The sequence below is a fragment of the Streptomyces sp. NPDC041124 genome (genome assembly GCF_055592385.1).
Map to the genome: position 1 here is coordinate 280,361 of NZ_JBVIYR010000005.1, position 55,340 is coordinate 335,700.

The following is a 55,340-nucleotide window of genomic DNA, read 5'->3' on the forward strand; positions in this document are numbered from 1 at the left end:
ACCGCGTCGGGCACCTGGGGTTCAGCGGCGACGGCGCGGGTGACCATCGTGGCCCCCAGGAGGAGTCCGCCGACGGCCGCCAGCCGTGTCACTCGCCGGACCACCCGTCGTCGTGCGTGCCTCATGCATGGCTCCAGAACCTCTGCGGCACGGTGCGAACACCGCGGGGCCTCCCCGGAGTCGGGTGCCCTCCGTCCATACGGACCCGGCGCGCCGTGCGTTCAGCGCGGAGGTGATTCCCGGCGAGGCGACCGCGGCCGCGGAGCGATGCGGGTGCCCGCTCCCGACACGGCTGCCTATCGTGAGCCCATGACCACGATCCCGCACGAGAAGTCCGGTGAACCCAACCCCCTGCACGCTCTCACCCTCGACCGTCTGCGGCGCCGCACCAGCATGAAGTGGCGCACCTATCCCGAGGACGTGCTGCCGCTGTGGGTGGCCGAGATGGACGTGCCGCTCGCCGAACCGGTCGTGCGCGCGGTCACCGAGGCCATGGAACTCGGCGACACCGGCTATCCCGTCGGCAGCGCCTACGCCGAGGCGCTGGCCGTCTTCGCCGGCAAGCGATGGGGCTGGGACGGCCTGGCCGTGGAGCACACCGCGATCGTGCCCGACGTCATGCTGGGCGTGGTGGAGATGCTCAAACTGGTCACCGGGCACGGCGATGCCGTCGTGGTCAACCCGCCCGTGTACCCGCCCTTCCACGACTTCGTCCGGCACGCGGACCGTGAACCGGTCCAAGCGCCGCTGGGGTCCGACGGGCGCATCGACCTCGACGTCCTGGAGGACTCCTTCCGGCGTGTGACGACCGGCCGGCGTCGGGCCGCCTACCTGCTGTGCAGCCCGCACAACCCGACCGGCACGGTGCACACCGCGGACGAGCTGACCGCCGTCGCCGCCCTCGCCGAGCGGTACGGCGTGCGGGTCGTCGCCGACGAGATCCACGCGCCCCTGGTTCTCGGGAAGACGCGCTTCGTGCCGTACCTGAGCGTGCCGGGCGGTGAGCGCGGCCTGTCCCTCATGTCGGCGTCGAAGGCGTGGAACCTGCCCGGGCTCAAGGCGGCCCTCGCCGTCGCCGGGGCCGACGCGGCGGACGACCTGGCCCGGATGCCCGAGGAGGCCGGCCACGGTGCGAGCCATGTCGGCGTCCTCGCCCACACCGCGGCCCTGCACGACGGCACGCCGTGGCTGGACTCCCTGCTCGCCGGACTGGACACCAACCGACGGCTGCTCGCCGGACTCCTGGCCGAACACCTGCCCGCCGTCCGGTACCGCCCCGGGGACGCCACCTACCTCGCCTGGCTCGACTGCCGGGCCCTCGGCCTCGGCGGCGACCCGGCCGAGGGCTTCCTCCGGCACGGCCGCGTGGCCCTCAACTCCGGCCTCCCCTTCGGCACGGGCGGCGCCGGGCACGCCCGCCTCAACCTGGCGGCCTCGCCCGAGGTGATCGCGGAGGCGGTGCGGCGGATGGCGGGGGCCGTGGACCGGGCGGGTGCCGCCCGTGGCTGACGACAGCTTCACCCACCCACGCCTCGCCGCGCTCTACGACCCGCTCGACCCCGACCGCTCCGACCTCGACGCGTACCTGCGCATGGCGGAGGAGTCCGGAGCCCGGCGGGTGCTGGACATCGGGTGCGGGACGGGGGTGTTCGCCCTGCTCCTGGCCGACCGCGGGATCGAGGTGGTCGGCGTCGATCCGGCCGGGGCCTCCCTCGACGTGGCCCGGAACAAGCCGGGTGCCGCACGGGTCCGCTGGATCGAGGGCGACGCGGGAGTCCTGCCCCCGCTGGAGGCCGACCTGGCGACCATGACGGCGAACGTCGCCCAGGCCGTGGCCGCTCCGGACGCCTGGCACCACACCCTCGCGGCCGCCCGCAGGGCCCTGCGGCCCGGCGGACGGCTGGTGTTCGAGACCCGGGATCCGGCCCGGCGGGCCTGGGAGACGTGGACCAGGGAGCGGTCGTATCGCAGCGCGGACGTACCCGGCGCCGGCCCGGTCGAGACCTGGCACCAGGTGACCGGCGTGGACGGCCCGCTGGTGACCTTCCGTACGACCTACGTGTTCGCCGTGGACGGGACGGTGCTGACGTCGGAGTCGACACTGCGTTTCCGTGAGCGGGAAGAGATCGAGGCGGACCTCGCCGCACACGGTTACGAGCTGGAGCGGGTGGGGGACGCCCCGGACCGCCCGGGGCGGGAGTTCGTCTTCGTCGCCCGCCGCCCGGACGCCTAGACTGCGCCGCATGGACGAAGCGTCGCTCGACCGGCTCGGGGCCGGGAAGTACCTGTTGGTCACCAGCTACCGCAGGAACGGCACGCCCGTGCCCACGCCGGTGTGGGTGGTGCGGGACGGTGACGCGCTCGGGGTGTGGACCGTCGCCGACTCCTGGAAGGTGAAGCGCATCCGCGCCCGCGGTGACGTCCTCGTCGGACCGTGCGACGTACGCGGCAGGCCGACCGGTGACCAGGTCCCCGCCACCGCGGAGATCTGCGACCCGGCCACCACCGCACGCTACCGGCGGCTGCTGGCGCGCAAGTACGGCCTCCTGGGCCGGCTGACGCTCCTCGGCAGTCGCCTGCGCCGGGGCCACGACGGCACGGTGGGCATCCGCATCACGCTCTAGGGCCGGGCGTCCGGGCCCGGCGGCCCGTCAGGTCCAGGCCCGGAACGGCTCGTCGACCAGCTGGAAGACCGGCTCGCCGCGTACCGGGTCCTGGGCCGTCGACAGCCGGACCCGGTCACCGCTGTGAATGCCGATGGGCGGACCCATCACCCGGCCCCGCACCACGAATCCCTCGGCCATCTCGATCAGCGAGATGTTGCGGGCCGCGGGGGTGTTGCGGTGCAGCACCGTGGAGTGGCGGACCGTGCCGACGCCCTCGCTGTGCTCCGTACGCAGCTCGCTGCCCTGACACACCGGGCACAGCAGCCGGTGGTACATGGCGGTGCCGCACCAGGTGCAGCGCTGATAGACCATGGCCTCCGTGCGGTCGGTGCCTCGTGCTTCGAGGACGCCCGTCGCGGAGCCGGCTGCCTGCTGAGCGACGCTTCCTGAGTGGTGATACACGTTGGTCAACTCCCTGCGCTGGGGCCGGAAATGCCGCGTGCGGGTCGCCCGGGCACGCACGTGCCCGGTCTGCGGTGCCGCCGCGCACAGCCACAGGGTATGGCACTGAGTGCCACTCGTAAAGGCACTCCGTACCCTCGAATGACGAGGGGAGGCCGCCCGGCTCAGTCACGGCCGAGTGCGGACTCCAGCTCCTGCACCACCCGCCACAGCGGTGCCCCGCGCCGCGAGACGACCACCACCACGTCCTCGGGTCCCTGCGTCACGGCGGGTGCCGGCTCGGCGTCGAACGACGCCCGCACATGCCCGAGCGCATGGTCGACCGCCGCCTCCGCGTCCCCCCTGCCGTCCGAACGCAGCCAGGAGCGCAGCGCGTTGTTGTGTGCCGCGACCACGGCCGCCGCGATCACGTCGGCCCGCAGGGCGCCGTCCCGCAGGCCGCCGAACCGGGCCCGCAGATATCCCGCCAGGGCCCGCTCGTAGCGCCAGACCACGGACAGCTCGTACTGCCGCAGCCCCGGCACCTGCCGGGTGAGCCGGTAGCGCTGCACGGAGAACGCCGGGTTCTCGGCGTACATCAGCAGCACCAGCCGGGCCGCGTCGCAGACCCGGCGCACCGGATCGGCGTCGGCGGGGCCGGCGGCGAGGAAGGCCGTCATGTCGGCCAGGCACCGCTCGTGGTCGGGGAAGACCACGTCCTCCTTGGAGGGGAAGTAACGGAAGAAGGACCGCCGCCCCACCCCGGCGAGCGCCACGATGTCGTCCACCGTGGTCTGTTCGAAGCCCCGCTCCAGGAACAGCCGGAAGGCCGCCGCCACCAGGGCGTCCCGCATCGTCGGTTTCTCGGCCTTGTCACCGCGGCCGGGAGCCGCACCGCTGGAGCTCATGCACGGAACGTAGCACCGGTGAATCCCCGATGGCACTCGGTGCCCCTCCCGGCACGGAACTCAGTACCGTCGCGGCGCCGCGTCGCAGGCCGTGCCTATGATCGGGCACCCGCCGTCCCCGAGGAGCAGCATGCCGCCCGCCCGTCCCCGCGTCCTCTACGTCACCGACCTGGCCTACCCGGCCCGCGGGCGCCGCTACGGCGACGAGGACATCTTCCTGACCTCCCGGCTGCGCGAGCACGTCGACCTGGCCCTGTGCCACCCGCGCGACGCCGCCGCCCTGATGGACGGCTTCGACGCGGTCGTGGTCCGCAACAGCGGCCCGGTCCTGGGGTACCCGGACGCCTACGACGCCTTCCGCGCGCGGGCCCTCGCCGACGGCACCCCCGTCTACAACCCGCTCACCGGCCGGGGCGACATGGCCGGCAAGCAGTACCTGCTCGACCTGAGCGCGGCCGGCCGGCCGGTGATCCCCACCGTCGGCCGGCCCGAGGACGTGGACCTGCTGCCCGCGGCGGAGCGGTACGTGGTCAAGCCCCGGCTCGGCGCCGACTCGGCAGGTCTGCGCGTCGTCCGCGCCGACGAGGTGCGCGGCCTCACCGACGACGACGTCCTGGTGCAGCCGCACATCGACTTCGCCTACGAGGTCTCCTTCTACTACGTCGACCACTCCTTCCAGTACGCCCTCCACACCCCCGACCCCGGGCGGCGCTGGCAGTTGGAGCCCTATCGGCCCACCGCGGACGACCTGGACTTCGCCCGGGGATTCATCGAGTGGAACACCCTCGCCCACGGCATCCAGCGCGTCGACGCCTGCCGCGCCCGAGGCGGCGAACTGCTGCTGGTCGAGCTGGAGGACCTCAACCCCTACCTCTCCCTCGACGCCCTCGACGACGAGGGCCGGGAGGCGTTCGTGTCGGCGATGGTGACGTCCCTGCGCGGTTTCCTCCGCGACACCGCCGGAACGGGCGGCTGAACCCGCGGGCCCCTCGTCGCGTATCTCCTCCCGTGGGCGCTCAAGTCCCCCGCACGGCACGGAAGGAGAGCGACGTGACGACACCGTCCGAGCCCGGCCGGCCGCACGAGCGGCCGCCCCTGGAACCCATCCGCGTGCTGCGCCCGCGCCGCACCGACGCGCTCGCGGAGCTGTTCCGGGAGTTCGAGGAGGGGGAGCGGGGCGGCTGCGAAGCGGCGCGGCTGCCGCCCGGTGCGCAGGACATGACCCAGGAACTGCCGCCCGTTCCCGTCGGCCCGCCGCCGAAGGCCGCCTCGCGCCCCCCGGGGACGCGCCGCGCAGGGCCGGCACTCGCCGTCGCCGCCGCCGTGCTGATCGGATGCGGCGGTGCGCTCCTCGTCACGGACCGGACCGCGGACGACCCCGCGGCCCCCGCCCCCGCGCCGGCCACCCCGGCGCCACGCCCCCCGGCCGACCGGGGTTTCCTCCAGGAGGGGGACTCGGGACCCGAGGTGAGCGAACTCCAGGAGCGGCTGCTGCGCATCCCGGACGTCTACCGGGCCGGCTCCACCGACGGCCGCTACGACGCCACCCTCTCCGCCGCCGTCGCCCGCTTCCAGCTCTGGTACGGCATCAGGGGTGACGAGACGGGCGTCTACGGCGACGACACCCGGCTGGCACTGGAGTCGCGTACGGGCGAGGTGGTGAACTGAACCACGGTCCGCGGGAGCCGTCCCGGCGGACCGTGCCGGAGACGCGGGGCCCGGCGGCGGTCCCGTCCGGCGCGCACCGCACCACGCCGGGTCGGTGTCCTCCCGGGGCCTGCCGGACGCCGCCCACGGCGCCTACCGGTGCCGCCGGACTCCTTCGGCAGGGCCCGCCGGGCCGGACCCGCGGGACGTCTTCGGCACCCGGATGTCCAGGACGCACACGTCGTCGCGGCGTTCGTCCTCCAGCATCGACTCCAGGAGCGCGGTCAGGGAACCGGGCCCCGGCCTGCCGCCGGGTGCGGCCGCGAGGGTCCGCGCGAGCCGCTCGAGCCCCGCGTCGATGATCTCCGGGGGCCGCTCCACCAAACCGTCCGTGTACAGCAGGACCCGGTCGCCCGGTTCGAGCCGGCACTCGGCCTCTTCGAAGTGCGGAGCGGCGGTGGCGCCGAGCAGCGTGCCGGGGGGCCGGCGCAGATAGGTGACCTCGCCGCCGCGCGTCAGCAGGGGCGGGGTGTGACCCGCCTGGGCCCAGAGCAGCCGCCGGTCCCGGGGCCGGTAGCGGGCCAGCACCATGGTGGCCGTGCCGTGGGTGTCCCGCGAGTGCAGCAGCAGGGTGTTGAGCCGGGCGAGCGCACCGGTCAGCGAGGAGCCGGTGATCACCATGCCCTTCGCGGTGAACCGCAGCAGCGCCATGGTGGCGACGGCGCCCACGCCGTGTCCGGCGACGTCGCCGACGACGAACAGGGCGTCCCCGCCCGGCAGTTCGATGGCGCTGAACCAGTCGCCGCCGACCTGTATGCCGGACTGGGAGGGCAGGTAGGCGACTTCGACGCGCAGCCCGGCGAGGTCCACCGGACGCTCCGGCAGGGGCAGCAGGGCGTTCTGCAGGCGGGCGACCAGGGTGCGCTCGGACTGCAGGACGTCGTGCTGGGTGAGGATCGCCCGCTCGCTCTCGACCAGGGCGAGTTCGGCCCGCCGCCGCGCGGTCAGGTCCTGGACGATGCCGTGCACCTCGGCGGGCGTGCCGTGCGCGTCGGCCACCACCTCGGCGACCAGGCGCAGATGACGGACACCGCGCGCGCCGCGCACCCGGAAGGAGACGTCGAACGGCTGCCCCCCGCGGACCAGCGTCCCCACGGCCCGGCTGAGCTCGGACCGGTCGTCGCGGACCGCGAGCCGGGGCAGGCCCGCGAGCGGGATCGGGCCGTCCGCCGGGTCCCGGTCGAGGATCGCGAAGACCTGTGACGACCAGGACGCCTCGTCCGTGACCAGGTTCCAGTTCGCCCAGCCGAGGTTGCCCAGCCGCTGCAGCACGGCGAGCCGCTGTTCCTGGCGGTCGGAGGAGGCGTGCCGGACCCAGGTCACGACCAGCGCGTCCTCCAGCCGTGTCACTCGTACGGAGTAGGTGGAGAGTTCGGCGGCACCGTCCACCGTCTCCTGGTGGGCGAACGGCTCGCTCTCGTACGTACGCCCGCTCGCCAGGGTGTCCAGGCAGCCCGGCCACACCGGCGTGTCCGTCAGGTCGGGCCACACCTCCAGCAGCCGCCGGCCGGCCGGGTCGCCGGCGGTGCGGCCCAGGAGGTCGGCCGCCTGCGCCGTCGCGGCGTCGACCCGGAAGTCCTCGGCGCAGCCGGAGGGGCCGCGCAGCGGGGTCAGCAGCATCGCCGCGACCGGCAGCGCGGCGAACAGCGCCTGGACGGCGTCCAAGGGCGCGTCGGACGCCGGTTCGGGCAAGGAGGCGAACGTCCGCAGCCGCCCGGCGCAGAGCCGCACGACGCCCCGCAGGTGGACCCGGTCGTGGGCGGTGAAGGGGCCGGGCCGGCCGCGCAGCACCCCGACGCAGGCCTCGGAGCCGTCCCCGGCGGGCAGCGGCAGCCATGCCCGGGACCGCCACCGCTCGGGTGGTTCGCCGATCAGCAGGTACCGCGCGCTGTCCTCGGCGAGGTCCTCCAGCCAGCGGGGTTCACCGGCCTCCAGGGCGTCCAGCACGGCGACACCGCTGAAGGGGGGCACCTGGCGCAGTCGGTCCGCCAGCCGTTCGTCGATCCCGGCGTGCCCGAGCAGTTCGAGACCTCCGCCGGCCCGGCGGACGTAGACCATGACGGAGTCCGCGTCCAGCTCGGGACCGAGGTGCTCCAGCAGGCAGCGGGCCAGATCCTGGTGGGTGTCGACGTGTACGAGGGAGCGGGCGAGGCGGCGCAGGGCGTCGGCGACGTGGTCGGGCACGGACGGTGCCGCGGCGGGGTCGGCCCCGGGGAGGTCCGCGCTTTCGCCGCCCGGTCCCGGGGGGCCGGAGCGGACCGGCGTCAGCTCGCCGAGGGCGATCCAGCACTCCTCGAGCAGGGTGCGGCGGGCGGCCTTGGCGCGCTGGAGCAGGGTCTCGCCGGCGGTGTCCGCGGAGCAGCCGGTCAGGGCCATCACGGCGCCCTTGGCGCGCTCCACGACGGCCGAGACCGCGGCCTGCTCGCGCAGCCGGTCCAGTTCGGCGCGCTGCTGGGCGACGACCCTGGCCAGTTCCACCAGGTCCGGTGCGGAACCGGACCCCATCGGGACGACGGGCTCGCTCTTCACGCGACGAGCATCGCACACCCCTGCCGGTTCGTTGACCGGCTCGTTCCTCGTGGTTCCGGACGGGCCGGAGTGTGGGGCGGCCCGGGGTCCTGGCGCGGTCAGCGGCCGTTGTCGGCCAGGGCCCGGGTCACCGCCCGCACGCTGCGGGCGATGTGCTGGAGCTGCATGATCTCGGCGGCGTAGAGCTTGATGGTGTGCTCGATGACCCCTTCGTGCAGTCCCGCCCGCGGCAGGTCAGCCCGGGCGGTCTGCAGGGCGGTGCGGGCCACCCGGATCTCGTGCTCGACCTGTATCTGGGCGTGCCGGGCCAGCAGAACGGGGTGCCGGACGAACGCCGGGTAGCTCGCGTAGCGCGCGGGCACCAGCTCGCGCAGCCACCTGGCCGCCGAGCGTTCCCAGTCGTAGCTGCCGGGGGTCTTGACCTGGCAGGGCCAGTCGGGACCGGGGCGCGTGGACATCAGGGGCATGATCATTGCTTCCGGGTGTGCGGTGCCGCTGGGGTGGACGACGGGGTGGGGCGGCCCCGGTCTAGGGGATGACCGGGGCCGCCACGAGTGGCCGGGCAGGGGAAGCCCGGCCGAACACCCTGGTCGCCGGAGCGGGTAGGTGCCGGCGGGTCCGGGTGTTCGCTCAGGCGCCCGGTCGGGACCGTTGTCATCCGCGGCGAGTGGTACTGGCAGCGCATGGGCGGACCGTCGGCTTTCCGGGCGGAGCGGGTGAGGACGAGGATGCGGTAAGGCGGTCCGGGGGCTGCCGGTCCGCGTGAGCAGTATTTATATATGCCATCGTCTTTGCAAGACGTATGAAAACATTCATGCCCGCCTGGAACAGGGCGTCCGCGCGCCGCCGCGGGCTGTACTCGCTCGCTTCAGTCCCTGAGGAAGAACTCGCTTCAGTCCCTGAGGAAGAAGTGGTGCTCGTCGGCCACGTGTTCGTACTCGTCGAGCCGCGCCCGCGTCCGCTCCGGGTCCGCGTCGGTCATGGCCTGCAGCAGCGCCGCGCACATCACGCCCGGAGCAGCGTATGAGTCGAAGACCAGCCGCGAACCGGTCCCCGTGGCGAAGGTGACATCGGCCTCGTCCGCGACCGGGCCGAGCGCCAGATCGGTGATCAGCGCGACCTTCAGCCCCGCGCTGCGCGCGACCCGCACCGCCGTCAGGGTCTCCTGCGCGTGCCGTGGCATGGAGAACGCCAGCACCCAGGTGCCGCCCGCTTCCCGCGACTGCAGCAGCGCGTCGTAGGCGACGCTGCCGCCCCGCGTCACCAGCCGCACGTCCGGGTGGATACGGCGGGCGGCGTAGGCGAAGTACTCGGCCAGGGAGACGGAGATGCGCAGACCCAGCACGGTCAGCGGTGTCGAGGCCGACAGCCGGCGGCCCACCTCGATGAACCGGTCGGCGTCGGCGAAGTCCCGCCGCAGGTTCTCCAGGTTCTCGATCTCCGCGTCGACCGCCGCCTGGAGTTCGTTGCCCCGGACCTCCTCGGCGGGGCCGCCGGCCCGGATACCGAGCGTGATCGACTGGAGCTTCTCCCGCAGGGCGGGGTAGCCGCTGAAACCGACCGCCGAGGCGAACCGGGTCACCGAGGGCTGGCTCACCCCGACCCGGTCCGCGAGATCCGTGATCGACAGGAACGCCGCCTCGGCGATGTGCTCGATCAGGTACTGGGCGATACGCCGCTGGCCGGGGGAGAGGCGGGGACGGTCGAACAGGGTGCGGAGCTGGGCCGTGGGGGACAACTCCGAGTCCTGGCCCGCTTTTCCCGAGGTGATCGCGGATGCCTGTGCGCGTGCCCGCTGCGGCGATGGCACCGGTGTGCCTCCTTCGTCTCCCACGAGGGTTCAACATAGCCCACACGCCGTGGCGGCCACGTTTCCCGCCGGAGCACACCGGCTCGACCGGCGGGGGATATCCACGCTTCCTCAGGGAACCCGCCGATACAGCGCAACAGGCGAACCCCAGGACACCCGAGGAGCCAGCGGACATGACCGTCCCCGAGGAGAACCGGCCGAAGACCCGGGACACCGACGAGACCATCGAGCAGCGCGAAGGGCGTGAGACGCGTGCGCAGGGCGGCACCGGCCGCACGATGCGCGAGGCGCTGGAAGAGGCCGAGATCCGGCCGGACGACTTCGACGAACAGTAGACGACCGGTGGGGAGTGTCCGCGCGGACCCCGCCCCGGCGGCCCGCTGCGAGCGCCACTCCCCACGGCACCCACCCGTCCCCGACCCGACCACGTTTCGGCAGGTGAAGGCATGAGCGCCCTGAGCGCGATGGAAAAGACACTGGAGAACCGATGGGAGGCGCTGTGGGCGCGGGTGTCCGGCCGGGACCGGGTCGAACTCGTGGACGCGCTGCGGCGCGAGTGCGACAGCAACGCGGTGGTGTGCCGCGCGGGCAGGGTGATGGTGCCCAACGCCTATGACGTGGAACTCTCCGGCCCGGTCCACGAGGAACTCACGCGCCGGGGCAGCCGCGTGGGCCAGTTGCTCACCGACCGGCTCGCCCGGCACGCCGCTCGCCACGGCTACGAGTGGGCGGGGCCGCTCGCCGTGCACGTGCGCCGGTCCGCGGAACTCCCCAACGGCCGTTACCGCGTGGCCAGCAGCGTGATGCCGCACGTGAGCGCGGACGGCTTCCAGCGCGCCGCGGCGGGGCAGGGCTGACCTGCTTGCGCACCGGGTCTCACGTGACCTGTGGACGCGGCACGTTCCGGGCGCCGGCCACCGGCCGCCGGAGCACCGCCCGCCTTCCAGGGGCGCGGGTCCACCCGACAGCCCGCTGACACAGGCGAGTCGGCGCATCGCGGCGGCGGCCTCCACCGTGCTCGCTCCGATCAGGCGGGAGAACCCGCGTCAGCCCGCCGTACCGAATCCGGCCCGTTCCGCCGGCCGGGACGTGCCCGGCAGGGCGGAGGCGGGCACCACGAGATCGGCCCGGGCCCGCGTCGGGGCGACCAGTTCGGCGTTGCGCCGGTCGGAGCGCTCGACCCAGGCCACCGCCTCCTCGCGGCTCTTGCCGAACTCCACGTGCCGGGCGACCAGACGGCGCAGCCGCTCCTCCTCGTCCAGCGCGCAGAACCACACCTCGTCCAGCCGCGGCCGGACCCGGGCCCAGGGGCCGGTGTCCAGCAGCAGGTAGTTGCCCTCGGTCACCACCAGCCGGGCGGCCGCCGGCACCGGCACGGCTCCGGCCAGGGGCTGCTCCAGCGTCCGCTCGAAGCCGGGGGCGTACACGTCGTCGTCGTACGCCTCCTCGCGCAGCCGCTCCAGCAGCGCCGCGTACCCGGCGGCGTCGAAGGTGTCCGGGGCTCCCTTGCGGTCCCGGCGGCCCAGCCGGTCGAGTTCGGCGTCGGCGAGGTGGAAGCCGTCCATGGGGACGTGCGCCGCCCACGGCTCGCCGGAGCCGTTCAGCTCCCGGACCAGATGCCCGGCGAGCGTGGACTTGCCCGCGCCCGGACTGCCGGCGATGCCGAGGATCGCGCGCCGGCCGCCCTGGGGGAGGGAGCGGGCACGGCTCAGGAGGTCGTCGAAGGTCAGCGCCACACCCACGAGTGTGTCACTCGGGCAGTGGACATCCCCGCCGCCGGGCGCACGGGCCGCCCGCTGTCCGCCGCGGAAGGGGGGACCATGTCCCGTATGACGGATCTGGGCCTTCCCGACGGCGTCCTCGCCTGCCTCTTCGACCTCGACGGCGTCGTCACCAGGACGGCCGACGTCCACGCGGCCGCCTGGAAGGAGCTGTTCGACGCCTTCCTGCGCGAGCGGGACGGCGACGCCTTCCGACCCTTCACCGCAGCCGACTACGACGCGTACGTCGACGGTCTGCCCCGCGCCGACGGCGTACGCGCCTTCCTCGCCTCCCGTGCCATCGTCCTGCCCGAGGGCGGGCCCGACGACCCGCCGGGCTCCCGCACCGTCCACGGCCTCGGCAACCGCAAGAACGAGCTGCTGCTGGAGCGGATCCGCACCGACGGCGTCGCGGCCTACGACGGCACCCTGCGCTACATCGAGGCGGTCCGCGCACGGGGACTGCGCACCGCGATCGTCTCCTCCAGCGCCAACTGCCGTGACGTGCTGCGGTCCATCGGCGCCGAGGACCTCTTCGACGTCCGGATCGACGGAGTGGTCGCAGCCGAGCGCGGCCTGCCCGGGAAGCCCGCCCCGGACACCTTCCTCGCCGCCGCCCGGGAACTGGGTGTGGCGCCCTTCCGCGCCGCCGTCTTCGAGGACGCGCTCGCCGGCATGGACGCGGGCCGCGCCGGGGGCTTCGGATACGTCGTCGGCGTGGACCGGGCCGGCCGGGCCGACGCGCTGTACGCGCACGGTGCCGACCGGGTCGTGACCGACCTCGGCGAACTGGGGCGCGGGAGCTGAGCGCACCGCCGCTCCGGAGGCGCACGGGACGGTTGGCCGTATATCGCGCTGCGTGCCCCTTACGCCCGGGTTAGGTTGGCCGTGATCTTCGACAACCCGGCCGGATCCGCCCGCCCCCGGTCCCGCGGCGCGCGGAACCCGGCACCCATGACACGCGAGAACGAAGGACGGACGATGACCGACGGCGCCGGCGCCCTCCTCGCCGCGGCACGGCGCCGCGAGCAGCGGTCCGAGCCGGACGGCTCCGGCAGGGCCCACGGCAGCAGGCCGCTCGCGGTGCTTGCCGCCGTCTTCGTCCTCGCCCAACTCGTCCTGGTCCGCCCCGTGCTGGGCCTCGGCTGGGACGAGATCGTCTACACCAGCCAGGTCACCTCCCACCATCCGTCCGCCTTCTTCAGCGCCCCCCGGTCCCGGGGCGTGTCCCTGCTCGTGGCTCCCGTCGCGTCGTGGTCCGAGTCCACCGCCCTGCTGCGCGTCTACCTCGCCCTGCTCTCCGGCCTCGCCCTGTACCTGGCCCTGTGCGTCTGGCGGGGCCTGTTCCCGACCCGGATCCTGGTCACCGCGGGAGCCTTCTTCGCCTCCCTGTGGGTGACCCTCTTCTACGGCCCGCAGGCCATGCCCAACTACTGGGTGGCCGTCGGCGCGCTGATCGCCGTCGGCGGCTTCCTGCGCCACCGCGCGGAGCCCTCCTCCGCGGGCCCGCTGTGGGCCGTGGTGGCGGGGACAGCCCTGATGGCCTGGATGCGTCCCACCGACGCCGTCTGGGTGGTGATCCCGCTCCTCGCCCTCGCCCTGGCGGGCCGGCACCGGCGCTCCCTGCTGGCCCTGGCGGGCGGCCTGGCGGCGGGCGGAGCGCAGTGGGTGACCGAGGCGTACACCGCCTTCGGAGGCCTCGCCGAGCGACTGGCCGAGGCGTCCCGCATCCAGGGCGGACTCGGCTGGCACGTCGCCGTCGACGACCAACTGCGCAGCCTGGGCGGGCGGGCCCTGTGCCGTCCGTGCACCGGGTCGATGCCGCACCCGGTGATCACCCTGTGGTGGTTCGTCCTGCCGCTGCTCGCCGTCCTCGGCCTGGTCGTCGCCGTGCGGGCCCGCCGCACCCTGCGCACCCTGGTACCGCTGGCCTGCGCCACGACCGCGGCGCTCCCGTACCTGTTCATGATCGAGTACGCGGCGCCCCGCTTCCTCCAGCCCGCCTACGCCCTGCTCGCGATCCCGGTCGCCCAGGCACTGTGGTACCTGATCACGGCACCGCGCGGGACGTGGCGGACGGCCGCCCGGGTCCTCGTGGCGCTCGCCGTGGCCGGCCATCTCGCCGCCCAGCTGACCGTCCTCGTGCACACCGTCGACCGCAACGTCGACAGCCGCCGCGACTGGGCCCGCACGGCCGGTGAACTCCACCGGCTCGGCATCCGCCCGCCCTGTCTGATCACCGGGCACGAGGCCATCCCGATCGGCTACTACACGGGCTGTTCCTCCGGTGCCACCTCCGGCAACAACGAGAACACCACGCCCGCCGAGATCCTGCGCACCGCCGCCCGCCTTCCCGTCGCCACGCTCACCGGGCCCGGCGGCACCCCGCCCGGCTACGCCCGGCCCTGGCCCGTCCACCGGATCGGTGACCTGGAGGTCCGTGTCGCCCCGGCGCCCGGCTGACGGAGCCGGCCGCGTGTACCGGGCGCGCCCCTGCGGCCGCCCCCGGGACCCGTTCCACCGTCCGGCGCACGGGGTTAGAGATCGCGTGACGGGAAACGCGGACCGGACACCCAGACGAATGGTGCCGACGCAGCGTGACAGGGAGGACGCCATGGGCTCCGAACCGATGGCCGACGACGCCTACCAGCCCACCGGGAGCAACGAGGAGCAGGAGGACGCCGCGCCGCTCGACATGCAGGACGCCCTCGACGAGCGGACCTACGACGACACCCTCGACGAGGGCTACTCGCCGCCGGAGAAGCCGCTCGGCGTCACCAAGTACGGCACCACGGCCGCCGAACAGCACGAGGGGGAGACCCTCGACCAGCGGCTGGCCCAGGAGGTGCCCGACGCGTCCGCGCCCGCCGGGGACGCGGTGGGTGACCTGCCCGGCGGTGACGGCGAGCCGGTGGACCCGGAGGCGGGTACCGCCCGGGCGGGACGGCTGGTCGCCCCCGACGAGGGCGCCCACACCGACACCACCAAGGAGACCGTCGCCGCGGACGTGGGCGTCGACGGCGGGGCCGCGGGCGCGGAGGAGGCCGCGATGCACGTCGTCGAGGACGAGACGGCGCTCCCGGACGACGCGGACGGGACCTGACCGGACCGACCGTACGCGGCACGACGGCGCCGCCGGCCCGCGCCTCAAGGCGTACCGGGCCGGCGGCGCCGTCGTGCCGCGTACGGGGATGAGGAAAAGGTCAGGGGAGGATCTTGTCCAGGGCGGCCGGCCCCTCCTCGGCCAGCTTCCGCCTGGCCCACTCGAGGTTCTGCGGGGTGATGTCCTTGCCGGAGGCGAGAACCAGGTCCTCCGGTGACACCTCGGTGCCGGTGCGGGCGTGGAGCAGGCTGTCCGGGGTGGCGCTGTCCTCGGGCTGCCGGGACGCGTCGGGCTGGGACGTCGACATCTTCTGGCTCCTCGGGTCCGGATCGCTGTTGCGGCCCCGGTGCTGTCATCGGGTCCGATACTCACCATTCAACGCGGGAGCCCGCCGTGCATCCGGAAGCGCTCGCGGCACCGCGGTGAAGGGCCGCCTCCTGGATGCCGGGGTACCTTCCCGGGCCCGCGGGAAACCCGCCCGGCCGCAGTTCCAGAAGGGCGTGAGGGTCAGCCGCAGGCCCGTGGGCGCGGTGTCCTGGATGTACGAGGCGAAGTCGGTCACGTCGTCGAAGGCGAAGCCGTGCGCCCTGCCGTCCCGACGCGGGGAAGTAACGCAGAGAGCGCTCTCACAGCTGACTGACGGGACCGGCGCGCCATCGATGCCAGGGACGCCGACGCACCCCGCCAACGGTCCGACTTGCCCTCCGGACCTCGTTGACCTGCGCATACGTGAAGACGCGGTCGACTCCCCACGATCACTCAATCGGCCTTTGAGGGCCGCTTGGGTCGGTCCGGGAAGCCGCGGCACACAGCGCGTGCGGAGCGTTCCGCTGCGCAGTCGCCTGACGGGTCACGCCGGGCGGCTGCCGTGGTGCAGCAGTGTCTCCGCCGCGGCCAGCACCCGCGTCACCCGGAGGGCGAACTCGGCGTCACAGACGTGCGGAACACCGGTGCCGGCCGCGGTGAGGAGGGCGTCCACGGCCCGGCCGAGGACCGGGACGATTCCCTCCGAGGACGTGGGGAGCACCGTGACGCCCGCATCGCCCCGCAGTTCGACCATGGCGCCCGCGGCGGCCGGAGGCGCCGTCAGGCTCAGGGTGAGACTGCTCGACGCGCCGCCGGCGTGGTCGAGGACGAGATGGACGGTGTCGCCGGGCCCGTACGCGGCCGCCGTCACCCGCCGCGGCTCGCCCAGCACCGGGAGCAGCACGGACAGGGCGTGCGGGCCGACGTCCCACAGTGCGCCCTTCTCACGCCGCCACGGGGAGTCGGCGAAGGGACTGCCCGCCTCCCCGAACACCGCCCCGAGCCATTGCGCCCGCCCGGTGAACCAACCCCCCGCGCGCGCCTGTTCGGTGATCCAGGCCTCCGGCTCCGGCTGGAAACGGGTGGTGAAGAAGACCACCGAGGCGACCCGGGCCTCCTCGGCCGCCCCGACCACCGCCCTGCCCTCCTCGACCGTCGGCGCGAGCGGCTTGTCGAGCAGCAGGTGGCAGCCCGCCCGAGCCGCGCGCACCGCCAGCCCCGCTTGAACCGCCGGCGGCAGCGCGACGGCCACCGCGTCCACGTCGGCGAACAGCGCGTCGACGTCGTCATAGGCCCGGCTGCCGTGCAGAGCGGCCAGTTCCCCGGCGGCCTCGGGGCGACGGCCCCATATCCCGACGAAGTCCACGTCCCGGTGCCCGCTCAGCGCGGGGGCGTGAGCCGCCCGCGCCCAGGGTCCGGTGCCGAGCAGTCCGATCCGCATGCCGCCGCCTCCCGCGGCCCGCCGCCGGACCGGTTTCCCGCGCGCCCTGCCGACGCGTCACTCCGGGTCAGAACGATGATCCCTGCCGAAATGACCTGTCAACCGTCCGGTCACCGGGGAGAGGCGCCGTCCGGTCGCCGCCCTTGACCGGGTGGGCGCCGGTCGAGGCGGGGCCCGGCTCAGCCCTCGGACTTGTTGATGTTGACCATCCAGGGGACGCCGAAGCGATCGGTGCACATGCCGAACACGTCGCCCCACATCTGCATCTCCAGCGGCACGGACACCGAGCCGCCGCCGGAGAGGTGCTCCCAGTAGCCCCGCAGGGAGCTCTCGTCCTCGCCGCTGATGCTCACGGCGAAGTTGTTCCCGGAGGCGTACTCCATGCCCGGCGGTGAGTCCGCGCCCATGAGGGTGAAGCCGTCGGTGGTCGTCAGCATGCCGTGCATGATCTTGTCGGAGCCCTCGGCGCCGGGATGCCCCGCGTCACCGAAGGTGTTGAGGCGCAGCTCACCTCCGAAGACCTCCTTGTAGAACTCCATCGCCTGCCGGGCGTCCCCGTCGAAGCTCAGATACGGGTTGAGGAGTGAACCCATCGATACCTCCTGAAGCGCTGTGAACGGTCGGCTGCGCGCAGGCTAACCCCGGTGGCCGGCCTCCGCGCGGCGGGCCGAACCCGATTCAGTGCCCCGCCTGCTGAATGCGTTCACCTTCTTCTATTGGATTTCCGGCCGCTCCCCGATCAGGCTGGTACGCGCTTTCTACGACCGCCGAGCAGACGTCCCACAGGGGAGGACCACCGCCGATGGCGACCATGCCGGAACGACCGCTCGACCACCGGTACCGGGGCGAGCACCCGATCCGCACCCTCGCCTACCTGTTCCGCGCGGACCGCGGCCGCCTGGCCGGCGCCGTCGTCGTCTTCACCGTCAAGCACAGCCCCGTGTGGCTGCTGCCGCTGATCACCGCGTCCATCATCGACACCGTCGTCCAGCACCAGCCGATCTCCCGGCTGTGGACCAGCACCGGCGTCATCATGTTCATCCTGCTGGTCAACTACCCGCTGCACGTGCTGTACGTCCGTCTGCTGTACGGCAGCGTCCGCCGCATGGGCACCGCCCTGCGCTCCGCCCTGTGCACGCGCATGCAGCAGCTCTCCATCGGCTACCACTCGCGCGTCAGCGCCGGTGTGCTCCAGGCCAAGGTCGTCCGGGACGTGGAGACGGTCGAGCAGATGGTGCAGCAGACGGCGGAGACCGGGCTCGGCGCGCTGACCGTCCTCACCGGCGGTTTCGTCATCATCGCCGTCCGCACCCCGGAGTTCCTCCCCGTCTTCCTGATCGTGGTGCCGGCGGCGGCACTGCTCGTCGCCCGGCTGAGGGCGCGGCTGCGCACCCACAACGAGCACTTCCGCCACGAGGTGGAGACCCTCTCCTCCCGGGTCACCGAGATGACGCGGCTGATCCCGGTCACCCGTGCCCACGGTCTGGAGGGCAAGGCGCTGCGCCGGATGGACGGCACCCTGAACCGGCTGCTCACCTCCGGGATGCGCCTGGACCTGGTCAACGGCCGGTTCGGATCGCTGGCCTGGGTCGTGCTCAACGTGGTCGGCGTGAGCGTGCTGGCCGGTGCCGCGCTCATCTCGTACTACGACGTCTGGGGCGTCACCGCCGGCGACGTCGTGATGCTCAGCGCGTTCCTCACCACGCTCACCAACTCCACGACCACCCTCGCCGGGCTGGCCCCGGTCATCACCAAGGGGCTGGAGTCCGTCCGCTCGGTCGGAGAGGTGCTCCAGGCGCCGGAGCTGGAGGACAACGAGGGCAAGGCGGAACTCACCGCGCTGCGCGGCGCGATCACCTTCGAAGGCGTCGGCCACGCCTACGACACCGGCGGGCGCCCCGCCGTGCGGGACTTCACCCTCGACGTCGCCCCGGGCGAGACCATCGCGCTCGTCGGGGCGTCGGGGGCGGGCAAGTCCACGGTGCTCAACCTCGTCATCGGCTTCATCCGGCCGACCTCCGGCCGGCTGCTGCTCGACGGCACCGACATGACCGGCCTCGACCTGCGCACCTACCGGCGCTTCCTGTCCGTGGTGCCCCAGGAGTCCATCCTGTTCGACGGAACCGTCAGGGAAAACGTCGCCTACGGCATGGACGACGCCGACGAGCAGACGGTACGGACCGCGCTGCGCGACGCCAACGCGCTGGAGTTCGTCGACCGGCTGCCCCAGGGCCTCGACACCCTCGTCGGGGAACGCGGCGCCCGGCTGTCCGGCGGCCAGCGCCAGCGCCTCGCCATCGCCCGCGCCCTCATACGGGACCCCAAGGTGCTGGTGCTGGACGAGGCGACCTCCGCGCTGGACACCCGCTCGGAGGCGCTGGTGCAGGAGGCCCTCGCCCGGCTGCTGCGCGGGCGCACCACGTTCGTCGTGGCGCACCGGCTGTCCACCGTGCGCGGCGCCGACCGGATCGTGGTGATGGGGGAGGGCCGGGTCCTGGAGGTCGGCACCCATGAGGAACTGCTGCGCCGCGGCGGGGCCTACACGGACCTGCACAGCAGCCAGGTGGCCTGACAGCCGCCGCCCCCGAGGGACGCCGCGGGCGCCACGCCCCTCCTTTCCTCGCCAGTGCCATCGGAGGGGACGCGAGTGATTCCGGTCAATTGCGGACCCACGGCCGCTGGAGGTGAGTGCTTGCGCCCGATGGGGGCATACGCAGCGAAAACCAGAAAGGGGCGCTTCGTGCTCGTACCCGACCCGAAGACGGTCAGGCAGTTGCTGACGCGGTATGCGACGCTGCGGATCGCGCAGGCGGAGCGGCACTCGCCGGCCGCGGCGCGTGAACTGGAGGACGTCAGCTACACGCTCTGCGTCATGATGGCGACGTCCGGCATCGACGAGGCCATCGCGCGGGCGGACGCCCTGCTGGTCCGCCCCGTGGCCGCAACCGCGCCCGGCCGGACCCCCGAGGCGGAGGGCGGGCCCGGCCTGTCCCTGGCCGTCTGACGCCCCGGCTACGAGGCGTTCGCGGGGGTGGCGTGCCGCCCGTTGAACGATGAGCGGTAGGCGTACGGCGTGGTGCCCACCACCTTGCGGAACCGCTCACGGAACGCCGTGGGCGAGCCGAAACCGGCCTGCTGGGCGATCCGTTCGACCGTGTGGTCGCTGTTCTCCAGCAGGTACTGGGCCCGCCGCACCCGGGCCCGCAGCAGCCACTGCAGCGGAGTGGTGCCCGTCTGCTCGCGGAACCGGCGGCTGAAGGTGCGCTCGCTCATGCCGGCGCGCGCCGCCAGCGCCCCGAGCGTGATCTCACGTGCCAGATTGTCCCCGATCCACTCCAGCAACGGCTCCAGAGCGGACCCGCGGGGCACGGGCGGATGGTCGTGCACGATGAACTGGGCCTGCCCGCCCTCCCGTTCCAGGGGCATCACCGACATCCGGGCCGCGTTCGCGGCCACGGCAGAGCCCAGATCCCGCCGGATCATGTGCAGGCACATGTCCAGCGCGGCGGCGGCGCCGGCCGAGGTGAGGATCCGGCCGTTGTCGACGTAGAGCACGTCCGGCTCCACGTCGACCAGCGGGAAGGCGCGGGCCAGTTCGGCGGCGGCCGCCCAGTGCGTGGTGGCGCGCAGGCCGTCCAGCAGCCCGGCCTCCGCCAGCACGAAGGCGCCCACGCAGACCGAGGCGATACGGGTACCCGCCTCGGCCGCCTGCCGCAGCGCGGCGAGGACAGCGGGGGAGAGCGGGGCCTGCGCGGTGCGGCCCGGGACGATGACCGTGTCGGCGTCCGCGAGCGCCTCCAGTCCGCGGTCGACGCGCAGGGCGAAACCGCCGTCCGCGGCCACCTCCGGCCGCTCGGCGCACAGCCGGACCCGGTAGGGGCTCCGGCCGTCGGGCAGCCGGGTCCAGTCGAAGACCTGCAGGGGCGCCGCCATGTCGAACGGCACGACACCATCGAGAACCAGGATCGCCACGGAGTGCATGAACCCCACGATAGGCGGATTCCCGCCACGCCCCGGAACCGGCACGTCGAGGCGGTGGCGCGCCAAGGCAGTGGTGGCAGCCGTTGGCGAGAACCCGTGGGAACCTGGCGTTCCAGCCCCTGGGTGATCAGCAGGGCGGACTCCTAACGTGGGCCCGGCATCGCCGATCACACCAAGGAAAGAGCCCCGGTGACGAAGCTCCTGCTGTCCCTCCACGTCCTGGCCGCCATCATCGCCGTCGGTCCCGTGACCGTCGCGGCCAGCATGTTCCCGCCCGCCGTGCGCAGGGCCGCCCCCGGGGAGGGCGACGGGCCCGACCGGAAGGCGGTCACGACCCTCGCGCTGCTCCACCGCATCTGCCGGGTCTACGCCCGTATGGGGATCGCGGTGCCCCTCCTCGGTCTCGCCACCGCCCTCGCGATGGGCGTCCTGGGCGACGGCTGGCTCATCGCCTCGATCACCCTGACCGCGGTGGCCGCCGGAACGCTCCTCGCCTTCGTGCTGCCCCGTCAGGACGAACTCCTCGGGCAGGTGAGCGAACACCGGCCCGTGGACCGGAGCAGCGCCACTCAACTCGCGATGTTCACCGGGGTGTTCAACCTGCTCTGGGCCACCGTCACCGTTCTGATGATCGTCCGCCCCGGCTCCACGACGGGCGCCTGACCGCCCGGAACGCCCACTTCACCCCGAACGGACGCTTACACTCGGCAGTCGCGACCCCGCACCGGGGGCCGCCGAGAAGAAAGGCACGTTGACGGGTGTTCCAGGATTCCCCCATCTACGACCGACTCATCGCGGAGTGCGGCGACGTGCCCGCACAGGTCCGCCGCGAAGCCGAACGCGTGAGCAGGGAACTGGAGCTGGTCATGCGGCCCCTGCAGTCCCCGGGTTACGGCCCCGGCCCCGGCCACGACCGGCCGGGGGCCCCGGGCAACGGCTGGCAGCGCACCGCCCTGCTGCCCGGACCGCGGCCGCACTGACCGTCTCCCGCTGACGTTCCCTCAGCGCACCCTGGTACTCGCCCCGTCGAGCTCCGCGGGCTCGTCGGGAAGGGGACGGGACAGCCACTCGGCGATGCTCCGCGCGATCGGCTGTCCCGTCTCCACCTCCACGAACCCGAACTGCCCCGACTGGTTGCACTCCAGGAACCACCACGTCCCGTCCGCGTCCTCGGCGAAGTCGAAGGCGCCGTAAGCCAGTTCGGCCCGGCGTACATAGGTGTGAACGGCGTCGGCGGTGCGCACCGGGACCTCGACCGGCTCCCAGGGCGGACCGGGCGCGGCGAAACGCACGTCCACCTCCTGCGGATCCGCGTCCGGGGACGTGGTCTTGCGCGCGGCCAGCAACCGCTCACCCACCACGGTCAGCCGGATGTCCGCCCGCTTGGCGATCCGTCGCTGAAGCAGCGTCGGGCCGTACGCGACCGCCGAGAAGTCCGTGTCGGGAGCCACCCTGCTGGTCGGCACCGCACGCGGCGGATCCTGCGGATGCGCCCCCGACACCGGCTTGACCACGAGGTCCGGGAAACGCTCCGCGAACTCCCGCGCGGCACGCGGGAACGTGGTGATCACCGTGGCCGGCACGGGCAGACCGCAGCGCTGCGCCAGCCGCAACTGCCACGGCTTGTGGCGCGCCTGCCGGGCCGCGTCCGGATGGTTCATCCACCGCGCGTCGCAGCCCCGCAGCAGACCGTAGAGCGCCTGTGAGGCCTCCTCGGACAGCCACGCCGACGGCTGCGGCGCACGCCCGGCGGGCGTGCCGGGCCGGCGCACCCACACGGACCGCAGCCCGCCGATGCTCACCAGCCGCCCGCCGGCCGACAGATGGCCGCGGAAGCGGCCGTGGACGAACTCGCCGGACAGCGAGACGCCGCCGGTCAGGTCCGCGGGATCGAGGCGCACCACCGGCACGCCCGAACCGTTCAGATGCACGACCACCATGTCGGCGGTCACATCCTCCTCACAGGTGAGGATCAGCACGGTCATCGTCTACGGTCCGCGTTCAGTCGTCGAAGTGGGTCTTGGAGCCCGCGGTGGACGTCGTCGTCCCCACCTCGCGCAACAGCGCGTGGTCGCAGGCCGCGATCCGCCCGTCACCGAGGACGTTCAACTGCATTCCGGAGTCATACGCGTACGGAGTGGCAACGGCCAACTCAACTGCCGGACGTGCGTAGTTGAGTGCGAACGGTTGCATCGTCTCTCCCTCGTCGGTGCTGCGCCGACCAGCCAACGGCCCCGTGTGCGCCGCCGCTTGGTCCGCCGACTTCTTTCGGCTTCCAGAGACTTATACGAATCGAACGGGTGGTTGGTTTCCTCACGGAGCGTAGTCACCGGCGGGTTGCCGTCCCGGCCGCCGCGAGGGCGCCCGGGACAGGCCCGTGCCGGCGGAGCCACGCATGGTGCGCAGTGCGAGGAAGAGGACGCCCACGTCGTCCAGGTAGACCGGGTCGGGCAGCAGATCGGCCGGCAGCGCCAGGTAGAGGACCGCGCCCCAGAACACCCAGCGCGGCCCCGTGGGCAGACCAGCCCGCCGCAACTCCCGCCGTGTGCGGACCAGACGGACCAGGACGGCGACCGCGACGGCCAGCACCACGGCCGCCAGGACCGCGGCGACCGTCAGCAGTACGGTGGTCGAGTCCAACGCCACTGCCCTCCTCCGGGGGTACCGCGGTGCCGCGGCCCTCGCCGCGGCCCAGCCTTCTTGGATCGGATGCCCGCTGACGGCCCCGGTATGGCGGCGGGGACCAGCCATGCGCGCACGCGTCCGATGCCCCGTCCAAGACCTGTGAAACGCCAGATCCCCGCAGGTCATCCCGGTGGAGCAGCCGAGTGGCAGCCATGTGCGGGGCCGCCTAGTAATGGTCATCAGCCTTCCCCAGGGAGCCGATCATGACCACTTCCTCCACGTCACCTCGCCCGAACGAGCCGGTCATACCCTCCGAGGGGCCCAGGGTCCCGCCCGCCGACCCGGCGGTCGCCGCGACCGGCGCGCGCCATCCGGATCCGCCCCGCACGCCCACGCCGGCGGAGGACCGCGCGGATCCGTCGGATCCGGTCAGCGACCTCGTGCACGCCGCCGTGACGGACCGGCCGCTCGAAGAGGTCGCCGACCTGATCACCGCACTGGAACGGTCGCCCGAGCACACCGGGGCCGTGGTCGACGCGCTGCGTGCCGCCGGGATCGAACGGCCGGTGGAGGACGTCACCCGTCTCGTCGCCCTCCTCACCCGGCCGCCGCGCGACGTGGCCGGCGCCGACGAGGCCATCCGCGCGGCGGCGGCACACCGGTCCGTCGACGACGTCACCCTCCTGGTGGCACTGCTGCACAACGAGCCGCCGGCACCCCGCTGCCGCGAGGAGGCGCTGCGTGCCGCCGCGACCGGACGCTCCGTCGACGAACTGGTCGAGCTGATCGACCGCCTGGCCCTGCACCGGCCCCCCGAACACCTCCGCAGGCCGCAGGCACCGACGCTGGGGCCGGAAGCCGAGGACGGGCCGGCCGCGCGGGACGAGCACCGGCCCGGCTCTCGTGCGGCCGCCCCCCACCAAGGCTTCCTTGCCGGCCGTCTGCGCCCCGCCGCCCGCCGGACGCGACCCCCGCGCCGCCGCCCCGCCCGCAACGGCACGCCCCGGCCGGTCGCCATACCCGTGATCTGGTCGAGCTGGCTGGCCGCGGTGGCCCTCGCCGTGTGCGCCGTGACCCATTTCCCGCTGCGGAGCGACGGTGTCCCCCTGAGCCTGCACGCCTTCACCGTCGGCCTGGCGGTGCTGTGCACGGTACTGGCGCTGATCCTGGTCGTGCGTCCCGGTGCCGTGGCGCTGACCGGAGCGTTCGCGGTCCCCGCCGTCCTGGCCGGCACCCACGCCTACGGCGGTTCCTACCCGTCGTCCACCCTCTCCCGCGCGGTGGACCTCGCCCTCGCGCCCGCCTGGCTCGCCACTTCCGCCGCCGCCGCAGCCGCACTGCTGGCACTGGCGGCCCTGGTCGTCCGCGTGGCCTCCCCCCTCCCCGGCACCCGCTGGACCCCCTGGCCACCCCCGAGCGCCACGGAGTGAGGGACCGGTGCCCCGGCGCTCCGGGGAGCGAGCGGACGCTCACCCGACACCTCCACGGTGTGTCAGACCCGTCGGGGCACCGCGCCCCTCTCGGACCCGTACGGCGGCCCGAGTGGTCACGACGGGTGCGACCCAGGAGGCGATCCCTCAGCGGTCGGATGCCGTCGGTTCCCGGTCCGGCGCCGGTTCCCCGGGACGGCGGGGCCTGACCCCGCCGCCGCCCTTCAGGCGCTCCAGGGTGCGGGTGAGGTGCTGGATCGGGGAGGGGGCCGCCCGGGGCGGGGGCGGCGTGCCGGTGGCCGGGGTCGCGGAAGCCGCGTCCTGGTACGCGGCCAGGGCCTCGTGGGCGCGTTCGGCGGCCTCCCGGTACAGGTCCCGGGACTTCGTCATCGCCTCCAGGGCCTCCGCGTACATGGCCACCAGTGCGCGCTCACGGTCGAGTTCCTCCGCGAGGGTCAGCAGGTGCCAGTCCCCCCGCAGCGCGGTCAGCGCCTCCCGCGCGCCCTCCGGCAGCACGCGCGGCAGCGCGTCGAAGCGGGTCACCGCGTCGACGAGGCCGGCCGGTTCCGTACCGTCCAGGAACACCGCCCGCACGGCGAAGGCGTCGCCGTCCCAGCCCTCGGGGGCCGGGGTACCGGGCAGCACCACGGCACCCCCCCGCGGCACCTGCACTCCGTGCTCGCGCAGCGCCCAGTTCGCCACCCGGAACTGCTGCGGGGTGGCCCGGTGCTCCACGACCCGGTGCCGCAGCCCCGGCGGCAGCCAGTGCGCGAGCGGCACCCGGCCGCGCTCGTCCGTGGTCATCGCCTCGTGGACGACGACATGGACGTGCCACGCGTCGCGCGCGCAGTCGCGCATCAGCCGTCGCACGGCCTTGTCGTCCTCCGGGAGCGGATTGATCTCCCCGGGCCGCAGTCCCGTCGCCGCGTCGCGGTGCCACTCGTCGTCCTGCTCCCGCTCCCAGAACATGCCCGCCGGGGACGGCCAGCCCTGGTCCCAGGGCCGCTCCGCCTCCGCGACCAGGAGCCAGTCCCGCCCAGCGTCCGTGCCGGGGGAGAGACTCAGCCGGGCGCGCACGGTGACGTCCCCGGCCACCCGGGTCCGGGACTCGAACACCAGGCCGGAAGGGGGGTCGGCGGCCGGGACCTCGAGGAAGTCGTCGATGTCCCGGCTTTCCCTGAGGCGGCGCAGAGCGCGCCGGAGCGTTTCCTCCGCCCGGCCACCGGTGTGCCGGCCGCGGGCCAGCCAGACCGTGGGAGGGAGAGGGGCGTGGAGTGGGGGAGAGGTCGCCATGGGTCCAGTGGTGAGCGGGGACACGTGCTCCTGCCAGTATCGCCGCCGCCGGCCGGCGACATGACGCGGGGTTCCGCCGGGCGGCGGTCCGGGCCTGCGCCTACCCGCTCCGGACGGCCCGCATGTGCGGTGGTCCTCCGGCGTGTCGCGCGCGGGGCGTGCGCCCCGCACACGCGGTGACCCCGCTTCACCCGTGGTCCCGGCGGTGCGGGCATCACCACGGTGGCGGGGCGGGCGGGGCCGTCCCACCCTCCGCACCGGGGCGGGCCCCGCCCGCACCACGGCCGTACGGGACGGCTCGTCGGCAGGGCAAATGCGCGGACCCTACCAGCGGCACCTCACCCGTGTCGCATATTCCCCCGGAAAACACCGAAGCCCTCACCTCGGTCGAGCACACACCGTAGCGTCGAGGTCACGTTCGCGGTACAGCCGTGCGAGGAGGGGGATCCGGCGTGCCCGGAATCGACGAGAGCCTGCTGGAAGCCATGCGACTGCCAGGGGCGCGCGGTGCCCTGGTGGTCGACTGGATCAGCGGGCTCGCCCTGGGCGCGGTCGGCGAGGCGCCGGGCGGCGACGCGGAGGCCACCGCCGCGGAGACCGCCGAGCTCGCCCGCCAGGCCATGGAGAGCGGCACGCTCGCACCGGCCGTCGACCGAGCCGGGTCCGCGGGGAAGGAACGCCCCGCCGAGGAGCTGATCCTCACCAGCGCCGACTCCTACCACCTGCTGAGGTTCGTCGTCACGACGTTCGACAGCACGGTGTTCCTCTACCTGTGGCTCGACCGCGCCGACGGCAACCTCGCCCTGGCCCGCATCAGACTCGCCGACATGGCGGACCGGCTGGTGCTCGGATGACCACGGCGCCCTGCACCGACGGATCCGCCCCCGACCTGCTCGGCACCCTCGCGGCCGACCACGCCACCGGCGCCCTGTCCACGCACTCGGGCGTCTTCTACCTCGCGGCGGGACACGTCGTGCACGTCGAGTCCGCCCACAGCCCCGACCTCGGCGACCTGCTCACCCGCAGCGGAGCCGTCGCCCCGGCCGGCTGGTGGGAGGCCGTCCAGCGGGCGGGCGCCCGGCACCGCGTCGGCCGCCAGCTGGTGGACAGCGGGCGGCTCACCACCGGCGCGCTGGAACTGTGCCACCTGGGCGCCCTGTTCGACGCCGCGTACTTCGCGCTCGCCCACGACGGCACCGCGCTCCGCTTCCGCCCCGGTGTCGCACACTGGCTCGGCGCGGTCCGCCCCGTACCGGTGGCGACGGTGCTGCGCGAGTCGCGCCGCCGCCGCGACCTGCTGCACCGCATATGGCCCGACCCGGCCGTCGACACCGCGCCGCTCAGCCGGGCGCCCGGCGCCGACCCCGCCGAACTGCCGCCCCGCCGCGGGCGCACCCTCGCCCTGGTCGACGGCGGCCGCACCGCCGCGCAGATCGCCTCGGCCCTCGCCTGCCGTACCTTCCACACCCTCGTCGAACTACGCCGCCTGGCCGCCGACGGGCTGGTCACGCCCGCGCCACCCCCGCCCGCCACGCCCGTCCACGCCGTCCCCGACACGGGCGGCGCGGCGTGGGACGAGCCCGACACAGCGCTGCTGAGACGGCTCCTGGACGCCTTGGAGGCACTGTGATCCGCGCGCGCCGGCAGCGTGCCGAAAGGAGACTGCTCATGGCCGTCGAGACCGACGTGCTGGACGAACTGCGCCGGCTCCGCACCCGCGTACCCCGGCTGGCAGGCACCCTCGCGGCCACCGTCGACGGACTCGTCCTGGCGCACGACGTCCCCGACACGGAACCGGAAGGGCTGGCCGCGCTCACCGCCGCCGCCCTCGGAGTCGCGCACCGCATGACGGACGCGGCCGCACGGGGCCCGTTCCGGGAACTCCTGGTGCGCGGCAGCCAGGGCTACATCGCGACCTACGCGGCCGGGACCACCGCCGTCCTCACCCTCCTCGCCGACGACCGGGTCAACGTGGGGCGGCTGCATCTGGAGGGACGGCGCAGCGGCGCCCGGATCGCGGAGCTGGTGGACGCCCACATCGGCCCGGGCGGTGGGCGGCACGCCGACCGGCTCGCGCCCCGGGAACTGCCCGCACGGACGCAGCACCCCGACCGCCCCATCGGCACCCTCCCGGTGCGGACCCCGCAACTGCCCGCCCACCGGCCCCGCACCCAGCCCGGCGGCTGACCCGAGGCTTCACTCCCCGGCCGGACGCCCGCGCACCACCCGGCACCGGCCCGAACCGCTCATCCCTGTGAAAGGACACCACCCATGGCCAACACCGAGACCTCGCTCAAGGAATGCCTCGCCTCCATCGACGGCGCGACGGCCGCCGCGCTCGTCGACTACACCAGCGGCATGGCCCTCGGCACCCTGGGCGGCGGCAAGGACTTCAACCTGGAGGTCGCCGCCGCCGGCAACACCGACGTCGTACGGTCCAAGCTGCGCACCATGGAACACCTGGGGCTCAACGAGGAGATCGAGGACATCCTCATCACCCTGAACAGCCAGTACCACCTGATCCGCCTGCTGAAGGGGCGCGGCGGCAACGGCCTCTTCCTGTACCTGGTGCTCGACGGGGCCCGCGCCAACCTCGCCATGGCACGGCACCAGCTGCGCCGCATCGAGGCGGAACTGGAGGTCTGATCCGGACCGGGGGCCCGCACGCCGCCCGGCGTGCGGGCCCCCGGCCCGGCCGGGTCAGGCGGCCTCGGGCAGCCAGAGGTCGGGACCGAAGACCTCGTAGTGCACGGACCGGGCGGGGACCCCGGCGGCGAGCAGTTCGGCGCGCACCGACCGCATGAACGGCAGCGGACCGCACAGGTACACCGTCGCGTCCGCCGGGACGTCGATCCCCTCCAGGCTCATCAGACCCGCGCGGGCGTCCGGCTCCTCGGCGCCGGGCCGCTCGTACCAGAACACCGCCTCCGCGTCGGACAGCGCCTCGACCGTCTCGCGGGTCTCGGCCCGCTGGACGTGCTCGGCCGGCGAGCCGTCGGCGTGCAGCACGAGCACCCGGCGGGTCGAACCGGTGGCCTCCAGCCGGGCGAGCATGCCCAGCATCGGGGTGCAGCCGATACCGGCCGAGACCAGGACAAGCGGGGTGTCCGCCTCGTCGAGCGCGACATCACCGGCCGGTACGGACAGGGTGAGCTCGTCGCCCGTGCCGATCCGCTCGAACAGCAGGTTGGACACCTCGCCGTCCGGGGCGCCCTCCGCTCCCGCGACCCGCTTGACGGTGATGCGCCGCAGTTCGCCACCGGGGTCGCAGGACAGGCTGTACTGGCGCAGCTGGCGCACCCCGTCGGGCATGCGCAGCCGCACGCTGACGTACTGACCCGCCCGGGCCGGCGGGGCCGGGCGGCCGTCGGCCGGACGCAGCACGAACGACACCACGTCGTCCGTCTCCTCGTGGCGCTCCACGACCGTCCACGGACGCCAGATGTCACCCGGTTCCACACCGGCCTCGTGGTACAGCCGGGCCTCTCGCGCGATGAGCGCGCCGGCCATCAGCCAGTACACCTCGTCCCACGCGGCGGCCACCTCGGGGGTCACCGCGTCGCCCAGCACCTCGACGATGGCACCGAACAGGTACTTGTGCACGATCGTGTACTGGTCGTCGGTGATCCCGACCGCGACGTGCTTGTGGGCGATCCGGGCCAGCAGGGCGTCCGGCCGGCTGTCCGGGTCGGCGAGCAGTGCCTGGGCGAACCCGGCTATGGACCCGGCGAGCGCCCGGCGCTGCGCCCCGCTGGCCTGGTTGCCCCGGTTGAACAGGCCGTCCAGGAGCTCGGGCCGGTCGCGGAACATCGCACCGTAGAAACGCGTGGTGATCTCGTCGAGCGCTCCGGCCACGGCGGGCAGGGTGGCCCGCACCACTGCGGCGGACTGTTCGGACAGCATGGGGTCTCCCAAAAGACGGGACGGGAAGGGGCGTTGGACCGCGGATCCGGACCGGCGGCAGAACCTGTATAGCAACCGGGAACACCTGTTCCCATGGGTAACGGGGTCCCCGGAGGCGACGCGGGACCGTCGTCCGGCCCGAAGGGGACCTACGGCCCTGCGGCCGGCCCCGGAGCAGGGCCGTCCGGCCCCCGCGCCCGGGGCGGCGGTCCCCGCCCGACCTGCGGTCCGGCAGATGCCGTACCGTCACCTTTACTGGACCGTTACCGGTGCCCCGGTCGGGAGGCGACCGGGCGGCGACGCGCGGACCACGGGGACAGGAGGCACACCGGTGGAAGGCTCCGAGCGGGACGACGGCGCCCGTGTACGGCTGCCTCAGCTGCGGCTGGACGAACTGCTGGAGGAGCTCCAGGCCCGTATCGACGCGGCCCGCGGCACCCGCGACCGGGTGCACAGCCTGCTGGAGGCCGTCCTCTCGGTCGGCCGCGAGCTGGACCTGGAGCAGGTGCTGCACAGCATCGTCGAGGCCGCCGCGGCGGTGGTCGACGCCCGGTACGCCGCCCTGGGCGTGATCGGCCCCGACGGCAAGCGGCTGTCCGCCTTCCACACCGTGGGCGTCGGCGAGGAGGAGATCGCCCGCATCGGCCACTACCCCGAGGGCCACGGCATCCTCGGCGAACTGATCCGCCACCCGGAGCCGCTGCGGCTGGCGAAGCTCTCCGACCACCCCAGCTCCTACGGATTCCCCCCGCACCACCCGCCGATGAACACCTTCCTCGGCGTCCCCATCCGGGTCCGCGACCAGGTCTTCGGCAACCTCTACCTGACCGAGAAGAGGGGCGGTGCGCAGTTCGACGAGGAGGACGAGTCGGTCCTGTCCACCCTCGCCGTCGCGGCCGGCGTCGCCATCGACAACGCCCGCCTCTACGAGGAGTCCCGGCAGCGCGAACGCTGGCTGCGCGCCAACGCCGAGATCACCCACGGCCTGATGTCCGGCAGTGAGCGCGGCGCGGCCCTGCTGCTCATCGCCGAGCGCGCCCGGGAGATCACCGGCGCCGCCCTCGCCGTGGTCGCGGTGCCCGTGGCCGGAACCGACTCGCTCACCGTGGAACTGGCCATCGGACAGGGCGCGGACACCCACCGCGGACTCGTCGTGCCTGTCGACGGCAGCCTGCTCGGCCGGGCCTTCACCGCGGCCGCACCGGTCACCAGCCCGGACATCACGAGCGACGACCGGGTCTTCCCCGGCCCCCAGCGCCTGGAGGACCTCGGACCGGCCGCCGCCGTGCCCATCGGGTCGGGCACGAGCGTGCGCGGCATCGTCCTGCTGGTGCGGGCCGCCGACCGCAGCCCGTTCTCCGACAAGGAGATCGAACCGCTGCGGGGGTTCGCCGCCCAGGCCGCCGTGGCGATGGAGCTGGCGGAACGCCGCCGGGACGCCGAACAGATCGCCGTGCTCGAGGACCGCGACCGCATCGCCCGCGACCTGCACGACCTGGCCATCCAACGGCTGTTCGCCACCGGCATGACCCTGCAGAGCGCCGGCCGGTTCATCGAGCACAAGGAGGCCTCGGAGCGGGTGCTGCGGGCCGTGGACGACCTCGACGAGACCATCAAGATCATCCGGTCGACCATCTTCGGTCTGCGCTCGCCCTCCGACGAGGGTCCGGACGGACCCGGCCTGCGCGCCCGCGTGGTCCGGGTGGCCGGCGAGGCCGCGTCCGTGCTCGGTTTCCCCCCGAGCGTGCGGATGGAGGGCCTGATCGACACCCATGTCTCCAAGGAGGCCGCCGACGACCTGGTGGCCGTGCTCTCCGAGGCCCTGACCAACATCGCCCGGCACGCGCGCGCCGACCGGGCCCAGGTGTCGCTCGAGACCGACGGGCGCGAGGTGCGGCTCACGGTCGAGGACAACGGCGTGGGCGTCCCGGCCGGGGGCCGCCGCAGCGGGCTGCGCAACATGGCCGACCGCGCGCAGCGGCTGGGCGGCACGTTCGACATCGCCGGCTCCGCCGGCGGGGGCACCACACTGCTGTGGCGAGTGCCGGTGGGGGACGGTTAGGGCGCTCCCGCCGCCGGGTGTGTGCCGCACGCCCTCCGGGGGTACTCGTCGACGGCCTTTCGGCCGCCAGCGGCCGGTTCCGCGGCGGCGGGAGGAGCGTCGGGTGACGGGCTGGACCTGGGAGTACGAGGGCTACGACCCCGGTGGCGCGCGACTGCGGGAGTCGCTGTGCACCCTCGGCAACGGATACCTCGCCACCCGGGGGGCGCTACCCGAGTGTTCCGCGGACGAGGTGCACTACCCGGGGACGTACGCGGCCGGCGTCTACAACCGGCTCACCTCGCACGTCGCGGGACGGCAGGTCGACAACGAGGACATGGTCAACCTGCCCAACTGGCTCCCGCTCCGTTTCCGGCTGCCGGGTGAGCCGTGGCTCACCCCCGACACGGCGACGGTCCTCGACCACGCGGTCACCATGCACCTGTCCTCCGGGCTGATGGAGCGCAGGACGCGCTACGGCCTCGGTCCGGGCCGGGCGCTCCTCGTGCGTCAGCTCCGCTTCGTCCACATGGCCGACCCGCATCTCGCGGGACTGCGCACCGAGTTCACCGCCGAGGGGTTCTTCGGCCCGCTCGAGGCGGAGGCGGCGCTCGACGGGGGTGTGACCAACGCCGGGGTGCCGCGCTACCGGGAGCTGGACGGCCGCCACCTGACCGACGTGCTCACCGGCACGACCGCCGCGGACGGGGTCTGGCTGTCCTGCCGCGCCCGCACGTCCAACGTGCGGATCGCGCTCGCCGCCCGGTTCACGTCACCCGAGCCCGTCACCGTCCGGCACGAGCGGCCGCGCGCCGTCCAGTCGACCCGGCTGGACCTGGCCGACGGACGCACCGTCACCGTCGACAAGGTCGTCGCCCTCCACACCTCCCGCGACCCGGCGATCAGCGACCCGCTGCACGCGGCCGTCGACCGGGTGGGCCGGGCGGGCGACTTCGACGCGCTGCTGGAGCCGCACCTGACGGCCTGGGCGCAACTGTGGCGCCGGGCCGAACTGGACGTGCCGGACGAGGCGGGCCGTATCCTGCGGCTGCACCTCTTCCACGTCCTGCAGACCCTCTCCCCGCACACCGCGGACCTGGACGTCGGGGTCCCGGCGCGGGGACTGCACGGCGAGGCCTACCGGGGGCACGTCTTCTGGGACGAGCTGTTCGTCCTGCCGTACCTCAACCTGCACTTCCCCGAGGTCTCGCGCGCGCTGCTGCACTACCGGCACCGGCGTCTGGAACGCGCCCGCACCGCGGCCCACGACGCGGGGCTCAGGGGCGCGATGTTCCCGTGGCAGAGCGGCAGCGACGGACGGGAGGAGACCCAGCAGCTCCACCTCAACCCCCGTTCGGGCCGCTGGCTGCCCGACCACTCCCACCTCCAGCACCATGTGGGCTCGGCCATCGCGTACAACGTGTGGCAGTACTGCGAGGCCAGTGGCGACGAGGAGTTCCTGCACACCAAGGGCGCCGAGACGCTGCTGCAGATCTCCCGCTTCTGGGCGGACTCGGCGGACTTCGACGAAGGGCTGGGCCGGTACCGCATCAAGGGCGTGGTCGGCCCCGACGAGTACCACGAGGCCTACCCGGACGCCTCCGAGCCCGGCCTGGACGACAACGCGTACACCAACGTCACGGCCGCCTGGGTCCTCACCCGCACCCTCCAGGTGCTGCACGACCTGCCCGAGCCGAGGCGCCGGGAACTCGCCGAGCGGACGGGACTGGACGCGGGCGAGCTGGAGGAGTGGGAGGAGGTCTCCCGTATGCTCCACGTCCCCTTCCACAACGGTGTGATCAGCCAGTTCGAGGGCTACGGCGAACTCGCCGAGCTCGACTGGCGGGGCTACCGGCGCCGGTACGGGGACATCCGGCGCCTGGACCGGATCCTGGAGGCCGAGGGCGACAGCGTCAACCGCTACCAGGCGTCCAAACAGGCGGACGTGCTGATGATGGGCTACCTCTTCTCGCCCGCCGAACTCCAGGGCGTCTTCCACCGGCTGGGCCTGAGCCTGGACGAGCGGACCTGGCGGCGCACGGTCGACCACTACCTGCACCGCACCAGCCACGGCTCCACCCTCAGCGGCCTGGTCCACGGCTGGGTCCTGGCGCGGGCCCGCCGCGCGGACGCCTGGACGTTCTGCCAGGAGGCCCTGCGGGCGGACATCGCCGACATCCAGGGCGGTACCACCGGAGAGGGCATCCACCTCGGGGCCATGGCCGGCACCCTCGACCTGGTACAGCGCGGACTGACCGGTCTCGAGACCCGCGGCGGAGCCCTGTGGCTCGACCCGGTGCCCCTGCCGGAGCTGTCCTCCTACGGCTTCACCCTGCGCTACCACGGCCACTGGGGGGTGCGGCTGCGGCTGGAGCACGGGTTGCTGGAGATCACCGTGCCCTCCTCCGGCCGCTCCCCGATCGAGGTGCACCTGCCGGACCGGCGCTCGGTCCGCGTCGAGCCGGGCGAGACCGGCCGGCTGCTCCTGCCGGAGTGACCGGCACGCAGCGCCCGCCCGGTCCTGGACCGGGCGGGCGCTGCGTGGAGTGGCCGCGCGGGGCCGCGCCGGATCCGCGGGGAGGGGCGCTCGGGCCCCTCCCCGCGGCCGGGGAGGACCGCCGGGCGCCCGGCCCCGCCCGTCCGGGCCGCGCGGTGCCCAGCGGCCCCCTGTACCGGTCAGGCCCTGCGCGCCGCTACCGGCCAGGCCCTGCGCGCCGCTACCGGCCAGGCCCTACGCGCCGCTACCGGCCAGGCCCTACGCGCCGCTCTCGCGCAGCATGTCCTCGCGCTCGACGATCTTCACGCGTTCGCGGCCCTGGGGCTCGCCCAGCGCCTTCTCCGCCGCGTCCAGGCGGTACCAGCCGTCCCAGGTGGTGAAACGGATGCCGCGCTCGGCGAGGAACGCGTCCACCGCCTCCGGCTCCGGCGACCCGGGCGTCAGCAGGCGTCCGCCCGCGTAGTCCTCCAGCAGGTTCGCCACGGTCTCGTTGGCGTCGCCCTTGGTGTGCCCGATCAGGCCCACCGGGCCACGCCGGATCCAGCCGGTGACGTAGGTGGACGGCAGGTGCTCGCCGGTCTCCTGGAGGACCCGGCCGCCCTGGTCCGGGACCGTGCCGGAGTCGAGGTCCCAGGGCAGCTTGGGAAGCCTGTCGGAGAGGTAGCCGACGGCCCGGTAGACGGCGTCGACGTCCCAGTCCTTGAACTCGCCGGTGCCCTTGACGTTGCCGGTGCCGTCGAGCTCGGTGCGCTCGGTGCGCAGGCCCACGACCTTCCCGTCCTCGCCGAGGATCTCCACCGGCGACTCGAAGAAGTGCAGGAACAGCTTGTGCGGACGCTCGCCGACATCGCGGATCGCCCAGTTCTCCAGGGTCTTGGCGACCATGTCGGCCTGCTTGTTGCCGCGCCGGGTGGCGATCGAGCCGTCGTCGTAGTCGATGTCCTCGGGGTCGACGATCACCTCGATGGTGGGGGAGTGGTCCAGCTCCCGCAGTTCCATCGGGCTGAACTTCGCCTGCGCCGGGCCACGGCGCCCGAACACGTGCACCTCCATGGCCTTGTTCTGCTTCAGGCCCTCGTACACGTTCGCCGGGATCTCCGTCGGCAGCAGCTCGTCGGCCGTCTTGGCGAGGACCCGGGCGATGTCCAGTGCCACGTTGCCGACACCGAGCACGGCGACCTTCTCGGCCTCCAGCGGCCAGGTGCGCGGCACGTCGGGGTGGCCGTCGTACCAGGACACGAAGTCGGCGGCGCCGTAGGAGCCGTCGAGGTCGATGCCCGGGATCGGCAGCGCCCGGTCGGCGGTGGCGCCCGTGGCGAAGATCACGCCGTCGTAGAACGTGCGCAGATCGTCGAGGTGGAGGTCGGTTCCGTAGTCCACGTTGCCGAACAGGCGGATCTGCGGCTTGTCGAGCACCTGGTGCAGGGCGGTGATGATGCCCTTGATCCGCGGGTGGTCGGGCGCGACGCCGTACCGGATCAGACCGAACGGCGCGGGCATCCGCTCGAAGATGTCGATGGACACACCCGGTTCGGCGGCCACGTCGGACTTGAGCAGGGCGTCGGCGGCGTAGATCCCGGCGGGGCCGGATCCGACGATGGCTACCCGCAGGGGGCGGGGCATGGTCAGTTCCCTTCGAGCGATGACAAGCGTCTCGGAGGAAGCCTAAATTAAGGCATGCCTAACCTGGTACGCGGGTCCGGTCTATGAGCTCATAAGCGTGCCTTATGGGCACACCCAGGGGTGCCTTATGGGTCAGGGGAGGGGCTGCTCCGCCCAGATGACCTTCCCCCCGGCGGGCAGGTAACGGGTGCCCCAGCGCTCCGCGAGCTGCGCGACCAGGAACAGCCCCCGTCCCCCCTCGTCCGTCATGGTCGCGTAGCGCAGGTGGGGCGAGGTGCTGCTGCTGTCGTACACCTCGCAGATCAGGTTGCGGTCGTGGAGCATGCGCACCTGGATCGGGGTGCCGCCGTAGCGGAGCGCGTTCGTGACGAGCTCGCTCAGGATCAGCTCCGTGCCGAACGTCAGCTCCTCCAGCCCCCACTCGGCCAGCTTCCGGGTGACCGCGGCCCGCACCTCGCCGACGGCCGCCGGATCCGACGGCACCGGCCACTCGGCGATGCGGTCGGCCGCCAGCGCCCGCGTCCGTGCCACGATCAGCGCGATGTCGTCCGCGGCCCGGGCCGGGCGCCGGGACTCCAGAACGGTCCGGCAGGTGTCCTCGGGGGAGCCGCCGGCCCGGGACAGCGCCTCGCGCAGCTGCTCCAGGCCGACGTCGATGTCGTGTTCCCGGTCCTCGACCAGCCCGTCGGTGTACAGGACCAGCCGGCTGCCCTCCGGCAGTTCCAGATCGGCCGAGTCGAACGGCAGACCGCCGAGCCCCAGCGGAGGGCCGACAGGCACGTCCGCGAACTCCACGCTGCCGTCCGGCCGGACCACGGCCGGCGGGGGATGGCCCGCACGGGCGACGGTGCAGCGCCGCGAGACCGGGTCGTACACCGCGTACAGACAGGTGGCGCCGGTCACCGGCGCGCTGTGTTCGTCCTGTGCCTCGTCCTGGTCGATGCGGGCGACCAGCTCGTCGAGCAGGGCGAGCAGCTCGTCCGGCGGCAGGTCCAGCGCGGAGAAGTTGTGCACGGCGGTGCGCAGCCGGCCCATCGTGGCCGCCGCGTGCAGGCCGTGCCCGACGACGTCGCCGACCACCAGCGCGACCCGCCCTCCGGACAGCGGCAGGACGTCGAACCAGTCGCCGCCCACCCCGGCCTGCGCCGGAAGGTAGCGGTAGGCGATCTCCAGGGCACTCTGCTCGGGCAGGCTGCGCGGCAGCAGGCTCTGCTGGAGCGTCACCGCCATGCTGTGCTCACGCGTGTAGCGGCGGGCGTTGTCGATGGACACCGCCGCCCGGGCCACCAGCTCCTCCGCGAGCGCCAGCTCCTCGGTGTCGAACGGCTCGGGCTTCCCCGAACGCCAGAAGCTGACCACACCCAGCACCAGCGCGCCGGCCCGCAGCGGCACCGTGATCAGCGAGTGGATGCCGTAGTCCACGACCTGGCCGGAACGCTCCACGTCCTGGGCCTGCCAGCCGGGCGCCTCGCCCAGCCGGGGTTCCAGCACCGGGCGGCCGGTCGCGAGGCTCCGGCCCTGCGGGGAGGACGCGACGAACCGCATCTTCTCGTCCCTCGGATACAGCGGAGCGTCCTCGGCGATCCCCGTCACGGCCGTGCGCCGCAGCGCGCCGGCCGCGTCCGGGTGGCCACCGTCCAGCACCTGCTCGAACAGGTCCACCGTGGCGAAGTCGGCGAACCGCGGCACGGCCAGCTCGGTGAGCTCCTCGGCCGTGCGGGTGACGTCCAGGCTCGTCCCGATGCCCACTCCGGCCCGGTACAGCATGTCGAGCCGCTCGCGCGAGGCCTCGGCCCGTCCGGACAGGGCCCGCAGTTCGGTGGAGTCGCGGACCGTGGCGACGCTGCCCGGTGGGCCGCCCGCACGGTCGGTGGGCCGCTGGTTGAGCGCCAGCAGCCGGCCGCCCACCCGGTGCACCTCGTCCGTGGCCACCCGGCCCGACGACAGCAGGCCGGCGGTGTCCGGGTCCAGGCCGATGTCCAGCACGTGCCGGCCCTCGGCGTCCTCGGGCAGGCTGAACAGCCGGTGCGCCTCGTCGTTGGCGAGCATCAGGGTGCCGTCGCCGTCGACGATGATCACCCCTTCGCGCACCGCGTGCAGCACCGCGTCGTGGTGTTCGTACATACGGGTCATCTCGTGCGGGCCCAGGCCGTGGGTCTGGCGCAGCAGCCGTCTGCTGACCAGGGCCGCGCCCGCGATGGCCAGGGCGAGCGCGGCGAGCGCCGCGCCCATCACGAGCGGCAGCTGGTCCTCCGCGGCCCCGCCGACGTTCTCGGTCGTGATGCCCGCCGACACCAGGCCCACCACCGTGCCGTCGGTGTCCTTGACCGGCACCACGGCCTGCACCAGCTCTCCGATGGTGCCGTCGATCTCCTCCACGACCGGCTCACCGGCGAGCGCCGGCTCGATGGTGCCGACGAACTGCTTGCCGATACGGTCCGGCTTGGGATGGGTGTAACGGATGCCGTCGGTGTTCATCACGACGACGAAGTCGACGTTCGCCAGCTCGCGGGCCGCCTCGGCGCGCGGCTGGAGTACGGCGGTGGGATCGGGGGACCGGAGCGCCTCGACCACGCCCGGCGCGCTGGCGAAGGTCTCCGCGACGGCGAGCGAACGGTTGCGGGCCTCCTGCGTGCTGTCCCGCTGGACCTGGAGCACCAGGGCCACCACGGCGGCCACGACGAGCAGCAGCACGATCACCAGATGCAGTACGAACACCTGTCCGGCGACGCTGCGCCCGCTCAGCACCGACCACAGCCCCGCCGCCGGACGCCACCGGGAGCGGGCGTCCCTCCGCTGCCGGCGCCGCGCCGACGCCGCGGTGCCGGGCTGCTGGGGCGACCGGGTCCGGGATCGACCCATGAGTCGGACCATGTGCCATGTCTACACTGCCGCGCCACGTGAGGCGAGGGACGCCCTCTCCTTGACCGGCGCGTCGCGCTCGCCGCGGGGCTTCGCGGGTCGCGCGCGGCCTTCCCCCCTCGGCCGCGCGCGACCCTCCCCCCGGCGCGCGACTCGTCCCCCGAAGGTCGCGCGCTCTCGGCCGGGCCGCCGTCGGCGGGACGGCCCATGGCTTTCAGTCGGCCAGTGACCGGGCCAGTTCCGTGGTCGCCCGGACGATCTCGGTGTCCGGTTCGCTCAGCAGCTGGTTCAGGTCGCCCCGCCGGGCGCGCACCGCCTGACGGGCGGCCCGCTCCCACACCACCGGGTTCTCCCGGCGGCTGAGCAGCTTGGGATACAGGGCGGCGGTGCTCTCCCACTGCCGGGCGTCGGCGATCGCCTTGAGGAGCTGGATGATCCGGGCCCGGCACGTGACGTGGGGCAGCTGGGCCAGCTCCCAGAGGAAGGGGACCGTAGCCGCGGTCGCCTGTTCCGTGACGAAACCGTACTGGCAGACGCGTTTCCGCAAGTCCTCCAGGGCGGCCAGGGCCGTGGCGGAGTCCCCCCAGGCGATGGCGTTGAGCAGCAGGGGGATGGCGGCCGCCGATCCGGTGGAGTCCTGCATGTCCGCCCACGGCACGCGGGACACCGCCGTGAGGGGTGCGGTCCGTGCCACTCCGGTGGGGGACGTGTGGCGCACAGGGCGCTCGCTGCTCGGCTGCTGTGTCGAAGCGCTGCGCATGGCGTGGGTGCCTTTCCGCGGCAGTCGTGTCAGATGGGCGGGTGGATCGACAACCGGGCCCACACCGTCTTGCCGGCCGGGGCGGCGGGGGTCCAGCCCCACCCCTCGGACAGGGCGTCGACGATGCGCAGCCCTCGGCCGTGCTCGTCGAGAGCGGCACCGGGCGCCGGGACGGGCGGGTGGTCGTCGGGGTCGGAGACGGTGAGCAGCACGTGCGCCGGTTCCAGCCGGAAGCCCAGCCGCACGTCCGGCACACCCGCGCAGCGCGGTGCCGCGTGGGTCACGGCGTTGGCGGCGAGCTCGGTCATCACCAGCGCGGCGTCGTCGCAGCGGTGTCCGAGCGACCAGGCGCACAGGGTGGCCCGGGTGAAGGAGCGCGCTCGTGCGAGCCCTTCCCGGCTGCACGGGATGCGCAGCGCCACCGGGTCGCACGCCGTGCGGACCGTCTCCGGCGCCGGACGGGATTCCTCGCACCGCACCGCCGGGAGCGGGGTGTGGGGGAAGGGCGGGGCCGTGCCGGAGCCGCCCGCCGGTGCCAGCGTCAGGGCCGGCGGCCGGAGCACGGGAAGCGCGGGTGATGACACGGCATCTCCTCGATGCGACGTCAGGACGGGGCGCCTGCCCGGGGGTTGACGCCGCAGCTAGTATCCACGCTGACAGCGGTCGCGTGCAATTGCACGAGAAATTGCGCGAGATTTTTCGCCACGCACGGAGGGAAGCCGGGCGCGGCGGGACGTGAACAGCAAGGAGACAGCGGTGCCAGGAGTGCGCAACGGAGTGCGGGCCAGCCAGTTGGACGCCCGCTGGATCAAGAGCCGGCACAGCAACGCCGAGGGCAACTGCGTCGAGGTGGCCCCGCTGACCGGCGGGGACGTCGCGATGCGCAACTCCCGTGACCCCGACGGCCCCGCCCTCGTCTACACGGCCGCGGAGCTGGCGGCCTTCCTGGCCGGCGCCAAGGACGGCGAGTTCGACCACCTCGTCTGACCGTCTCCCGGAAAGCCGGCACCGTGAAGCGGAGCCGGCCCACCCACTTCCGCGGGGCTTGCCTCGCGCGCATGCGTGAGGCACTGTCAGGTGCGATAGTGTGAATCGCCCTTGTGCCGGTCTTGCTGGGAGTCAGGATGTCCGCCGCGTCGCATCGAATCTCCCGCCTCGAACCCTATCTGGACAGGGCCGAGCCCGCGCCGACCCTGCTGAAGATGCTGGTCGGCGTGCAGCTGGCAGGCTTCCGGGAGGACGCCGGGCTGCCCCAGGACCAGGCGGCGCGCACCGTCGGCTTCAGCGGGGCGAAGCTGTCCCGCATCGAGTCGGGCAAGGGCCGCCGCCCGCCCACCGAGCAGGACGTCCGGGCGTTGCTGACGCTGTACGGCACCGACGACTACGAAGCCTCGGTGCTGCTCAAACTGCTCAAGCGGGCCGGCGAGCCGGGCTGGTGGCAGCGGTACGACAAGCGGCTGATGCCCGAGTGGTTCGACCGCCTGGTCGGTCTCCAGGAGGCCGCCGCCACCATCCGCACCTTCGAGATCCAGTACGTCCCCGGACTGCTGCAGACGGCCGCCTACACGCGCGCCGTGGTCGAGCGGGGTCTGCCCCATGCCCCGGCCGGTGAGGTGCAGCGGCGGGTGGAGCTGCGCATGCGCCGCGCGGAACTGCTGCGGCGCGAGGCGGCACCTCAGCTGTGGGCCGTGATCGACGAGTCGGTCCTGTGGCGCGTGCTGGGCAGTCCCGCGGTCATGCGGGAGCAGCTGGAGCACCTGGTGACGATGGCCGAGCGGTCCAACGTGACGGTGCAGATCGTGCCGCTGGACGTGACCAACGCGTCGGCTCCCGCGATTCCGGTGACCTACCTGCGCTTCGGTGGGCTCGACCTGCCCGACGTGGTCTACCTGGAGCACATCAGGAGCGCCAACTTCCTCGAGGACCTCGACGAGACCGAGGAGTACCGGATCGCGCTGGACCGTCTCGCGGACGAGGCGCTCAAGCCCCGGGAATCCGTGGAACTGCTGCGCAGGACCATCGAGGAGCGCTACGCCACCGTCTGACAGGCGGACGGACGACAGCACCGGCGCCTGTGCCGGTGCTGTCGGGCCGTTTACAGCGGGAGCCGGCCCACGCCACCGAACTCGATCCACTCCTTGGTGAGCTGACGGGGCGCCACCTCGGTGTCCGGACGCCAGGTGGACACCTCCACCAGGCCCGGATCCACTATCTCGAGGCCCTCGAAGTAGGTCTCGACGTCCTTCGGCTCACGCACCCGGCCCCAGTGCCCCTGGGTCGCCTGATCCATGAACGTGGTGACGAAGTCGCGGACCTCCGGGTCCTCGCTCACCAGCTGGCACATCACCATGAAGCTGCCGGGGGCCAGGCGCTCACGCACCCTGCGGGCCACCGCGAGCGGGCCGTCGGTGTCGCTGTCCGGAATGCAGTGGAAGACCGAGTTGAACAGGACGCAGACCGGCTCCGAGAAGTCGATCAGGCGCTGGGTCTCCGGGTGGCCGAGTATCCCGTCCGTGTCGCGCATGTCGGCCTGGATGACCACGGTGCGCTCGTCCTGCTCCAGCAGCGCCCGGCCGTGCACCAGCACCATCGGGTCGTTGTCGGTGTAGACCACGTGTGTGCTCGGATCGATGCGCTGGGCGACCTGGTGCACGTTGTCCTGGGTGGGCAGACCGGACCCGTGATCCAGGTACTGGCGGATGCCGTACTCCTGCGTGAGGGTGCGGACCACCCGCTGCAGGAAGCGCCGGTTGTTCAGGGCGAGACGGCGGGTGCTGGGCACCACCTTGTCCAGCTCCTCGACGGCCGCACGGTCCGCGGCGTAGTTGTCCTTGCCGCCCAGGTAGTAGTCGTACATGCGCGCGGCTGTCGGCACCGTCGCGTCGATCTCGGTGGACAGCTGCTTACCGGTGTGCATCGTTCCCCCTGCGGAGTACCGCGCCAACTGGGCTGGCTGGACAGGGAATACATCCTAGGGAGCGCCGCACGACCCGTGCCAGCCCGTCGGCGAAAGCGCTCGAAGGAATGACGGAAGGAGGCACGGGGTGCCGGGAAGGTGCCCGGCCCGGGGCGTGGCGCGAGTCCCCGAGGTGTCACCGTGCGCGACGGGAGCGTCGCGGAAACTGACGTCCGGGACGCCGTCCGCGCGGCTCGGTGCCGCGTGCCGCCGCCCGTGCGCGCACGGCGCCCGGATCGGCGCTGGCACCTGCGCGAGCGTCTGTGCCCCGCTATCGTCGGTTTCGTCCCCACGGGACGTTTCGCCGCCGGCGCGGCAGCGGCCGGCTCATCCGCTTCCCCGGGAGGCAGGGCACCCATGGACGACTACTACGACCTCGGCCCCTACAGCCGGCCCGTGACGACGTCCTCACCCGCGGCCCAACTCTGGTTCGACCGCGGGCTGATGTGGACGTACGCCTTCAACCACGAGGAGGCGGTCGCCTGTTTCGAGAAGGCCGCGGAAGCCGACCCGGACTGCGCCATGGCCCACTGGGGCATCGCCTACGCCCTCGGCCCCAACTACAACAAGCCCTGGGAGGCGTTCGACGGCGAGGAACTCGCCCGCACCGTCGAACGCACCCACCGGGCGGTGGAACACGCGCACGAGAAGTCCGCGCGCGCCACCCCCGTCGAACGGGCACTCGTCGAAGCCCTGCGAGCCCGCTACCCCCAGGCGCGGGCCGCCGACGACTGCTCCGTGTGGAACGAGCCGTACGCGGACCGGATGCTCGCCGTGTACGAGGGCGCCCCCGGCGATCTCGACGTGGCCACCCTCTGCGCCGACGCCCTGATGAACCTCACCCCCTGGCAGCTGTGGGACCTCGGGACCGGGCACCCGGCCGACGGCGCCCGCACCCTGGAGGCCAAGGCCGTCCTCGACGGCGCGCTCGCCACCGACGCCGGCTCCCGGCACCCGGGCGTCCTGCACCTGTACATCCACCTGATGGAGATGTCCCCCACGCCGGAAGCGGCCCTCACCGTCGCCGACCGGCTGCGCGGAGCCGTGCCCGACGCCGGGCACCTGCGCCACATGCCCTCGCACCTGGAAGTGCTGTGCGGCGACTACCGCCGGGTCGTCTCGGACAACACCCTCGCCATCGAGGCCGACGACAAGTACCTCGGGCGGGCCGGTGCCATGAACTTCTACACGCTCTACCGCGCCCACAACCACCACTTCAGGATCTACGGCGCCATGTTCGCCGGCCAGTCGAAGGCGGCGCTGGACGCCGCGGCCCGGCTCGAGGAGGCCATCCCGGAGAAGCTGCTCCGGGTGCAGAGCCCGCCGATGGCCGACTGGCTCGAGGGCTTCCTGGCGATGCGCGTCCACGTCCTGATCCGCTTCGGCCGCTGGCAGGACATCCTGGCCCTGCCGTTCCCCGACGACCCGGACCTGTACTGCGTCACCACCGCGATGCTGCACTACGCCCGGGGCGTGGCACTCTCCGCGACCGGCGTCACCGACCGGGCCGAGGCCGAACGCGAGAACTTCCGCGCCGCCGTCGGCCGCGTCCCCGGCACCCGGATGCTCTTCAACAACACCTGCCACGACATCCTCGCCGTCGCGTCGGCGATGCTGGACGGCGAACTCGCCTACCGCAAGGGCGAGTACGACACCGCCTTCGCCGCGCTGGAGCGGTCCATCGAGCTGGACGACACCCTGCCCTACGACGAGCCCTGGGGCTGGATGCAGCCCACCCGGCACGCGTACGGGGCGCTGCTGCTGGAGCAGGGCCGTGTCACCGAGGCCGAGGCCGTCTACCGCGCGGACCTCGGGCTGGACGCCACCCTGCCCCGGCCACTGCAGCACCCGAACAACGTCTGGGCGCTGCACGGGTTCCACGAGTGCCTGCTGCGCACCGGCAAGACCGGCGAGGCCCAGATCATCGCCCGGCAGCTCACCCAGGCGGCCGCACTGGCGGACGTCCCCGTCGAGGCGTCCTGCTTCTGCCGCACGCGGACGCGCGGGCCGGAGGACACCGGGGACGACCACCCCTGTCACTGAGCGGTCCGGCCGGCCTTCACGGCCGGCCGGACCGGGCACTCCGTACCGGGTGGTCGGCCGGTCCGGGCCGTACCGGCCGTCGTGGACCCCTCAGCGGGACGCCACGACGGCCTGGAACGACTGCATGCAGGAGAAGCAGTGCCGGTCCGTCGTGTCACGCCCCGGCGACTCCTCCTCCTTGTCCACTCCGCACAGAGTCGAGGACTTGTCCGGGGTGAGAACATGCCACACCGGCTCCCCCGAAGTGTCTGCACCGCACCACATCTCGTGCATTCCCAGCTCCCTCCGGGTAGGCATGGAGGCCGCTTCCATACGAGCACGGCGCGGTCCCGCATCGCTCGTCCGGCGGGCCAGTCGGGTGACATGCGGGCCGGGATGCATACCGGAGGCCACCGCCGGATGCTGGAAGGATGAAGAAGGCGCCGATCGTGGTGCACCCGCCGCTCGGCTCGGGCGGACGCCGGGTGACGGTGCGCGGCGAGATCGTCGGCCTCGCGGGCTCCGACCGTGACGTGGTGGAGTTCCTGCGGCGCGCGGGACTGCCGGACGGCGAACGGCTGCTGGACGATCCCGCCTGGGTGAGGTGGGCCGGCGGCCGGGCCCACGTCTACGACGCGGCCTGACGAGACGCCCGCGAGCCACTCTCCCCACGCACTCGCGCACATCGGCTGCCCGCGACCTCACGCCCAGCGGTCACCGTCGGCGCCGACTCCGACGGTGACCGCACCTGCCCGGGTACCCCCGCTCCTCCCCGGCATGCCGAGCGCGCGGCCACCTTCTTCCGCGCACCCGCGGTGCGGCGCACGAGACCGGTGAGATTGCCGGTCCGCACCGGCCGCCTCCTCTCCGACAGTGGCACCGCCAGCCCATCGGCGGCGCCCCCGGCCGGGGCACGTTCCCCATCCACGCCACGATCCCGTTCCCCGGCCGGCCGGGCGGTTCGCCGCGACAGAGAGGACCACTCGTCGTGCAGCAGCACCCCCACACCCGCGGGCGCACGTCCGGCCGCTTCGCCGGACTCACCGCGGCCCTCGCCGCCGCCGTCGCCCTGACCACCCTCGGCGGCCCCGGCGCCCACGCGGCGGACAACCCCTACGAGCGCGGCCCGGCCCCGACCGCATCGAGCATCGAGGCACTGCGCGGCCCCTACGCCGTCTCGGACGTCTCCGTCTCCTCGCTCTCCGTCACCGGCTTCGGCGGGGGCACGATCTACTACCCGACCAGCACCGCCGACGGCACCTTCGGCGCGATCGCCATCTCGCCCGGCTTCACCGCGTACGAATCCTCCATCGCCTGGCTGGGCCCGCGCCTGGCGTCCCAGGGGTTCGTGGTCTTCACCATCGACACCAACACCACTCTCGACCAGCCAGCCTCCCGCGGCGACCAGCTGCTGGCCGCGCTGGACTACCTCACCCAGCGCAGCTCGGTGCGCGGCCGCGTCGACAGCAGCCGCCTGGGCGTCATGGGCCACTCGATGGGCGGCGGCGGAAGTCTCGAAGCCGCCAAGGACCGGCCCTCGCTCCAGGCGGCCATCCCGCTGACCCCCTGGAACCTCGACAAGACCTGGCCGGAGGTGCGCACACCCACCCTGATCTTCGGCGCCGACGGTGACACGGTCGCCCCGGTCTCCTCCCACGCCGAGCCCCTCTACACGGGCCTGCCCTCCTCCCTGGACCGGGCATACCTCGAACTGAACGGCGCCACGCACTTCACGCCCAACTCGTCGAACACGACGATCGCGAAGTACAGCATTTCCTGGCTGAAGCGGTTCATCGACAACGACACCCGCTACGAGCAGTTCCTGTGCCCGCTGCCGCGGCCGAGCCTGACGATCGAGGAGTCGCGGGGCAACTGCCCGCACACCTCCTGAGGTCCTGGGCGCCCGGTGGCGGTCCGCGCGACGGCGCGGGCCGCCACCGGCGTTGTGCCGGCGCACCGCCGAGCGGCGGACGCGTTGGGCAGTGGCACACTCCGCCGCCCTTCGGGACGCGGGAGAGCCGCTGGTGAAGCGGCAGTTGACCGTTCACCCAGACCTGGACGCGTTCCTTCCGTACGACCTTACGCATGAGTAAGGTCCTGGGGATGACCGGACAGACGACCCTGCGGCAGCAGGTGATCTCCGAGCTGCTGGACACCCTCCGCACCGACGGCGGCGTCCGTGTCGTGACCGGTGAACCCGGTTGCGGCCGCTCGGCGTTCCTCGAGAACGCCGCACGCCTCTTCCGCGCCGGACCGGTGTGGCACGTACGGCCCCCGGGCGGCCCGCCGGCCGCCGGCCGCCCCGGCTTCCAGCCCCTCCCCGTCCCCGCGGGCGGCTCCGCGGGGGAGGTGCTGTTCGACGCCCTGCGAGCGGCGGCCGGCGCGGCACCCCTGCTGGTGTGCGTGGACGACGCCCACCGGTGGGACGCGGCCTCCCGGGCGGCGCTCGCGCGGGCAGCCGCGCGGGCGCACTCCGCGCGGATCCGCGCGGGGCTGCTCCTCACCGCTCCCGGGCACCGGCCCGTCGACCCGGAGCTGGCGGCGTTGCCCGTGCTGCGGCTCGGCCCGCTCACCGCCGGGGACGCGGCGCGGCTGGTCGACCACGCGACGGAGGGCGCCGTCCACCCCGCCGTGCGCGAGGAGATGGTGTCGGCGGCGGAGGGCAATCCCGCGCTGCTGCTGGCGCTGGTCCACCGGCTCTCGCCCGCCCAGCTCGCCGGACGCCGGGCACTGCCCCGGCCCTTGGCCGACGGAGAGGTGCTCGCCGCAGTCGTCGGCGAAGGTCTCACCGGTGTGCGGCCCGACCGGGCGAGTCTGCTGCTGACCGCGGCGGCCGCCCTGCGGGCGACGGGGGAGCCGGACGCCGACGCGGACCTCGTCCTGCGGGCCGACGGGGCCCGTGCCGAGGAACCGCTGCCCGAGGTGCTGGTCCGGGCCGGGGACCGGCTCCGCTTCCGCAGCCCGCTACTGGGCCGGGCGGTGTACGCCACCGCGCCGGCCGAACGCCGCCGCGCCGCTCACCGCGCGCTGGCCCGGGCGCTGCCGGACCCCGGCGGCCTGCTCGCGCTGCTGCACCGGTCGTGGACCGTCACCGGCCACGCCCCCGCCCTGGCCGACGGGCTGGCCCGCGCCGCGGCGGACCCGGCGCCGGTGCTCTCACCCGTCCTGCGCCACCGGGCGCTCACCAGGGCGGCCGCTCTCACTCCGGACGACGCCGCGCGGGTCCGCCGCTGCACCGCCGCCGCGGAGCAGGCCGCCCTCGCCGGCCATCCGTCCGAGGCCCTGCGCCTGCTCGACGCCGCCCGCAGCCGGCCGGCGCCCGACTCGGCACGCGGCGGGGCGGAACTCCTGCGGGGCACGGTGCTTCTGGCCGACGGACCGGTGGACGACGCCCGCGAGTCCTTCCTGCTCGCCGCGGCACTGCTGACCGCCACCGACCCCGAGGCCGCCGCCACGGCGATCCTCGGCGCGGCGGACGCGGCCTGGTCCGCGGGCGACCCCATCACCTGCCTGGAGGTCCTCACCCCCGTTCCGGCACCAACGGCCTCCGGGGCTCCGGTCACGGCGGCCCCGTCCACGGCCCCGGCTCCGGACACGGCGGCTCGGGCCCCGGCGGCCCGGGCCACCGGCTACGGGTGGCTGCCTGTCCCGGGTTCCGCGGCAGCGTCCGGCACCGGAGCGCCGGCCACCGGGTCGGGACGGCGGCCGGTATCGGGGGCGGCGGCCGGCGGCGCGTGCGGTGTGGTCGTGCGCTCCGCCGCCGGTGGGACGGAGTCCGGTGTGGCCGGTGCCGTCGCCGGTGTCAGCGGAGGCCGTCCGGCCCCGGCCGATGTGGCCGGTCGCAGCGGTGAGGGAACCTGCGCCACGTCCTCCCACGAGGCCGTGCTGCGCGACCACCGGGACGGGATGCGGGCCGTGCTGCTGGGGCGGTTCGACCGGGCCGCCGCGCCGTTGCGGCGGGTCGTCGGGCGAGGGCTGCACGGCGACGAGCCCGAGTGGCTGCTGCGGTCCGCCTCCGCGGCTCTCATGCTCGGGGACGTGACGACCGCCCGCCGCGCCGGCGCCCGGGCGCTCGCGGCGGCCCGGACCCACGGTCGTACGGCCCTCGAACCGAGGGCGCTGGAGTACCTCGCGTACGCCGAACTGCGGGCCGGACGCCACCAGCTGGCCCGCACCCACGCCGAGGAGGGACTGCGCACCGCCTCGTGGACCGGGCAGCGGAACACGGCCGCCCACCACCACGCCGCGCTCGCGCTCGCCGCGTCGATCGAGGGAGAGCGGGAGGTCGTCGCCGAGCATGTGGCGGCCGCCCTGCGCACCGCCCGCCGGCACGGCCTCGCACAGGCGGCAGCGCTCGCCCAGTGGGCCGCCGCCCGCGCCGACCTCGGCGCCGGCCGCCCCCGTGAGGCCGCGGACCGACTCGGCCCGCTGGTGCGGCCCGGTGCGCGGCGCGGCCACTTCGCCGTGTGGATGCTGGCCGTCCCCTGCTTCGTGGAGGCCGCCGCCCTCGCCGGACGGCCCGAGCACGCACCGGCGGTCGTCGAGGACTTCGCCCTGTGGGCCGCCTGCGGAGCCGACCCGCAGGCCCCTGCCCAGCTCCTGCGCTGCCGCGCTCTGCTGGCCGCCCCGGAGGACGCGGACGCCCTGTACCGGCGCGCCCTGGAGCGTCACGAGGACACGGCCGGCGACTTCGAGCGGGCGCGCACCGAACTGCTCTACGGCAAATGGCTGCGGCGCAGACGGCGGCTGCGCGAGGCGCGGGCCCGCCTCGGCGAGGCCCTGATGGGCTTCGAACGGTGCGGTGCGCATCCATGGGAGCGGCAGACCGCCGCCGAGCTGCGGGCGGGAGGCGCGGCGCCGGGCGGGGGAGAGGCCGGGACCCTGTCCCGGCTGACGCCGCAGCAACTGCGCATCGCCCGGTACGTCGCCGAGGGCGCCACCAACCGGGAAGTGGCCCTGAGCCTGTCCGTCAGTACCCGCACCGTCGACTACCACCTGCGGAACGTCTTCGCCACCCTGGGCGTCCGATCCCGGGTCGAGCTTGTCCGACTGGTCGAACACGCGGAAAAGACCGGTGCACGGCTCTAGGGACCGACCGGACGGTATGCCATCCTTCACGGCAGGACGAGTCCGGTGGCGGCCGGCCCTCGGGCTCCCCGGCCGGCCGGTTGCCGGTGGGGGAGCCGCCACACGGGCACCGCCGGGAAGCCGACCCTGGGGGAGATGCGCGATGCAACACGCCGTACGGCCACGTACTCTGCTCCGTCCCGGACCCGCGCCCGCTCCGCGTCCGCGGGCGCCGCGCGGGCGGTCGCTGATCGACGCCGACGCACTGCGCGTGCTGCACCGGGCGGCACGCGTCCTGCTGGAGGACCTGCCGCAGCTCACCGACCGGCTGGTCACCGTACTCCAGGAGCAGGAGCCCGCCTACCGCACCGCGGTGGAAGGGGACGCCACCGCGACCTGGCAGGAGGTGCACCGCTCCCTGCGGCACAGCATCGCGTCGCTGCTCGATCCGAGGGGTGCCAGGGAGGGGGCGCGCCGCTGCTCCTGGAGGATCGGCACCACCCGTGCCGAACAGGGGCTGCCGCTGGACGCGGTGCTGCACGCCTTCCGGCTGGGCGGCTCACTGGTGTGGCAGGGCCTGGTCGACGAGACGTCCCGGACCGCACCGGAGGACGTACGGCTGCTGGTGCACGTGGCGTCCGACGTGTGGAACTTCGTCGACGAGCACTGCACGCTCGTCGCGGACGCCTACCGGCAGACCGAGCGGCAGCTGGCGTGGCGGAGGGAGAACAGGGTGCGTCTGCTGGCGGCGGCGCTGCTGGACGGCACCAGCAGGATCGCCGACCTGCCCGAGGCCGCCGCGGCGCTGGACCTGCCGGAGCACGGGCGGTACGTGGTCGTCGCGGTCGCCGGCGGCGGGCTCGCCGGTTGTCCGGGTGCCCAAGCGGCGCTCGCCCCGGATGTGCGCGTGCACTGGCACACCGGTGCGGACGCCGACTACGGCATCGTTCTGGTCGAGGACGGTGAGGAGTCGGTCGTGACGGAGGAACAGCCACCCGGGACACGGGTGGGCGTCGGCAGCGCGGTGGAGGGACTGGCCGCCGTGGGTGAGGCGCGGCGTCTGGCGGAGACCGCGCTGACCCTGTGCCCGGAGTCGGGCGGCACCGTCCGGCTGACCGAGCACCTGCCGGCCGCGCTGGTCGCGTCGAGCCCCGAACTCGGGGCCGCGCTCGCCGACCGGCTCCTCGGCCCGCTGGCCCACCTCGAACCAGCCGACGCGGAGGTCCTGCTGGACACATTGGCCACCTGGCTGGCCTGCGACGGCTCCGCCCAGCGGGCGAGCCGTCGCCTGTACTGCCACCGCAACACCGTCCTCAACCGCCTGCGCCGCTACGAACAGCTGACGGGCCGCTCCCTCTCCCGCCCCTCCGACCTCGTCGAGGTCAGCCTCGCCCTCACCGCCCGCACCCTCCTCAACCGCTGACCCCCCAAGGGGCGCGGGGAACTGCGCAAAGGGGGGTCCGGGGGCGCAGCCCCCCGGGGACGGGACGGGAAGGGGCGGCGGGGGCGAAATACCGACCACGTCGCCCCCCACCACGTCGCCCCCCACCACGTCACCCCCCACCACGTCACCCCCCACCACGTACCCCCCACCACGTCGCCCTCTACCACGACACCTCCCACCGCACCCGCGTCGACCGCCGGTGCCCCGCCCGCTCCACGTCACCCGGGCGCGAAGCCCTACCGCTCCGCCTGGGCACCCGCACAACCCCCACCCACCCCCATTGGTACGCCGCAGCGAGCGACCCCTGAACGCTGTACCGCCCGGCCGCCCCCGTGCTGTCGTGGGCTCCCCTTCCCCCGAAACCGTGCCGCCGCCCGCGGCGCGGTCCCGAGGAGCCGTGATGCCCGAAGCACCACCGGACGGCCTGCCCGCGCTGCACGTCGAGAACGTCGACGTGACGTACGGGCGCGCGCTGTCCGCTCTCCGTTCCGTGTCCCTGACCGTGCCGCCCGGCGCCGTCGTGGCGCTGCTCGGCGCCAACGGGGCCGGCAAGACGACCTTGCTGCGGGCGGTGTCCGGCACGTTGCGCCTGCACCGCGGCGCGGTCACGGCCGGTCGCATCCGCTACGGCGGGACGGTGCTCGACGGCAAGGACCCCGTCGCCGCGGTGCGCGCCGGAGTCGTCCAGGTCCCCGAGGGACGACGGGTGTTCGCCGGACTCTCGGTCGACGAGAACCTCCGATCCGGAGGCCTCGGCCTCGGCCGGCGCGGACGCGCACAGGTCCAGGAGGCCCGCGACCGCGTGTTCGCGCTGTTCCCGCGGCTCGCCGAACGCACCCACCAGGCGGCCGGCCTGCTCTCCGGCGGCGAGCAGCAGATGCTCGCCATCGGCCGCGCCCTCATGGCCGCCCCCCGTCTGCTCCTCCTCGACGAGCCCTCCCTCGGACTCGCCCCGCAGATGGTGTACCGGATCGCCGAGGTGATCCGCGAGATCAACGCCCAGGGCACCGCCGTGCTCCTCGTCGAGCAGAACGCCGGCATGGCGCTGTCCCTCGCCGGCCACGCGCACGTCCTGGAGGTCGGCGAGACCCGCCTGTCCGGCCCCGCCGACGAACTGGCCCGCACCGACGCCGTACGCCGCCTCTACCTGGGCGAGTCGGCCGAGGACCGGGGGGCCGCGTGAAGGACCGCACCACCACCGCACCGCCCGTGCTCGACGTACGGGACGTCACCGTGCGCTTCGCCGGACTCACCGCCCTCGACGGCGTCTCCTTCACCGTCACCCCCGGCTCGGTGCACGCGCTCATCGGGCCCAACGGCGCCGGCAAGTCCACCTGCTTCAACGTCCTGTCCGGCCTGTGCCGCCCGGCCGAGGGCACGGTGACCCTGGGGGAGACCGAACTGACCCGGCTCGCCCCGCACCGCGTCGCCGCACTCGGCGTGGCACGCACCTTCCAGAACATCGTCACTACCCACGGCACGGTCGCCGACAACCTCATGCTCGGCCGCCACGCCCTGACCCGCGCCGGCTTCGCCGCGAGCGCGCTGCGCCTGCCGAGCGCCCGGCGCGAACAGCGCGAGCACCGCGACCGGGCCCGCCAGATCGCCGAACTCACCGGACTGGGAGCACACTTCGACAGCCCGGTCGCCCTGCTGTCGTACGGCGACCGCAAGCGCGTCGAACTCGCCCGCGCCCTCTGCCTGGAGCCGCGTGTCCTGCTCCTCGACGAACCCGTGGCCGGCATGAACGCCTCCGAACGCGCCCGCACCGCCCAGGTCGTGGGCGAACTGCGCGCCGAACTCGGCCTGTCCGTCGTCCTCGTCGAACACGACATGGGACTCGTCATGCGTCTGGCCGACGACGTCACCGTGCTCGACTTCGGCCGGCGCATCGCCCACGGCACCCCCGACGAGGTCCGCCAGGACCCCGAGGTGCTGCGCGCCTACCTCGGCACCGACGCGACCGGGAAGGACGCGGCATGACGGTACTTCTGGACAACATCCTCGGCGGACTCGCACTCGGCGCGGTCTACGCGCTGGTCGCCCTCGGCTTCGTCGTCATCTTCAAGGCCTCCGGCGTCCTCAACTTCGCCCACGGCTCCCTGCTCCTGTTCGGCGGCTACCTCATCGCCGTCCTCCACGACGACCTGGGCTTCGCCGGGGCGCTCGCCCTGGCGGTCCTGACCACGGCAGCCCTCGCGGGCGCGCTCGACCGCTTCCTGCTGCAACGCGGCGGCCAGGACGCCCACTCCGCGCACGTGCAGACCATCGTCACCATCGGCATCGACATCGTCCTGCTCACCGACCTCGCCCGGCGCATCGGCGGCGACCTGCTGACCCTCGGCGACCCGTGGGGCGACGCGGTGACCGAACTGGGGCCGCTCACCGTCGCCGACAGCCGGCTCGCGGCGATCGTGGTGTCGGCCGTGGTCATCGGCGGGGTCTTCGCGCTGTTCCGGTTCACCTCCTGGGGGCTGTCCCTGCGGGCCGCGGCCGAGGACCTCGAGGCCGCCGCGCTCATGGGCGTACGGCTCGGCCGGGTCCGCGCGGGCGCCTGGTGCCTGGCGGGCGCGCTCGCCGCCCTCGCGGCGGTGTTCCTTGCCGCGTTCCCCGCACCGGGCCTGGAGCGCACCACCGGCCAGATCGCCCTCAACGCCTTCCCCGCCGCGATCCTCGGCGGACTCGCCTCCCCGGCAGGCGCCCTCGCGGGCAGCCTGATCATCGGTCTCACCGAGGCGCTCGTCGTCGGCTACCAGTCCGAACTGCACGTGCTCGGCGAGGGGTTCGGCGACGTCGCCCCGTACGCGGTGATGCTGCTGGTGCTTCTCGTACGGCCCACCGGGTTGTTCGGAGCGAAGGGAGCGGCCCGTGTCTGACCGACTCCTCTCAGCCCTGACCCGCCGGCGGGGCAGACTGCTGCTGCTCGCCGTCGTCCTGTGCCTGCCTCCCTTCTACCTGGACGCCTTCTGGCTGCGCATCGGCCTGTTCTCCATGGCCGCCGCCATCGGGGCCGTCGGACTCGCCCTGCTCAGCGGCACCGCCGGCCAGCTCTCCCTCGGCCACGCCTTCTTCCTCGCCGTCGGCGCCTACGGCTACGCCTGGTTCGCGGGCGAACCCGGACCGGGACTGCCACCCGCCCTCGCCGCGCTCCTCGCGGTGCTGCTCGCCGGGGCGGCCGGCGGACTCTTCAGCCCCGTCGCCGCCCGGGTCAAGGGCATCTACCTCGGCATCGCGACCCTCGCCCTGGTGTTCCTGGGCCACCACGTCCTGCTGACCGCGGACTCCGTCACCGGCGGCTTCAACGGCCGCTCCGTGCCCCCGCTCACCCTCGGCGGGTTCACCTTCGCGGAGAGCGACCCCGAACTGACCGTCCTCGGCGTGCCGTTCGGCGCTGAGGAACGGCTGTGGTTCCTGGGCCTGGCGCTGTTCGCGTTCACCTGGTTCACCGCACGCGGCCTGCTGCGCTCTCGCCCCGGCCGGGCGCTGGCCGCCCTGCGCGACAGCGAGACCGCGGCCGCCGTGATGGGCGTCGACGTCGCCCGGCACCGTTCCGCGGCCTTCGTGGTGTCGTCGATGTACGCCGGGCTCGCGGGCGTGCTCCTCGCGCTCGCCTTCCGCCGGGTCGTCCCGGACTACTTCTCCCTCGTCCTCTCCGTCGACTACCTCGCCATGATCGTCATCGGCGGTCTCGGCTCCGTCGCCGGAGCCACCGCCGGCGCCGTCTTCGTCACCGCGCTGCCCCTGCTGATGACCCGATACGCCGACCAGCTCCCGCTGGTCGCCGCCCCCGGCTCGGCCGAGGGCGCCGTGGGCCCCACCGAGGCAGCCCGGTACCTATACGGCGCCGCCATCGTCCTGATCCTGCTGTACGCCCCCGACGGTCTGCACGGCCTGGCACGCCGGGCCGGCGACCGCCTGCGGCGCCGCCGATCCCGTACCCCCGCCGACCCCACCGACCGTCCTTCCCCTCCGCAGCCGACCGCAGCCGCACGACCCAAGGAGCACACCCCGTGAACACCACGCACCACAGGCCCCGCAACGGGCGCCGCACCGCCGGCACCGTCCTCGCCGGCGCCCTCGTCCTGCTGCTCGCGGCCACCGGATGCAGTTCCAAGGCGGAGGACGGCAAGGGCGGCGGCGAAGCCGCCGACGGTGTCCGCACCGGCCCGGGCATCGGCGCCGACACCATCAGGCTGGGCGCCCTCACCGACCTGACCGGCCCCTA

At 73.8% G+C, this 55,340-nt stretch carries 55 protein-coding genes (2 of these 55 running past the window's edge); 33 read left to right on the forward strand and 22 right to left on the reverse strand.

Annotated elements, in window-relative coordinates; translation table 11 throughout:
• Nucleotides 1-125 carry the start of a S1 family peptidase gene (locus tag ACZ6A9_RS16135; RefSeq protein WP_468985180.1) on the reverse strand. Its footprint begins 1,246 nt before the window's first position, so the window shows 125 of its 1,371 coding nt (coding positions 1-125); its start codon is at nt 123-125; its stop codon lies off the left edge, out of view.
• 184 nt (nt 126-309) lie between these two features.
• On the opposite strand from ACZ6A9_RS16135, the gene ACZ6A9_RS16140 reads away from it, so the two are divergent.
• From ACZ6A9_RS16140 to ACZ6A9_RS16150, 3 genes are read left to right on the forward strand one after another with little or no spacing between them, the layout of a single operon-like run.
• A complete protein-coding gene (locus ACZ6A9_RS16140; protein WP_468985182.1) occupies nt 310-1,509 on the forward strand; it encodes a MalY/PatB family protein in 1,200 nt (399 codons plus the stop codon).
• The gene (locus tag ACZ6A9_RS16145; RefSeq protein WP_468985185.1) at nt 1,502-2,233 is read left to right on the forward strand and encodes a class I SAM-dependent methyltransferase; all 732 of its coding nucleotides are present in this window, start codon (nt 1,502-1,504) and stop codon (nt 2,231-2,233) included. Before ACZ6A9_RS16140 ends, ACZ6A9_RS16145 begins: the two co-directional genes overlap by 8 nt.
• A 10-nt stretch (nt 2,234-2,243) precedes the next feature.
• Nucleotides 2,244-2,624, forward strand: coding sequence for a PPOX class F420-dependent oxidoreductase (locus ACZ6A9_RS16150; RefSeq protein ID WP_468985187.1), 381 nt, complete (start codon nt 2,244-2,246; stop codon nt 2,622-2,624).
• 27 nt (nt 2,625-2,651) lie between these two features.
• On the opposite strand, the gene ACZ6A9_RS16155 is transcribed toward ACZ6A9_RS16150, so the two are convergent.
• A complete protein-coding gene (locus ACZ6A9_RS16155; protein ID WP_228969142.1) occupies nt 2,652-3,068 on the reverse strand; it encodes a zinc ribbon domain-containing protein in 417 nt (138 codons plus the stop codon).
• Between the two features lie 164 nt (nt 3,069-3,232).
• A complete protein-coding gene (locus tag ACZ6A9_RS16160; protein WP_468985190.1) occupies nt 3,233-3,955 on the reverse strand; it encodes a TetR family transcriptional regulator in 723 nt (240 codons plus the stop codon).
• Between the two features lie 130 nt (nt 3,956-4,085).
• Here ACZ6A9_RS16160 and ACZ6A9_RS16165 point away from each other — a divergent pair, with 130 nt between their 5' ends.
• Together ACZ6A9_RS16165 and ACZ6A9_RS16170 are read left to right on the forward strand one after the other, a co-directional pair.
• On the forward strand, nt 4,086-4,931 hold the full coding sequence (locus ACZ6A9_RS16165) for an ATP-grasp domain-containing protein (protein WP_468985192.1): 846 nt from the start codon (nt 4,086-4,088) through the stop codon (nt 4,929-4,931).
• A gap of 74 nt (nt 4,932-5,005) precedes the next feature.
• Nucleotides 5,006-5,623, forward strand: coding sequence for a peptidoglycan-binding domain-containing protein (locus ACZ6A9_RS16170; protein ID WP_468985194.1), 618 nt, complete (start codon nt 5,006-5,008; stop codon nt 5,621-5,623).
• A gap of 132 nt (nt 5,624-5,755) precedes the next feature.
• Here the strand turns inward: ACZ6A9_RS16170 and ACZ6A9_RS16175 are convergent, their stop codons facing one another.
• The 3 genes from ACZ6A9_RS16175 to ACZ6A9_RS16185 all read right to left on the reverse strand — a co-directional run bounded on the left by ACZ6A9_RS16175 (nt 5,756) and on the right by ACZ6A9_RS16185 (nt 10,001).
• Complete coding sequence (locus ACZ6A9_RS16175) at nt 5,756-8,167, reverse strand: SpoIIE family protein phosphatase (protein ID WP_468985753.1); 2,412 nt, start codon at nt 8,165-8,167, stop codon at nt 5,756-5,758.
• A 122-nt stretch (nt 8,168-8,289) separates the two neighbouring features.
• On the reverse strand, nt 8,290-8,664 hold the full coding sequence (locus ACZ6A9_RS16180; protein WP_468985197.1) for a hypothetical protein: 375 nt from the start codon (nt 8,662-8,664) through the stop codon (nt 8,290-8,292).
• A 419-nt stretch (nt 8,665-9,083) separates the two neighbouring features.
• Nucleotides 9,084-10,001, reverse strand: coding sequence for a MurR/RpiR family transcriptional regulator (locus ACZ6A9_RS16185; protein WP_468985200.1), 918 nt, complete (start codon nt 9,999-10,001; stop codon nt 9,084-9,086).
• Between the two features lie 173 nt (nt 10,002-10,174).
• On the opposite strand from ACZ6A9_RS16185, the gene ACZ6A9_RS16190 reads away from it, so the two are divergent.
• Nucleotides 10,175-10,336 (forward strand): hypothetical protein, encoded by a 162-nt coding sequence (locus ACZ6A9_RS16190; protein WP_468985202.1) that lies wholly within the window; start codon nt 10,175-10,177, stop codon nt 10,334-10,336.
• 111 nt (nt 10,337-10,447) lie between these two features.
• Nucleotides 10,448-10,858, forward strand: coding sequence for a DUF3662 domain-containing protein (locus ACZ6A9_RS16195; protein ID WP_468985204.1), 411 nt, complete (start codon nt 10,448-10,450; stop codon nt 10,856-10,858).
• A 189-nt stretch (nt 10,859-11,047) separates the two neighbouring features.
• Here the strand turns inward: ACZ6A9_RS16195 and ACZ6A9_RS16200 are convergent, their stop codons facing one another.
• Nucleotides 11,048-11,737, reverse strand: coding sequence for a nucleoside/nucleotide kinase family protein (locus ACZ6A9_RS16200; RefSeq protein WP_468985206.1), 690 nt, complete (start codon nt 11,735-11,737; stop codon nt 11,048-11,050).
• 93 nt (nt 11,738-11,830) lie between these two features.
• Between ACZ6A9_RS16200 and ACZ6A9_RS16205 the strand changes: the two genes are divergently transcribed.
• From ACZ6A9_RS16205 to ACZ6A9_RS16215, 3 genes are all read left to right on the forward strand, one after another.
• Entirely contained in the window at nt 11,831-12,568 is a 738-nt protein-coding gene (locus ACZ6A9_RS16205; RefSeq protein WP_468985757.1) for a beta-phosphoglucomutase family hydrolase, read from the forward strand.
• A 174-nt stretch (nt 12,569-12,742) separates the two neighbouring features.
• Nucleotides 12,743-14,224 carry a hypothetical protein gene (locus ACZ6A9_RS16210; RefSeq protein WP_468985209.1) on the forward strand — a complete coding sequence of 494 codons (1,482 nt, stop codon included), beginning with the start codon at nt 12,743-12,745 and terminating at the stop codon, nt 14,222-14,224.
• Between the two features lie 151 nt (nt 14,225-14,375).
• On the forward strand, nt 14,376-14,864 hold the full coding sequence (locus ACZ6A9_RS16215) for a DUF5709 domain-containing protein (RefSeq protein WP_468985212.1): 489 nt from the start codon (nt 14,376-14,378) through the stop codon (nt 14,862-14,864).
• Nucleotides 14,865-14,964: 100 nt separating this feature from the next.
• Here the strand turns inward: ACZ6A9_RS16215 and ACZ6A9_RS16220 are convergent, their stop codons facing one another.
• From ACZ6A9_RS16220 to ACZ6A9_RS16230, 3 genes are all read right to left on the reverse strand, one after another.
• Nucleotides 14,965-15,171: a hypothetical protein gene (locus ACZ6A9_RS16220; protein ID WP_228969131.1), complete on the reverse strand. Its 207-nt coding sequence runs from the start codon at nt 15,169-15,171 to the stop codon at nt 14,965-14,967.
• A 543-nt stretch (nt 15,172-15,714) separates the two neighbouring features.
• Nucleotides 15,715-16,611, reverse strand: a complete 897-nt coding sequence (locus tag ACZ6A9_RS16225) for a Gfo/Idh/MocA family protein (protein WP_468985216.1) — start codon at nt 16,609-16,611, stop codon at nt 15,715-15,717.
• 179 nt (nt 16,612-16,790) lie between these two features.
• A complete protein-coding gene (locus ACZ6A9_RS16230; protein WP_468985219.1) occupies nt 16,791-17,204 on the reverse strand; it encodes a VOC family protein in 414 nt (137 codons plus the stop codon).
• Between the two features lie 209 nt (nt 17,205-17,413).
• Between ACZ6A9_RS16230 and ACZ6A9_RS16235 the strand changes: the two genes are divergently transcribed.
• On the forward strand, nt 17,414-19,183 hold the full coding sequence (locus ACZ6A9_RS16235) for an ABC transporter ATP-binding protein (protein ID WP_468985222.1): 1,770 nt from the start codon (nt 17,414-17,416) through the stop codon (nt 19,181-19,183).
• Between the two features lie 168 nt (nt 19,184-19,351).
• Complete coding sequence (locus tag ACZ6A9_RS16240) at nt 19,352-19,615, forward strand: DUF5133 domain-containing protein (RefSeq protein WP_468985224.1); 264 nt, start codon at nt 19,352-19,354, stop codon at nt 19,613-19,615.
• An 8-nt stretch (nt 19,616-19,623) separates the two neighbouring features.
• On the opposite strand, the gene ACZ6A9_RS16245 is transcribed toward ACZ6A9_RS16240, so the two are convergent.
• Nucleotides 19,624-20,592, reverse strand: coding sequence for a GlxA family transcriptional regulator (locus ACZ6A9_RS16245; protein WP_468985226.1), 969 nt, complete (start codon nt 20,590-20,592; stop codon nt 19,624-19,626).
• A 189-nt stretch (nt 20,593-20,781) separates the two neighbouring features.
• On the opposite strand from ACZ6A9_RS16245, the gene ACZ6A9_RS16250 reads away from it, so the two are divergent.
• Nucleotides 20,782-21,255: a hypothetical protein gene (locus ACZ6A9_RS16250; protein WP_468985229.1), complete on the forward strand. Its 474-nt coding sequence runs from the start codon at nt 20,782-20,784 to the stop codon at nt 21,253-21,255.
• A 95-nt stretch (nt 21,256-21,350) separates the two neighbouring features.
• Nucleotides 21,351-21,572, forward strand: a complete 222-nt coding sequence (locus ACZ6A9_RS16255; protein ID WP_468985231.1) for a hypothetical protein — start codon at nt 21,351-21,353, stop codon at nt 21,570-21,572.
• Nucleotides 21,573-21,593: 21 nt separating this feature from the next.
• Here the strand turns inward: ACZ6A9_RS16255 and tgmB are convergent, their stop codons facing one another.
• From tgmB to ACZ6A9_RS16270, 3 genes are all read right to left on the reverse strand, one after another.
• Nucleotides 21,594-22,577 (reverse strand): ATP-grasp ribosomal peptide maturase, encoded by a 984-nt coding sequence (tgmB, locus tag ACZ6A9_RS16260; protein WP_468985234.1) that lies wholly within the window; start codon nt 22,575-22,577, stop codon nt 21,594-21,596.
• 16 nt (nt 22,578-22,593) lie between these two features.
• Nucleotides 22,594-22,785 carry a putative ATP-grasp-modified RiPP gene (gene tgmA, locus ACZ6A9_RS16265; RefSeq protein WP_149548982.1) on the reverse strand — a complete coding sequence of 64 codons (192 nt, stop codon included), beginning with the start codon at nt 22,783-22,785 and terminating at the stop codon, nt 22,594-22,596.
• A 120-nt stretch (nt 22,786-22,905) separates the two neighbouring features.
• Complete coding sequence (locus ACZ6A9_RS16270) at nt 22,906-23,232, reverse strand: YkvA family protein (protein WP_468985237.1); 327 nt, start codon at nt 23,230-23,232, stop codon at nt 22,906-22,908.
• A gap of 248 nt (nt 23,233-23,480) precedes the next feature.
• Between ACZ6A9_RS16270 and ACZ6A9_RS16275 the strand changes: the two genes are divergently transcribed.
• A complete protein-coding gene (locus ACZ6A9_RS16275; protein WP_468985239.1) occupies nt 23,481-24,647 on the forward strand; it encodes a hypothetical protein in 1,167 nt (388 codons plus the stop codon).
• Between the two features lie 147 nt (nt 24,648-24,794).
• On the opposite strand, the gene ACZ6A9_RS16280 is transcribed toward ACZ6A9_RS16275, so the two are convergent.
• Nucleotides 24,795-25,940 (reverse strand): hypothetical protein, encoded by a 1,146-nt coding sequence (locus ACZ6A9_RS16280; protein ID WP_468985241.1) that lies wholly within the window; start codon nt 25,938-25,940, stop codon nt 24,795-24,797.
• A 452-nt stretch (nt 25,941-26,392) separates the two neighbouring features.
• Here ACZ6A9_RS16280 and ACZ6A9_RS16285 point away from each other — a divergent pair, with 452 nt between their 5' ends.
• The 4 genes from ACZ6A9_RS16285 to ACZ6A9_RS16300 all read left to right on the forward strand — a co-directional run bounded on the left by ACZ6A9_RS16285 (nt 26,393) and on the right by ACZ6A9_RS16300 (nt 28,586).
• On the forward strand, nt 26,393-26,794 hold the full coding sequence (locus ACZ6A9_RS16285) for a hypothetical protein (protein ID WP_468985244.1): 402 nt from the start codon (nt 26,393-26,395) through the stop codon (nt 26,792-26,794).
• Nucleotides 26,791-27,570, forward strand: a complete 780-nt coding sequence (locus tag ACZ6A9_RS16290) for a hypothetical protein (protein ID WP_468985247.1) — start codon at nt 26,791-26,793, stop codon at nt 27,568-27,570. The genes ACZ6A9_RS16285 and ACZ6A9_RS16290 overlap by 4 nt, the downstream gene beginning before the upstream one ends.
• A 38-nt stretch (nt 27,571-27,608) precedes the next feature.
• The gene (locus tag ACZ6A9_RS16295) at nt 27,609-28,127 is read left to right on the forward strand and encodes a roadblock/LC7 domain-containing protein (RefSeq protein WP_468985249.1); all 519 of its coding nucleotides are present in this window, start codon (nt 27,609-27,611) and stop codon (nt 28,125-28,127) included.
• 84 nt (nt 28,128-28,211) lie between these two features.
• Nucleotides 28,212-28,586 (forward strand): roadblock/LC7 domain-containing protein, encoded by a 375-nt coding sequence (locus tag ACZ6A9_RS16300; RefSeq protein ID WP_190098892.1) that lies wholly within the window; start codon nt 28,212-28,214, stop codon nt 28,584-28,586.
• Nucleotides 28,587-28,640: 54 nt separating this feature from the next.
• On the opposite strand, the gene ACZ6A9_RS16305 is transcribed toward ACZ6A9_RS16300, so the two are convergent.
• Nucleotides 28,641-29,843, reverse strand: a complete 1,203-nt coding sequence (locus ACZ6A9_RS16305; RefSeq protein WP_468985252.1) for a globin domain-containing protein — start codon at nt 29,841-29,843, stop codon at nt 28,641-28,643.
• 331 nt (nt 29,844-30,174) lie between these two features.
• Between ACZ6A9_RS16305 and ACZ6A9_RS16310 the strand changes: the two genes are divergently transcribed.
• Nucleotides 30,175-31,905, forward strand: coding sequence for a sensor histidine kinase (locus tag ACZ6A9_RS16310; RefSeq protein ID WP_468985254.1), 1,731 nt, complete (start codon nt 30,175-30,177; stop codon nt 31,903-31,905).
• Nucleotides 31,906-32,008: 103 nt separating this feature from the next.
• Nucleotides 32,009-34,381 (forward strand): glycoside hydrolase family 65 protein, encoded by a 2,373-nt coding sequence (locus ACZ6A9_RS16315; protein ID WP_468985257.1) that lies wholly within the window; start codon nt 32,009-32,011, stop codon nt 34,379-34,381.
• Nucleotides 34,382-34,639: 258 nt separating this feature from the next.
• Here the strand turns inward: ACZ6A9_RS16315 and ACZ6A9_RS16320 are convergent, their stop codons facing one another.
• From ACZ6A9_RS16320 to ACZ6A9_RS16335, 4 genes are all read right to left on the reverse strand, one after another.
• The gene (locus ACZ6A9_RS16320) at nt 34,640-36,004 is read right to left on the reverse strand and encodes an FAD-dependent oxidoreductase (protein WP_468985260.1); all 1,365 of its coding nucleotides are present in this window, start codon (nt 36,002-36,004) and stop codon (nt 34,640-34,642) included.
• A gap of 132 nt (nt 36,005-36,136) precedes the next feature.
• On the reverse strand, nt 36,137-38,878 hold the full coding sequence (locus ACZ6A9_RS16325) for a SpoIIE family protein phosphatase (protein WP_468985262.1): 2,742 nt from the start codon (nt 38,876-38,878) through the stop codon (nt 36,137-36,139).
• A gap of 202 nt (nt 38,879-39,080) precedes the next feature.
• Nucleotides 39,081-39,626 (reverse strand): hypothetical protein, encoded by a 546-nt coding sequence (locus tag ACZ6A9_RS16330; protein WP_468985264.1) that lies wholly within the window; start codon nt 39,624-39,626, stop codon nt 39,081-39,083.
• A 29-nt stretch (nt 39,627-39,655) separates the two neighbouring features.
• Nucleotides 39,656-40,210: an ATP-binding protein gene (locus ACZ6A9_RS16335; protein WP_468985267.1), complete on the reverse strand. Its 555-nt coding sequence runs from the start codon at nt 40,208-40,210 to the stop codon at nt 39,656-39,658.
• Nucleotides 40,211-40,382: 172 nt separating this feature from the next.
• On the opposite strand from ACZ6A9_RS16335, the gene ACZ6A9_RS16340 reads away from it, so the two are divergent.
• Nucleotides 40,383-40,613, forward strand: coding sequence for a DUF397 domain-containing protein (locus tag ACZ6A9_RS16340; RefSeq protein ID WP_468985270.1), 231 nt, complete (start codon nt 40,383-40,385; stop codon nt 40,611-40,613).
• Nucleotides 40,614-40,750: 137 nt separating this feature from the next.
• Nucleotides 40,751-41,671, forward strand: coding sequence for a helix-turn-helix domain-containing protein (locus ACZ6A9_RS16345; RefSeq protein WP_468985273.1), 921 nt, complete (start codon nt 40,751-40,753; stop codon nt 41,669-41,671).
• A gap of 50 nt (nt 41,672-41,721) precedes the next feature.
• Here the strand turns inward: ACZ6A9_RS16345 and ACZ6A9_RS16350 are convergent, their stop codons facing one another.
• Nucleotides 41,722-42,543, reverse strand: coding sequence for an SAM-dependent methyltransferase (locus ACZ6A9_RS16350; RefSeq protein ID WP_468985276.1), 822 nt, complete (start codon nt 42,541-42,543; stop codon nt 41,722-41,724).
• Between the two features lie 396 nt (nt 42,544-42,939).
• Between ACZ6A9_RS16350 and ACZ6A9_RS16355 the strand changes: the two genes are divergently transcribed.
• Entirely contained in the window at nt 42,940-44,625 is a 1,686-nt protein-coding gene (locus tag ACZ6A9_RS16355) for a hypothetical protein (RefSeq protein WP_468985279.1), read from the forward strand.
• Nucleotides 44,626-44,715: 90 nt separating this feature from the next.
• Here ACZ6A9_RS16355 and ACZ6A9_RS16360 read toward each other — a convergent pair whose 3' ends face one another.
• The gene (locus ACZ6A9_RS16360) at nt 44,716-44,856 is read right to left on the reverse strand and encodes a hypothetical protein (RefSeq protein WP_468985281.1); all 141 of its coding nucleotides are present in this window, start codon (nt 44,854-44,856) and stop codon (nt 44,716-44,718) included.
• A 179-nt stretch (nt 44,857-45,035) separates the two neighbouring features.
• Between ACZ6A9_RS16360 and ACZ6A9_RS16365 the strand changes: the two genes are divergently transcribed.
• The 9 genes from ACZ6A9_RS16365 to ACZ6A9_RS16405 form a co-directional block, all read left to right on the forward strand.
• On the forward strand, nt 45,036-45,248 hold the full coding sequence (locus ACZ6A9_RS16365; RefSeq protein WP_189556500.1) for a hypothetical protein: 213 nt from the start codon (nt 45,036-45,038) through the stop codon (nt 45,246-45,248).
• Nucleotides 45,249-45,592: 344 nt separating this feature from the next.
• On the forward strand, nt 45,593-46,495 hold the full coding sequence (bdeA, locus tag ACZ6A9_RS16370; protein ID WP_468985283.1) for a bis(hydroxyethyl) terephthalate hydrolase: 903 nt from the start codon (nt 45,593-45,595) through the stop codon (nt 46,493-46,495).
• A gap of 212 nt (nt 46,496-46,707) precedes the next feature.
• Complete coding sequence (locus ACZ6A9_RS16375) at nt 46,708-49,692, forward strand: helix-turn-helix transcriptional regulator (protein WP_468985285.1); 2,985 nt, start codon at nt 46,708-46,710, stop codon at nt 49,690-49,692.
• 142 nt (nt 49,693-49,834) lie between these two features.
• Nucleotides 49,835-51,094, forward strand: a complete 1,260-nt coding sequence (locus ACZ6A9_RS16380; protein WP_468985287.1) for a PucR family transcriptional regulator — start codon at nt 49,835-49,837, stop codon at nt 51,092-51,094.
• Nucleotides 51,095-51,515: 421 nt separating this feature from the next.
• Nucleotides 51,516-52,298: an ABC transporter ATP-binding protein gene (locus tag ACZ6A9_RS16385; RefSeq protein ID WP_468985290.1), complete on the forward strand. Its 783-nt coding sequence runs from the start codon at nt 51,516-51,518 to the stop codon at nt 52,296-52,298.
• Nucleotides 52,295-53,098 (forward strand): ABC transporter ATP-binding protein, encoded by an 804-nt coding sequence (locus ACZ6A9_RS16390; protein ID WP_468985292.1) that lies wholly within the window; start codon nt 52,295-52,297, stop codon nt 53,096-53,098. Before ACZ6A9_RS16385 ends, ACZ6A9_RS16390 begins: the two co-directional genes overlap by 4 nt.
• The gene (locus tag ACZ6A9_RS16395; RefSeq protein ID WP_468985294.1) at nt 53,095-53,991 is read left to right on the forward strand and encodes a branched-chain amino acid ABC transporter permease; all 897 of its coding nucleotides are present in this window, start codon (nt 53,095-53,097) and stop codon (nt 53,989-53,991) included. Before ACZ6A9_RS16390 ends, ACZ6A9_RS16395 begins: the two co-directional genes overlap by 4 nt.
• Nucleotides 53,984-55,129 (forward strand): branched-chain amino acid ABC transporter permease, encoded by a 1,146-nt coding sequence (locus ACZ6A9_RS16400; RefSeq protein ID WP_468985296.1) that lies wholly within the window; start codon nt 53,984-53,986, stop codon nt 55,127-55,129. The genes ACZ6A9_RS16395 and ACZ6A9_RS16400 overlap by 8 nt, the downstream gene beginning before the upstream one ends.
• Nucleotides 55,126-55,340 carry the 5' portion of an ABC transporter substrate-binding protein gene (locus tag ACZ6A9_RS16405; protein WP_468985298.1) on the forward strand. Its footprint extends 1,072 nt past the window's final position, so the window shows 215 of its 1,287 coding nt (coding positions 1-215); it begins with the start codon at nt 55,126-55,128; its stop codon lies off the right edge, out of view. The genes ACZ6A9_RS16400 and ACZ6A9_RS16405 overlap by 4 nt, the downstream gene beginning before the upstream one ends.

Coding starts and splice junctions, on each gene's coding strand:
- ACZ6A9_RS16140 (WP_468985182.1), top strand. CDS start 310: ATGACCACGATCCCGCACGAGAAGTCCGGTGAACCCAACCCCCTGCAC.
- ACZ6A9_RS16150 (WP_468985187.1), top strand. CDS start 2,244: ATGGACGAAGCGTCGCTCGACCGGCTCGGGGCCGGGAAGTACCTGTTG.
- ACZ6A9_RS16160 (WP_468985190.1), bottom strand. CDS start 3,955: ATGAGCTCCAGCGGTGCGGCTCCCGGCCGCGGTGACAAGGCCGAGAAA.
- ACZ6A9_RS16165 (WP_468985192.1), top strand. CDS start 4,086: ATGCCGCCCGCCCGTCCCCGCGTCCTCTACGTCACCGACCTGGCCTAC.
- ACZ6A9_RS16175 (WP_468985753.1), bottom strand. CDS start 8,167: ATGGGGTCCGGTTCCGCACCGGACCTGGTGGAACTGGCCAGGGTCGTC.
- ACZ6A9_RS16180 (WP_468985197.1), bottom strand. CDS start 8,664: ATGATCATGCCCCTGATGTCCACGCGCCCCGGTCCCGACTGGCCCTGC.
- ACZ6A9_RS16190 (WP_468985202.1), top strand. CDS start 10,175: ATGACCGTCCCCGAGGAGAACCGGCCGAAGACCCGGGACACCGACGAG.
- ACZ6A9_RS16195 (WP_468985204.1), top strand. CDS start 10,448: ATGAGCGCCCTGAGCGCGATGGAAAAGACACTGGAGAACCGATGGGAG.
- ACZ6A9_RS16205 (WP_468985757.1), top strand. CDS start 11,831: ATGACGGATCTGGGCCTTCCCGACGGCGTCCTCGCCTGCCTCTTCGAC.
- ACZ6A9_RS16210 (WP_468985209.1), top strand. CDS start 12,743: ATGACCGACGGCGCCGGCGCCCTCCTCGCCGCGGCACGGCGCCGCGAG.
- ACZ6A9_RS16215 (WP_468985212.1), top strand. CDS start 14,376: ATGGGCTCCGAACCGATGGCCGACGACGCCTACCAGCCCACCGGGAGC.
- ACZ6A9_RS16220 (WP_228969131.1), bottom strand. CDS start 15,171: ATGTCGACGTCCCAGCCCGACGCGTCCCGGCAGCCCGAGGACAGCGCC.
- ACZ6A9_RS16225 (WP_468985216.1), bottom strand. CDS start 16,611: ATGCGGATCGGACTGCTCGGCACCGGACCCTGGGCGCGGGCGGCTCAC.
- ACZ6A9_RS16230 (WP_468985219.1), bottom strand. CDS start 17,204: ATGGGTTCACTCCTCAACCCGTATCTGAGCTTCGACGGGGACGCCCGG.
- ACZ6A9_RS16235 (WP_468985222.1), top strand. CDS start 17,414: ATGGCGACCATGCCGGAACGACCGCTCGACCACCGGTACCGGGGCGAG.
- ACZ6A9_RS16245 (WP_468985226.1), bottom strand. CDS start 20,592: ATGCACTCCGTGGCGATCCTGGTTCTCGATGGTGTCGTGCCGTTCGAC.
- tgmB (WP_468985234.1), bottom strand. CDS start 22,577: ATGACCGTGCTGATCCTCACCTGTGAGGAGGATGTGACCGCCGACATG.
- tgmA (WP_149548982.1), bottom strand. CDS start 22,785: ATGCAACCGTTCGCACTCAACTACGCACGTCCGGCAGTTGAGTTGGCC.
- ACZ6A9_RS16275 (WP_468985239.1), top strand. CDS start 23,481: ATGACCACTTCCTCCACGTCACCTCGCCCGAACGAGCCGGTCATACCC.
- ACZ6A9_RS16280 (WP_468985241.1), bottom strand. CDS start 25,940: ATGGCGACCTCTCCCCCACTCCACGCCCCTCTCCCTCCCACGGTCTGG.
- ACZ6A9_RS16290 (WP_468985247.1), top strand. CDS start 26,791: ATGACCACGGCGCCCTGCACCGACGGATCCGCCCCCGACCTGCTCGGC.
- ACZ6A9_RS16295 (WP_468985249.1), top strand. CDS start 27,609: ATGGCCGTCGAGACCGACGTGCTGGACGAACTGCGCCGGCTCCGCACC.
- ACZ6A9_RS16300 (WP_190098892.1), top strand. CDS start 28,212: ATGGCCAACACCGAGACCTCGCTCAAGGAATGCCTCGCCTCCATCGAC.
- ACZ6A9_RS16305 (WP_468985252.1), bottom strand. CDS start 29,843: ATGCTGTCCGAACAGTCCGCCGCAGTGGTGCGGGCCACCCTGCCCGCC.
- ACZ6A9_RS16320 (WP_468985260.1), bottom strand. CDS start 36,004: ATGCCCCGCCCCCTGCGGGTAGCCATCGTCGGATCCGGCCCCGCCGGG.
- ACZ6A9_RS16325 (WP_468985262.1), bottom strand. CDS start 38,878: ATGGTCCGACTCATGGGTCGATCCCGGACCCGGTCGCCCCAGCAGCCC.
- ACZ6A9_RS16330 (WP_468985264.1), bottom strand. CDS start 39,626: ATGCGCAGCGCTTCGACACAGCAGCCGAGCAGCGAGCGCCCTGTGCGC.
- ACZ6A9_RS16345 (WP_468985273.1), top strand. CDS start 40,751: ATGTCCGCCGCGTCGCATCGAATCTCCCGCCTCGAACCCTATCTGGAC.
- ACZ6A9_RS16350 (WP_468985276.1), bottom strand. CDS start 42,543: ATGCACACCGGTAAGCAGCTGTCCACCGAGATCGACGCGACGGTGCCG.
- ACZ6A9_RS16355 (WP_468985279.1), top strand. CDS start 42,940: ATGGACGACTACTACGACCTCGGCCCCTACAGCCGGCCCGTGACGACG.
- ACZ6A9_RS16365 (WP_189556500.1), top strand. CDS start 45,036: ATGAAGAAGGCGCCGATCGTGGTGCACCCGCCGCTCGGCTCGGGCGGA.
- ACZ6A9_RS16375 (WP_468985285.1), top strand. CDS start 46,708: ATGACCGGACAGACGACCCTGCGGCAGCAGGTGATCTCCGAGCTGCTG.
- ACZ6A9_RS16380 (WP_468985287.1), top strand. CDS start 49,835: ATGCAACACGCCGTACGGCCACGTACTCTGCTCCGTCCCGGACCCGCG.
- ACZ6A9_RS16385 (WP_468985290.1), top strand. CDS start 51,516: ATGCCCGAAGCACCACCGGACGGCCTGCCCGCGCTGCACGTCGAGAAC.
- ACZ6A9_RS16395 (WP_468985294.1), top strand. CDS start 53,095: ATGACGGTACTTCTGGACAACATCCTCGGCGGACTCGCACTCGGCGCG.